The sequence below is a fragment of the Pengzhenrongella frigida genome (assembly GCF_004168625.1).
Classification (GTDB): Bacteria; Actinomycetota; Actinomycetes; order Actinomycetales; family Cellulomonadaceae; genus Pengzhenrongella; species Pengzhenrongella frigida.
In genome coordinates, this window is sequence record NZ_SDWW01000008.1 from 1 (window position 1) to 57,196 (window position 57,196).

A 57,196-nucleotide genomic window follows, 5' to 3' on the forward strand; every position below is an offset into this window, starting at 1 on the left:
GAGCAGGTTGGCCCTCCCACGCCTCGAGCATCGTGGAGCACGACTCACAGCGATGTGGGCCCGTGGTTGCGCTAATGCGCGGCAGGACTTCGGTGAACTTGTGCGCTTTTCCGGCGACGGGTCTGCAAAGCCACCGTTGCCGGCGTTGAGGTTCGTTTCCGTACCAACCTGCGCGCACCACCAACGCGCCCGTGTGGCGCTTATCCCCGCATTTTGGTATCTCCACACGCTCATCATATCCACGCTAAGCGACACACTACATGTGTATCACTCTAGAACGAGCCACCCACACGCACCCGGCCGCGGCGGGAAGCGTCGTCAGGCCCGGCCGCGGGCCAGCGCGCGCGCCACGCCGCCGTCGGGCACCGATCGCACGAACCGCACCCGTCGCGACCTCCCACCCGTGTCAGCCGTAGCGCCAGATAGGCGGCGCTACGGCTGACTCGCGTGGACGAGCTAGATCTGGCTGTCCGGGAGGCTCCCGAGCAGGAACCAGCCCGCCTCGGCGTCATACCACTCGCCGCAGGGGGCCTGGCCGCACGACGTCGGCTGAGTGAAGGTCGGCGCGAACCGCGCGTGCACGTCGGCCAGGTAGCTCTCCGCATGTGCGGTCTGGCCCATCAACGCAGCAGCGCGGGTGATCGAGACCCAGGGGTAGGAGTCCGGGATCACCCCGGTGTGCCACGACGGGAACGACGCCGAGAACTGTCCCCATCCGGCCACGGCCTTCGGATCGCTGGGCGCGACCACCCCGAAGATGATCGGCCACAGCTGGGCGACCCCGGGCGCGTAGAACACGTCCGTGCTGCTCGGGCTGGCGTAGCTCGCGTCCCAGTTGTCGTTCGTCGGGTTCCAGAGCTTCGCGACGATCGCGGCCCGGGTCGACTCGGCCCACGACGCGTAGTAGGTCGCCTGCGCGGTCCGGCCGAGCAACGTCTCCAGTGCGGCGAAGTCGGCGAGCCCCGAGTACACCTCGGAGTTGTCCATCGTGTAGGCGACCGCGTACGTCGGCTTCGCGATCGTCAGGCCTGCCTCGGGGCCGGACTCGATCCGGACCCCGATCGGGGCGCCGTACGTGGTGAGGTTCGCGATCGCCTCGTACGTCCCGATGTTGGCCTCGACGAAGCCCTGCAGTGTCGGGTCCCCGCTCGCGTAGGCCCGATAGGCGAGGTTGAGTGTCGTCGAGGCGTAGCTGTCCACGGAGTCGAAGTCGCCGGTCGGCGTCTCGATGCCCGTGGCGGGGTCGAGGACATAGTCGAAGACGCTCTGCGCCGGCACGTTCGGCGCCGCCGCGTTGCGGTGGTCGAGGTACCAGCTCATCCACGACAGGACCCCCGCCCGAGCCGGGGCGGTGTCGGCGGCGAGCAGCCCGAGCGCGGCGATGTTGGCGAAGTAGGGCGTGATCTTGGTGCCCGTGCTGAGGATCGCGCCGCTGGCGAGCTGCTTCGACAGGATGAAGTCGACCTGTTCGGTGATCCAGCTGGCCGGTGCTGCGGCCGGTTCGGGGGTCACGGGCGGTGCTCCGTTCGCAGAGGTAGGCAGAAGAACGGCTCCGGTGAGGGCCGCGAGCGCGATGGCCGTACGGACCCAGTGCGTCCGCCGACCGGAGCTGATCGCGATGCTATGCGCTCCGCGCGAGGAGCTGTTCCCTGTCCGACGACGCCGGCTGCCGGCGCTCGGCGAGAGTGTGGCAGTCACGAGCAGTGCCCGTGCGAGCGCGAGCGAGCCGGTGCGCCCGCGGTCCGGCAGAGCTCGAGGCCGGCCGTCTTCGCGAGAAGGAACCACCCGGCCTCGGCGTCGTACCACTCGCCGCAGACGGCCGCGCCGCACGTGGTCGGCAGGCCGAAGCCAGGGGCGTACCGGGCATGGATCCCCGCGAGGAACGCGTCCGCCGGGGCGGGTTCACCCATGAGCTGGGCGGCCCGGGCGACCGAGACCCACGGGTAGGAGTCGGGCAGCTCCCCGTCGTACCAGGCGGGGAACGAGGCGACGAACTGCCCCCAGCCGGCCAGTGCGCGGGGGTCGGTTGGGGCGACGACCCCGAAGATGATCGGCCAGAGCTGCGCGGTGCCCTGCGCGTAGAAGACATCGGTGTTGCTGGCGTTCGCGTACGCCCAGTCCCAGTTGTCGTTGACCGGGTTCCAGAGCTTGTCGACCATCGCGCTCCTGGTCGCCGCGGCCCACGACTGGTACAACGCAGCCTTCGCGTGCCGCCCGAGGAGCGTCTCGAGCTTCGCGAGATCGACCAGGCCGGAGTAGACCTCGGCGTTGTCCATCGTGAAGGCGATCGGGTAGCTCGGCTTGGCGACGGTCAGCCCGGCGTCGGGACCGGTCACGACGAGCACACCGGTGGGCGCCGGAGTGATCACGAGGTCCGCGATGGCCTCGTAGACGCCGATGTTCTTCCGGACGAAGCCGCGCAGGGCGGGGTCCTTGCTCGAGTACGCCGCGAACGCGACGTTGAGAGCCGTCGAGGCGTAGCTGTCCACGGAGTCGAAGTCGCCGGTCGGCGTCTCGGTCCGCGCGACCGGGTCGTAGACGTAGTCGAACACGCTGTTGGCGGGCACGTTGACGGCCGCCGCGTTGAGGTGGCCGAGGTTCCAGGTCATCCACTTCAGCGTCCCGGCGCGGGCCGCGCGCGTGTCGGCCGCGAGCAGGCCCAGCGCCGCGAGGTTCGCGAAGTACGGCGAGATCCGGGTGCCGGTGCTGAGGATCGCACCGCTGGCGAGCTGCTCCGACAGGATGAAGTCGACCTGTTCGTCGACGACGCCCCGTCCGGCGCCTGGCGCATGCGTGGCCGGGCCGGCCGTCGCTGCGGACGTCGGCAGCAGGAGCGTCCCGGCCAGGGTGGCGACCGCGACCGCGGCACCGGCCCAGCGGGGGAAGCGAGATGTGGTGGGCATGAGTGCGGTCTCCTCGTGGGTCATTTCGGGGTCGGGCGGATCGACGCGGATGGCCGCGCCGTGCGGGTCGAGCGAGATGTCGCTGGTGGGAGCGGCCTAGAGGTAGGTGACGCGGTCGCGGTAGGCCGCGATCCAGCGGGCGTTCCACGCCGTCGAGTCGTCGAGGTTGGCGCTCGCGAACACGGGCGGGGTTGCGCCGCGTTCGGTGAGCCGGGCACTGACCTCGACCATGAGCCCGTGGAGCATCGCCGCGCCCACGGCGGAGGACGTCGGTCCGACCGGTGGCAGGTCGTCACGAAGGACGACGGTGGCGTCTCCGACGACCCCGGGCAGGTCGAGGACGACGTCGGCCACCTCGAACAGGCGCGGCCCGCTTCGGCCGTCGACGGCGGACGAGTAGGTGACGTTGGTCAGGGCGATGACCGTCGCGCCGCGTTGCTGGGCGAGCGTGCACATCTCGACGGTGACCGGGTTGCGGCCCGAGACGGACACGATCAGCAGCAGGTCGCCGGCCCCGAGCGGGACGTCGGCGAGGATCTCCGCCGCCGCCCCGGGAGTCTGCTCGAGGGTGCTCGTCGCGGTGACCGGCTCCACGTTGAGCATCAGGCTCGCCGGCAGGATCGGCCAGATCGGGACCAGCCCGCCGGCCCGGTAGAACTGGTCCTGCACGAGCAGGCCGGCGTGGCTCGCGCCGAACGCGTACAGGACGCGCCCGGCCAGGACCTGCTCGACGATGAGCTCCGCGGCCGCCGCCACCGCCGCCGCCACGCGGTCGGTACCGGCGCACGCGAGCTGCGCCTGCACGACGGCGAGATAGCGGGCGTAGGCGCCCCCGCTCACCGCCCGGTCTCCCGGTAGTGCGCCCGGGTCGCCGCGTAGGTCGCAGCGCCGCCGGGCAGGTTGTAGCTGGTGTAGATCGACGGCACGACCCCGGCCGCTGCGCACTTCTCGATGATCCCCACCGTGACGGCCCACATGAGCGCCGCGCCGGCGAGCCCCGACCAGGCCGCCACCGGCGTGTCGACGCCGTCGATGGCCAGCGCCGCGTCGCCGAAGGGCACGCAGTTGTCGAGCACGACGTCGGCGACCTCGAACAGGCGCGAGCCCGAGGAGTGGCTGCTGGTGAGCTCGGCGGAGAACGCTGCGCCGGTCACGGCCACGACGTGGACCCCGCGGGCGCGGGCCTGGATCGCCAGCTCGACGACGAGCAGGTTGGTCCCGGACACCGAGCTCAGCACGAGGAGGTCGCCGGGCAGGATCGTGCCCTGCTCGAACAGCCACTCGACGAGCAGCTGCGCCGACCGCTCCCCGCTCGCGTCGAGCCGGCCGCGCTCCGCGCCGATCCACTCGTTCCCGGAGTCGACGCTCGCCCCGAACCCGAGCGCCGTGTAGGCCGCGAGCCCCCCGGTCCGGGCGATGAACTCGTGGCTGATCAGGTGCCCGGTGTCGAAGATGTGGATCGGTCGGCTGTCGCCGATCGCGGCGGCGCCGAGCGCAGCGACCGCGTCGATGGCCCCGCCCTGGGTCCGCTCGAGATCGGCGAGGCGGGCCCCGGCGTCGGCGAAGTAGTCCGTGATGGCACTCATGCGGACACCGCGCCCCGTTGCGCCTGCGCCTGGCGGGCGGCGGTGACGAACCGGCGGGTGATGAGCTCCGGGACGGTGATCGCCGAGCCGATGATCAGGGCGTAAGCCCCACCGGCGAAGCAGGCGGCGATGTGGTCGGTGGTCCAGATCCGTCCTTCGACGACGACCGGCACCGGCAGGTCGCGGATCTCCGCGAGCAGGCCGAACGCCGGCCCGAAGCGGTCGAGCTCCTCGGTGTACGGCGTGTAGCCGGCGAGGGTGGTGCCGACCATGTCGGCGCCTGCGTCGACCGCGGCCCGGGCCTCGGCCTGGGTGGAGATGTCCGCCATCACCGGCACGCCGACCGCGTGCAGCCCCGCGATGATCTGCGCGAGCGTCTCGCCGAACGGGCGCTCGCGCTGGGTTCCGTCCAGCGCGACGAGGTTGGCCCCGGCCGCCACCACGTCGAGGGCGTCGGCGAGGGTGGACGTGATCCGCACGTCGTAGCCGTCGCGGTCGACCTTGTTGATGCCGAAGATCGGCAGCGGGCTGACCTGGCGGATGGCCGCGACGTTGGCCGGGCCGTCGACCCGGAACCCCTGGGCACCCCCGAGCTCGGCGCTCAGCGCGAGCGACGCGAGGATCGCCGGGGTGTTCAGGGGGCTCTCGGGGCCCGCCTGGCACGAGGCGATCACCGCGCCCCGCAGGCTCGCGACCAGCGTGCCGCGCTGGTGCTCGGACTCGACCTGTGTGATGTGCATGAGAAGTCTCCTCAGAGCGAATCTGTTGGGTGTGCGGGCGACGCGATCGCGGTCTTCGAGGTCAGGGCCGGCATCGCGCGGACCTGCTCGGTGACGCGGTCTCGAAGTGCGTGGTCGATCTGGATGCCGGCGAGGCCGAGCGCGAGGTAGTACGCGCCGATCACCGGGGGAACCTGTGGCACGACGACCCGGAAGGCGGGGGTCCGTACCGCGAGCTGCGCGATCAGCCGGGTCAGGACCCAGCCGCCGGGGCGCAGGACTCCCCCGGACGGGACGATCAGCCGCTCGTCCTCGTCGAGGAACGGCGCCGCCGCGACGGTGGCCACGACGAGGTCCGCCAGCCGGTCGGCGGCGCGGTCGAGGATGGCGGCGGCAACGGGGTCACCGGCCTCGGCGATCGCGACGACACAGGTGGCCAGCGCCGCGATCGCGGTGCGGTCGAGCCGCTGACCGGTGACCAGGTTGTACACGCCCCGCAGGTCGTTCTGCCCGAGCCGCTCGGCGACCTCGCGGGTGAGCGCCGTGCTCGGGGCGGTCCCGTCGACGTCGCGGGCGGCGGCCTTGAGCGCCTCCATCGCGATCCAGAACCCGCCACCCTCGTCGCCCAGCAACCAGCCCCAGCCACCGACCAGGACGTCGTCGGCCCCGCGGCCGTGCGCGAGGGCGACCGTGCCGGTCCCGGCGATCAGGCCGATCCCGCCGCCGCCGGCCGTCCCGCTGGCCAGCGCGGCGAACGTGTCGCTCGCCAGCGCCGTGCACCGCCGCGCCGGGACGAGCTCGCGGATCACGCGGTCCGCGAGTGCGGCCGACCCCGTCATGGCGAGGCAGCTGACCGCGACCACGTCGCCGTCGGCCGCGCCGAGCATCGCGGCGGCGACCGCGGCGCCCAGCCCGTCCCGGACGAAGCGCTCGGCGTCGGGCTCCTCGTGGTGCCGGATCGGCCCACCGCGCCCGACGCCCCGGATGACGCCGCCGATGCTCGCCAGGACGGCGACCGTGCCGGTCTGGCCACCGTCGACGGCCAGGATCAGGTCGGTCATCCCTTCACCGCCCCGGCCATGACGCCGCGGATGATGTTCTTCTGGAAGAGCAGGTAGACGATCACGATCGGCAGCGTGGTGATGGTGGTCGCGGCCATCATCAGCCCGTACTGGCTGAAGTAGCTGCCCTGGAAGGCGAGCAGCCCGACCTGCAGCGGGAGCAGGGCCTGGTTGCTGAAGACCACCGACGCGAGCACGTACTCGTTCCAGACCCCGAGCACGGTGAGGATCACGACCGTGGCCACGGCCGGGCGGGCGAGCGGGAACGCGATCTTGGTGAAGACCTGGACCCGGGACGCGCCGTCGATGAACGCCGCCTCCTCCAGCTCCTTGGGGAGCTGCTCGAAGAACGCCCGCAGGATGAACATCGCCACCGGCAGGCTGCCGTTGATCATCGGCAGGATGTAGCCGAGCTGGGTGTCGAGCAGGTGCAGCTTGGCCAGCACGAGGTAGAGCGGGATGAACGCACCCGGGATCGGGATGAACAGGAAGACGAGGAGCGCGCCGTACAGGGCCCGCTTGCCGGGGAACCGCATCCGGGCGAAGGCGTACGCGGACAGCGAGGCGAGGAACACGGTTCCGGCGACGACCGCAACGGTGTAGATCACGCTGTTGACGAAGTAGTCGCTGAAGGACGACTGCTGCCAGGCCTGGACGAAGTTGCTCCACTGCGGGCTCTTCGGGATCAGGTGCACTCCCCCGTAGATCTCCGCGTTGGTCTGCAGCGAGGCCGACACCATCCACACCAGCGGGAGGACCGAGGCGAGACCCCAGACCGCGAGGGCGACGTGCAGCAGGACCCGGGGGGCCTTGAGCCGCGGCCGGCCGCGACGGGCCGGCGGATCCTCGAGCAGGTCGGGGCGGTTGAGCAGGACGGTCATGACGGTTCGCCTCCCGATCGACGAGACAGGTACAGCGAGATCATCGAGACTCCGAAGAGCAGGACGCCGAAGATGATCGACAGCGCGGATGCGTAGCCGAAGTCCGGGCTCGGACCGAACGCGGAGCGGTAGATGTGCAGGATCGGCACCTCGGTCGCGTAGCCCGGACCGCCCTTCGTCATCGCGACGACCAGGTTGAAGGTCTGCATCGCCCCGAGGAAGGTCAGCACGCTGACGATGCCGATCACGGGCCGCAGGAGCGGGAGCGTGATCTTGACGAAGATCTGTCGACCGGTCGCACCGTCCATCCGGGCCGCCTCGTAGATCTCGCCGGAGATCCCCTGCAGCCCGGCGAGGAAGAGCAGGAACGGGTAGCCGACGCCCTGCCAGACCGAGACGAGCGAGATCGCCCAGAGCGCCGTGGAGGGGTCACCCAGCCACGGGTGGGCCAACGCGCCCAGCCCGATGCTGTCGAGGGTCGCGTTGATGACGCCGTTGTTGGGTTCCAGGAGCCACTTCCAGATCGTGGCCACGACGATTCCCGACAGGATCGGCGGGAGGTAGAACAGCGTGCGGTAGAGGGTCTGGCCCTTCATCTTGCGATCGACGCCGACGGCGAGCAGGAGGCCGAGCCCCTGCATGAAGACCAGGGCGATGACGGCGAGGAACACGCCGTTGCCCATCGATCCCCACCACACCGAGTCCTGGAGCGCCGCGACGTAGTTGTCCAGCCCCACCTGCTCGAACGTGCTCGACAGCCCGTCCCAGCTCGTGAAGCTGAGCTCGACCGTGCGCACGAAGGGATACACGCTGAACACCAGGAAGAGCACCAGCGTCGGCAGGATGAACAGGTACGCCGTGACCATCTCGATCCGGCGCGCCCGGCTGTAGCGCTTGGCGAGGCGGTTCGGAGCCGGAGTGCCGGCCACGGTGCGCCGTGGGCCGGGGGCCTCGCGATGCGCCGGAGCAAGGACGCGGGGACTGCTCATCGGTGTTCCTCTCGAAAGGGTGCGGGTGCGCTCGCGGCGTGGGGAGCGAGCGCACCCGCAGATCAAGGGACCTGCCTGTCGGCCTGCTGCGACCGACTACTGCGCGAGGTCGGTCTCCTGCGCGAGCTGCATCCGGGCGGCCACGGCCGCCGGGGTGTCGGAGCCCGCGATGATCAGCTGGAGCCCGGCGGTCATGGTGGTGACCACGGCGCCCTGCATCGCGACCGGCGACGCGGGGGTGAGCTTGTCGGCCCCTGCGGCGAACGCGGCGATGTTCTCGTCGAGCTCGAGCTCCTCGGCGACCTGGCGGTTCGCGGGGATGTTGAAGCTGGCCTCGGCGTACTTCTTCTGCTGGTCGGTCGCGGTCAGCCACTTGAGGAACGCCACGGACGCGTCGGCGTTCGGCGAGGTACCGACGACGAAGATCGTCGAACCGACGCCACCGGGGATGTAGAGCGTCTCGTCACCGACCGACGGCGGCATGAACACCCCGTAGTTCTTGAAGTCGGGGCTCGTCTCGTTGAACACCCCGAGCGCCCAGGAGCCGTCGAAGATCATGCCGACCTGGCCCGAGGCGAACAAGGTCTCGGCCGCCGGCATGTCGTAGCCGAGGATGCCATCGGCGAAGACTCCGCCCTCGGCGAGCTTCTCGAACACGGTGAGGAACTCGATCCACTCCGGGGTGTCGTACCGTCCGCTGCCGTCGTAGGCGGCGGTCCGGACGTCGGCCGGGACCACGTTGTCGACGTACATCGACGCGAGCGAGCCGAGCGGCCAGGACGAGAAGCCCGAGACGAACGGTTGGATGTCTGCGTCACGCAGCTTCTGGGAGACCTCGATGAACTCGTCGAGGTCGGTCGGCAGGTCCGTGATGCCCGCCTGCTCGAACAGGTCCTTGTTGTAGAGGATCTGCATGTTGTTGGTGTCCAGCGGCACCAGGTAGGCGCCGGGGTCGACGTCCCACTGGTTGTCGTCGGTGTAGGTCACGCCCTGGATGGCGGACGGCGCGAACTCCTCGAACCACTCGGCGGCGCCGTCGACGGTCGAGAGGTTGAGGATCTTGCCCTCGAGCGCGTACGGCGCGAGCTTCTCGCCGGCGCTGGTCCAGCCGGCGGAGATGTCGGGGAGCTGGTCGGCCTGGGCCGCAGCCTGGAACTTCTGCGGCAGGGCGTCGCCCGGCACGAGCTCGAGCTTGATCTCGACACCCGTCTCGTCCTCGTACTGCGTGGCGAGCTCCTGCAAGAGGTCGGCACGGTCCGTGAAGTAGTGCCAGAACGTGAGCGTCGTCTTCGGCGCCTCGGCGGCGTCGGCATCCGCGGCGTCGGACCCGCCGGCACACGCGGTCAGAGCGAGGGTGAGGCTGAGGCCGATCGCGGCGATCGCAGCAACCTTCTTGCGGCGCGGGTTGGTCGACATTCGTGCCATGGCGGTTCTCCTTGGACGGGGTTCAACGAGGGCCGAGTCGAGGGACTGGGCGAGGAAAGGTGCTTCCCTGCGGTACTTTAAGGTCTAGACCTTTCGGTGGGCTGAAACGTACGCCGCGAACCGGCGACGTGTCAAACCTCACAGCGAGATAGCCGGGTTGCGGTGAGATATCACCAGAAGGCAGACTGTTCAGCACCCGGTCCAGCGATACCGACCGATCAGTGGTCCGTACCAATGCGGGAGCGAGCATCCCGTCAGTTCGGAGTCGACGACAACAAGGAGACATGCGCGTTGAGGACGAGCAGGCGCACCGTCGCACCCGGTAGCCCCCCGATGCCAGCGAACGGCCTTGCGGGGTCGCCGTCGGCGGTACGCTCCGGCCGACGGCCAGGCAGCGCCGACACGCAAGCGCAGGGGACGTAGGGAAATGAGCCACGACACGGACATCGCCAGGAGCGCCGAGCTCGCCGACGCGCTCGGGGCGATCGCGCTCGATTCCGAGACCGCCAAGCACGAGCAGGTGCGCAACCGGTTGATCGAGGTCATCGAGCTGCTCCAGTCCGGGGATCGGCTGCCGCCCGAACGCGAGCTGGCCGCGCGGTTCGGGGTGAGCCGGATGACGCTGCGCCAGGCGATCTCGGGCCTGGCCAGCGCCGGCTACGTGGTGCGGGTCCAGGGCGACGGCACGTTCGTCGCCGATCCGACGATCTCGAAGAGCTCCGAGCTCACGGGGTTCTCCGAGGACATGGCCGCCCGCGGTTTCCGCCCGTCGTCCCGGCTGCTCGCGATCTCGCACGTCTCGGCGGGTGCAGCCCTCGGTCAGGAGCTGGTGATCAGCCCCGAGGAGATGGTGTTCCACCTCGAGCGGGTCCGCATGGCCGATGGCATCCCGATGTGCCTGGAGACCATCGACCTGCCGGCGCGGCTCACCCCCGGGCTCGACCAGCAACCGCTCGATCAGTCGCTGTACGAGATCCTCAGAGCCGTCTACGGCATCGAGCTCTTCGAGGCGGACCAGGTGATCCTGCCGACCGTCGTCAACCAGGAGCAGGCCGACCTCCTGCGGGTCCCGGTCCACAGCCCGGCGCTCATCGTCAAGCGGATCGGCTACGACAAGAAGCGGCGCCCCATCGAGCGGGCGATGTCGATCTATCGCGGCGACCGGTACGACATCCGGATGACCGTCCGGCGCAACCCCACCTGAGGCGCCCGCCCGGCAGGCGGCGGGGGACCTAGAGCCGCAGGTAGCCCGTACCGATCTGCCACCCGTCCGGGCCGGCGGCGCGGTCCAGGACGAGCCGCTGCAGCGCGGTGTCGCGCGGGAGCGTCGGCACCCGGCCGAGGTCACGGGTCCGGAAGACGAAGAACAGGCCCGCCGTGGCGTCGTCGTACGCCGGCGCGAGCGCGGTGAACCGCCGCCCGAACGCACCCATGTTGCTTGCCACCATCCCGGCAACCAGGCCGGGGTCCAGGAGCCACGACTCGCAGACGGCCGTCCGCACCGCCTCCTGCGGGAAGAGCTCGGCGAAGAACGTCACCGCGTGGGCCAGGCTGGCGTCCACGGCCGCCGGGGTGAGCGGACCGGACTCGGGGATATGGATGCCCAGGTACCACTCCCCCGCGGTCAGCACGCCGTCGATCGGCGCCGGCGCCGGGTGCAGCATGAAGTTGAGCCGCCCGAGCGCGAACATCATGCCGGTGTAGTGGGGGATCAACCAGTCCCACGTCTCGAGGCTGAACCGGCCGTGCACACTCCGGCTCTTCGCGAGGTTCCGGCCCACGTCCGCGAAGGTCGCCGCGATGACCTCGCCCGGGACGCCCCGATCGCGGTACCACCTGCGGACCGCGGGCGTCCGCCGGAGGAAAGCAGCCAGCCAGACCATCGGGTCGGTGCACGCCAGGTCGAGCGGCGCCGTGCTGAACGTCCCGAGCCGGGCCGCGAGCTCGGCCTCCGCGGCGACGACGGCCGGGTCGTGCGCAGCACCGGCGAGCAACCGCAGGCAGCCGGGGCGGTCGACGTCGGCGATGGCGAGCGCGTCAAGAATCGGGTCCACGGTCACGTCGCCAGGCTAGGGCCGCCGCCGGCGTGCCAGCATCGGGACATGCGCGCGATCAGCATCGACACCCCGCACGGCGCCGCGGTGGTGCACCTGCACCCGGTCGACCAGCCGCGCGCTGCCCTCGTGCTCGGCCACGGGGCGGGTGGAGGCATCGCGGCGCGCGACCTGGTCGCGGTGAGCGCCGCGGCCCACGAGGCGGGCCTCGCGGTCGCCCTCGTCGAGCAGCCCTACCGCGTGGCGGGCCGCCGCGCTCCCCCGCGCGCACCGACGCTCGACGCCGCGTGGATCGCGGTCGTGGAGCGGGTGCGCGACGACGAGTTCGCCGGCCTCCCGCTCGTGGTCGGCGGGCGCTCGTCGGGCGCCCGGGTCGCCTGCCGCACCACGGCGACCACCGGCGCGGTGGCCGTGCTCTGCCTGGCCTTCCCGCTGCGGCCCCCGCGCCGAGCCGGCGCTCCGGAGGCGCCGAGCCGGTTGTCCGAGCTCGACGCGGTCGAGGTGCCGGTCCTCGTCGTGCAGGGCGCGCGGGACCGCTTCGGGCTCCCGCCCGACGGCCCCACCCGCTCGGTCGTCGTCGTCCCGGGCGACCACGCGCTCACCACCGACCTCCCGGCGGTCGCGGCCGCGGCGCGGGCCTGGCTGGTGGGCCTCCGGGCTCTCTAGGCTCGGTGCGCCACGGCCGGGATAGGCTCGCGCGATGTCCATTCCCTCCGCAAACTGCCGGATCGAACGCCTCGTGGAGTGGGGCGACACGGATGCCGCCGGGATCGCGCACAACTCGGCCACGATGCGCTGGGTCGAGGCGTGCGAGGCCCAGCTGATGCGGGACCTCGACCTCCCGCTGTACTTCCCGACCGCGCCGCGGGTCCAGCAGACGGTCAACTTCACCGCGGTGCTGAGCTTCGGCCAGAGGATCTCGGTCGAGCTCACGGTGCAGCGCGTCGGGACGTCGTCGCTCACGTTCGCGTTCACGGTCGTCGGAGCGGAGTTCGAGGGCCGACCCGCGACCCAGGCGGCGCACGGGTCCGTCACGACGGTGCACGTTCCGCTCGGCAGCATGACGTCCGCGCCCTGGCCCGCCGACGTGCGCGCGCGGCTGGTCGGCTCGAACTGGACCGGCCTCACGCCCGCCGCCGACGTCGCCTGACTCCGTCCCCCACCCGATCGTCAGCCGGCCGGTCCGCGCCGGTCGTCAGCCCCGGCGCGCGGCCTCGTCGAGCGCCTCGTTGAGCCGGCCCAGCGACCAGGCGAGCGTGGCGACGTCGTCGGGCGCCCAGGCCGCGAGCGCCTCGTGGAGCCAGCTGCGCCGCGCGTCGCGGGCCTCGGCGACCAGCCGGGCGCCCTCCTCGGTCAGCTCGAGCTGCTGACCGCGGGCGTCCTGGGGGTCGGGCCGACGCAGGAGCAGGCCGAGCTCCTCGAGCCGGTGCACCTGTCGCGAGATCGTCGCCCGCCCGACGCCGACGTACGCGGCGAGGTCGCAGCTGCGCACGCCCGGGACGCGGGAGACGTGGACGAGCAGCGGGTAGGCCCCGCCGTCCAGGTCGGGGTGCACCCGCTCGGCGAGCAGGCTGGCCGCCGCCCGCGCGCGCCGCATCAGCAGGCCGAGCTCGCGCTCGACCCGTGGGTACGGGTCGGTGGCGGGACGCAGGTCGGTAGCGGGAGACAGGTCGGTAGCGGGAGGCGGGTCGGTGGCGCGGTCGCCGGCCGTCGCGGGGCTCATCGCTCCGCCCCGACCAGCCCGGGCGCCCCGGCGGACTCAGGCTCCGCCATCGCTTCCGCGACGCGTCGCTGCTCGACCCCGGACCGCGTCCCGAGCGGCACCTCCCGCAGGAAGAGCACCGCGACGAGCGCCACGAGCCCGAGCGGAGCGGCGATCAGGAACAGGTCGGCGATCGCGCTCCCGTAGGACGCCTCGACCACGGTGCGGATCGGCACCGGCAGCGACTGGACGTCGGGGATCGTGCCGGTTCCCGCGCCCAGCGCCGCCGGGTCGATCCCGAGCTTCGCCAGTCCGCTCAGCATCAACGTCGTGATCCGCGAGCCGAGCACGGCCCCGAGCGCCGAGACCCCCACCGCGCCCCCGAGCGTGCGGAAGAAGCCCACGGTCGCGGTGCCGCTGCCCATGTCCGCCTGTTCGAGCGTGTTCTGGGTCGCGAGCACGAGGTTCTGCATCAGCATCCCGACCCCGGCGCCCAGCACGAACATGTAGGTGCCCACGAGCGCGAGGTTGGTGTCGTACCCGATCGTCCCCATCAGGGCCAGACCCGCGGTGAGCACGACCGCGCCGGCGATCATGAACCGCCGGTACCGGCCGGTGCTGCTGATGATCCGACCGCTGATCGTGGACGAGATGAGCAGCCCGAGGACCATCGGCACGGTCAGCAGCCCGGACTCGGTGGGGGTCTTGTCCCGGGCGACCTGCATGTACTGGCTGAGGAAGACGGAGGTGCCGAACAGGGCCACGCCGACCGCGACGCTGGCGATCACGGACAGGACCAGGGTCCGGTTCCGGAACAGCCGCAACGGGATGATCGGCTCGGCGGCGCGGGACTCGACCCACACCGCCAGGGCCAGGGCGCCGGCCGATCCGCCGACCATCGCCGCCGTCTGCCACGACGCCCAGGCGAAGTCCCGCCCGGCGAAGGTCACCCACAGGAGCAGCCCCGCGATCCCGGCCGAGAGGAGCAGTGCGCCCGCGTAGTCGATGCGCACGGCGCGGCGCACGAGCGCCGGCAGGTGCAGGGTCTTCTGGAGCACGATGATCGCGGCGATCGCGATCGGCAGGCCGACGAAGAAGTTCCAGCGCCAGCCGGGTCCGTCGGTGATGACACCACCGAGGAGCGGTCCGCCGACCATGCCCAGCCCCATCACCGACCCCATCAGGCCCATGTACCGACCGCGGTCGCGCGGCGAGATGATGTCGGCGATCAGCACGGCGCCGAGTGCGGTCACGCCGCCGGCGCCGATGCCCTGGAACGCCCGCATCGTGATCAGCATGCTCACCGACCCGGAGAGCCCGGCCGCGGCCGAGGACACCACGGAGATCGCCAGCGCCAGCTGGATGAGCAGCTTGCGGTTGACCAGGTCCGCGAGCTTCCCCCAGATCGGGGTCGAGATCGTCGTCGTGAGCAGCGTGGCCGTCACGACCCAGGTGAAGGACGACTGGGTCCCGTCCAGGTCGCGGATGATCCGCGGCAACGACGACGAGATGACGCTCGTGGCAAGGATCGCCACCAGCGTCCCGAGCAGGAGACCGGAGAGCGCCTCGAGCACCTCCCGGTGGGTCATCACGGTGGACGACGGCGCGGTGGACGACGGCGCAGTGGACGACGGCGCAGTTCTCTGGGGACTCATTCGCACTTCTCACTCTCGATCGTTGCCTCAAGCAACCATACGACCGCTTTGTTGCCATAGGCAACCATCCGGTCACCGGAGTGACGCACGCCACCGAGCGTCAGCTCACGCGATGGCCACCGAGGACAGGATCGCGTGCGCGACCTCCCGGCCGGTCACAGCGCTGTGGTCGGCGATGAAGGTGTCGGCCCGGAGGTTGTACACCCGGCCCGGGGCGAAGGCGTACCGGCCCCCGATGGGCAGCAGCGCCAGCTGCTCGACCTCCGGGGTCAGCTGTGCCCCGTTCGCGCCGATGCCACCGAACCGGCTGCGCGGACCGCCCACCTCGGCGCCGACCTGGTTCGCGATCCTGGAGGCGATGGCGTACGCGATGCCCACCGCCCGGTCGTTGCGGGTGTGGGTGATGACCAGGGGCCCGGTGAGGCGCCCCTCGGTCAGGACCTTCCGGAAGGCGCCGTCGACGTGCGGCTCCCAGTCCTGGGCGAAGCCGTACTGGGAGAACGCGGCCTGCAGCAGCACGAGGGAGTCGACGTGCGCGACGCCGTCGTCCGAGGCCGCGGCCGCGGTCACGAGCCGGCCGCCGAAGCTGTGCCCGACGAGGTGGACCCGCAGCGGCGGGGTCACGACCTCCCGCAGCAACGGCGCCAGCCCACGCCCGCCGACCAGCCCGGCACGAGCCTTCATCTGGTAGTAGGTCGCGAAGTTCAGCAGCCGCTCGGCCGCCTTGACCATGCCCCCGAGCCCGAACCCCGCCCCGGCCCCACCGTCGAGCCCTGTGCCGGCATCCCCGCCGACGGCGGGGAGGTCGAGCACCGCCGCTCCGCCGCCACCCCCTTCTCCCACCGGGGGGAGAAGGGTCGGGTCGTCGAGCGTCGGGTCGTCCAGCTGGGCGAACAGCTGGTCGGCGTCGAGGTCGAGGAAGACCCGGGAGGCGTCCTCGTCCTCGCCGGCGTCGCCCGGGACGGCCGACCGGATCAGCTCCGCGAAGCGTCGTCGCGCCGCGGCGGAGTCCTCCAGGGATCCCGTGAGCGACCGCGCCTCGGCCAGCATCGCCTCGCCGTCCGCGGCGTCGAAGGCGTCGCGCAGGTCGTCGATCCGGCGTTCCAGGTGCTCGCGCGGGTCCGTCCCGAAGGACGCGGCACCCCCCGGGATCAGGTCCGTCTCGGCAAACTTCTTCGACGGCCAGAGGACCCCGACGAGCCCGAGCCGCCGGTTCCCGACCAGCGGGCCGTCCCCGCCGTCCTGCAGGGCGCGCAACGACCCGGCCAACGTGCGATACAGGACCCGAGCCTCGTCCATGTCGTTGTTCCAGCCGTGCGCGAGGACCACCAGGTCGGTCACGGCGTTCTCGGCCACCATCCGCTGCACGCCGATCCGGTCGCCCGGGTCGACGAGCCGCGCCGCCTTGTCGAACCGGACCTCGCTGTACGGGTAGCCCGCGAGCTCACTGGCCATGTCATCTCCTTTCGACCGCTGTCAGACCGACTGGATGGTGCGCATGAGGTCGACCAGGCCGGCGCCCTGGAACTCGCGGGTCCGGCCCAGGTCGGTGGCTGCGCTGGTGAACCGGTGCTTGATCTCCTCGGGGCGGCCGATGAACTCCTGGCGGACGGAGAGGAAGGCGGCGATCACCCCCGAGACGTGGGGCGCCGCCATGCTGGTCCCGCTGTTCTCGATGAAGTCGACCTCCACCCCCGCGCTCGCCGCGCGGTCGCGGAACGACCCCGTCGCGGCCGAGAGGATCTTCTCCCCCGGTGCGACGAGGTCCGGCTTGGCCCGCCCGTCACCGGTCGGCCCCTTGGACGAGAAGTAGGAGACCCCGTAGACGTGCGGCATGTCCCGATGGGTCGAGCCCACGGTGATCGCGAGCTCGGCATTGCCCGGGTCGTTGATCGTCAGGGGTCGCCCCGCGGCGATCTGCTGCTGCTTGCCACGGTCGAGCGCGTAGGCGTAGCCGGTGTTTCCCGCCGCGACCACCACCACGACCCCGGACCGGACCAGCCGGTTGACCTCGACGCACAGCGGGCTCTGCCCGCAGGCGAACCACTCGGGGTCGAACTCGTACCCGACGCTGAGGTTGACCCCGTGGATCTTCAGCGATCGGCCGTAGTTGTTCACCTGCTCGATCCGGTCCAGGGCGGCCAGGATGGCACTGGAGCTGCCGTTCCCGCGGTTGTCCAGGACCTTGTAGCTGACGAGCTTGCACTCGGGCGCCATCCCGAAGAGCTCGAACAGCGGCAGCGGCGTGTACCCGGCCTCGCCGTGGTCGTTGAGTGCGCGCCCGACGGCGTTCAGCGGGGTGTCGGCCTTCGCCGACCGGACGTGACCCGCGATGATCCCGGCCACGTGCGTGCCGTGACCGTAGGGGTCGGTCGTCGCCACGCCCTGCCCCGTGAAGTCCACATGCTCGAGCGGCGCCGGCAGGACGAGGTTGTGGTGCTCCTGGAAGTGGATGTGGTCGGCATCCACCCCGGAGTCCAGCACCGCCCAGACGATGTCCCGTCCCGCCGCGGCGAAGGACGCGCGCGCCGCGTCCGCCTTGACGGTGGCGTTCGAACGATTGATCAGGGCGTGCACCTCGAAGTCCGGCCAGACGTGGAAGATCGCGCGCTCCCGCTTCGTCGCGGCCGCGGCGTCGAGCGCCACCAGGCGCTGGATGACCGCCAGCTCCAGAGCCGTGACGATGTACTGGCCGCCGGGCCGGGCCGGGCTGCGTCCCTGCTCGATCCCGGCGGTACCCACCTCGGCCACCGCCTGCTCGATCAGCTCCCTGACCCGGGCGGCTGCCCCGTCGCGGCCCGCGACGAAGTCGAAGTTCAGGTCGATGACGACGGCGACCACCTGCGGCTCGGTCGGAGCGCCGCCGACGCCCCGCTCGGCGCTCACCTGATCCAAGAGCGGACCGGCGATCACCGAGCGGTCGAGTCGCCGCTGCAGGCGCTCGTGCTCTTCGAAGGCGTCGGACGGCGCAACCATGACCTCTCCCCGCCCGCTACGGGGCCCGGACCAGGCCGACGCCGCGGTCGGCGACGTCGACCCCCGGTGCCAGCGCGGTGATGTCGGCGTTCGCGAGCAGCCGAGCCGTCACCGTCTGGGCGTTGACCGGCAACGAGGACGCGGCGACGTCCTCCCACCAGAGCGCGGCGACCCCGGCGACGTGCGGCGTCGCCATGGACGTGCCGTTGAAGCTCACCAGGCCGCCGCCCGCCTTGGCCGAGATGACCCCGACGCCCGGGGCGCTGATCTGCGGGAACGTGTTGGAGAACGGGGCGATGGACAGCCCGTTCGCCCCCTGGCCCAGCGCACCGATCGACACGACGCCCTCCGCTGCCGCCGGGAGCGACACCCCGATCTCGAAGTCCGGGTTGATCTGCCGCTTGCTCTCGTTGCCCGCCGCGGCGATCACGAGCGTCCCCTTGGTGAACGGTGCGTTGCTGCGGATCAGCTGCATCAAGGCGTCGAACATCCGCAGGTTGGCGCGGTACGCCTCGAGGGCCTCCGACGTGGCGAGCTCGACCGGCCACCCCTGCCCCACCAGTGCCTTGACCAGCCCGGGGAAGTCGAAGCCGAGCGACATGGAGATCACCTGGGCGCCCTCCTGGACCGCCCACTGGATCCCGTGGAAGAGCATCTCGGAGTCCCCGCTGCCGTCGTTCCCGAGGACCTTGCCGATCAGGGCGGTGGTCACCCCGGGCGCGACGCCGATCCGGGTCCCCTCGACGTCCCGTCCGAAGATCGTGCCGGCGCAGTGGGTGCCGTGCCCCTGCACGTCACCGGTGCCTGAGCCGGAGAAGTCCGCCTCCTTCAGGGTGACGCCCGCGAACGCGGGGTGGGACGCGTCGATGCCGGTGTCGAGCACCGCGACCGTGACCCCCGCCCCGGTACGGGTCGACAGGTCGGCGCCGACCGCGCTGACACCCCAGGTGCTGCCCGCAGCTGCGGTCGCGCTGACGACGGCCCCGGCCTCGCTGTCCGAGACGGGGCGGATGAGGTCGGTCGGGATCGCCGCGGCGATCGCCTTGACCTCGGGGTCGCGGGCCAGGTCGCGCACCTCACGCTTGGTGAGGTCGGCCGTCTCGACACGGGGTTCACTCGGTATGTCACCGTGATCCAGTGCGGCGGCACCGCCGCCGAAGGGCTCCTGCAGCACGGTGAAGCTCTTGTCCCGCAGGACGATGTACTTGCGATCCATCTCTCCTCACTCCTTCACTGGTGGGACCTTCACTGGTGGGATTGCACTGCTCCGGCCCCTGCTTCGTCGGGGTAGGGAGTCGCTGTCGAGTCCGGCGCCCGGCTCTCCGGCCTCGCGGCGCGGCGGCGCCGGAGACGGGCCGGGCTCGGGCTTGGTCGGGACCGCCTCGAGGATGCGCTGGGCCCGCTCGTCGATGAGCCGGGTCGCGATCTGCTGCGCGTACCCGAACACCAGCGCATACGCGAGGATCTGCCGCTGGGTGTCGAGCTCCGACAGGCCCGGCACGAAGCCACCACCGAGGAGCAGGATGCCGGCGACCGCGGTCAACGAGCCGGACGGCACCTTCAGCATCGCGAGGGCCACCGGCACGTCGTACGGCAACGACGTGCCGCGCAGGTGGCGGATGGAGAAGGCGGCCGCGAGCGCGCCGCCGAGCAGCCCCAGCCCGGCGATGATGAAGACGTCCGCGCTCGTGGGTCCGTCTTGGCCGCTCGGGCAGACCTGCACGGCATCACCGGTCGTCGGGTCGGGCAGCGTCGAGCCCGGGGTGAAGCAGAACGGCAGCCCGTCCGGCCGGATGGAGACAGCCACGCACAGCCCCACCATGAGGACGGCGATCAGCGCGGCACTCGTGTACAGCACGTTGCGGAAGTCCCGAACCCGCACGTAGGCCTGGTCGGCCGCTCCGTAGATGAGAGCGAGCAGGTTGCGCAGGTAGGCCCGCCGGGCGTCCGGTTCGAGGTCGGGCAACGACTCCAGCGCCACCCACCGTGGATCATCCCGCGCGAGCACCTCAGCCGCGCGCGCCATCAGCTGAGGGACCATCGCGTCGACCTCGGCGTCGGGCAGCACGTCCAGGAGGAGGATCTCGGCCGCGTGCAGGCTCTGGTAGGCCTGCCCGACCGAGGTGCCCCGCCACGAGTCCTTCAACCCGCGCCGACGACGGTCCCGGGTCGTGACCGATCGGCTCCGGTCGATGAGCTTCATGATGGCGTCGGTGGTCACGGTCGTCTTGGCATCGGGCGGCCGGACGGCGAGGGCCTGGTTCAGCTGGCTCTCGATGCTGTCGGCCTTGACCGAAGCGTCGACCGCCCACTGCTCTGCCCAGAGTTGCTTGGAGAGTCCGTTCTTTCCCGCCATGGTGCACGCACCCGCTCTCCTGAACTGACCGCGGACGCGACGTGCTCGTCGACGGCGACCTCAAGTAATTCGAAGCATGGTCGCGGTCTACCTGCGCTGTCAACGGATCATTTCCAGGGCGTTGCGAACCCTTGACACCGCCGGAGCCGCCCTCGCTAGATTCGAAGTCCAGCAATGTCGAAGTCCAGCAATGTCGAGGCGCAATCGAGGCACACGGGCCACCTTCGGGGGCACCAGTGTTCGGCCCGAGTGCGTGGGCGCCACCGTCGGCCCTGCGGCCGAATGTCCATCGAAGGTAGAACCCGACAGCGACAGAGGTGCGACACGTCATGACGAATGAAACCGCTCCTTTCGGCTCAGACTCGGCCGGAGCAGGCCAACCCGAACTGATCACCATCCTCAAGCCCGACGCCGACATCCGGGCCACCCACGAGGGCCTCATCTCGCCCCGGGTCGACACCGCGTCGCTGCAGGCCGTCCTCGATGCGCACGATGCCGTCGCCCAGCCGCTCTTCGGCCTCAGCGAGGAGCGCCTGCGCGCCCAGCTCGACGAGCTCGGGGCGCTCGTCGTCCCGGCGGCGTCCGCGGAGTCGCCGGAAACCGCCGAGCCAGGCGAGCGGCCGCAGGAGCTCGCGGTCCCCGATCTCGCGCAGTACTACCGGGTCACCGCACCGGCTGACCGGCTCGAGGAGCTCGCCGCGGACCTGCGGGCCCAGGACCTCGTCGAGGCCGCCTACGTCAAGCCCGCCGCCAGCCCGCCGCAGGACCTCAGGTCGCGGGAGCGGATGGCTTCGATCAACGACATGCAGCCGGACGCCGCCGACGCGCCGCCGGCCACCCCGATCTTCACCGACCGGCAGATCTACCTCAACGCCGCCCCCGCCGGGGTCGACGCCAAGCTCGCCTGGGTCGTGCCGGGCGGCAGCGGGCAGGGTGTCCGCATCATCGACTGCGAGTGGGGGTGGCGGTTCACCCACGAGGACCTGCTCAACAACCAGGGCGGGGTCGTGGCGGGGACGGCGAGCACGGACACCAACCACGGCACGGCGGTGCTGGGCGTCATCAGCGCCGACCGCAACGCCGCCGGAGCCACCGGCATCGCGCCCGACGCCGTCGTCAGCGCGTCCTCGTTCCGGGACCAGTCCAGCTCGGTCGCCATCAAGGCCGCGGCGGACAAGCTCAAGGCCGGCGACATCATCCTGCTCGAGATCCACCGCCCGGGGCCGAACGCACCCACTCCCCTGCAGGGCCAGCTCGGGTTCATCGCGATCGAGTGGTGGCCGGACGACTTCGCCGCCATCAGGTACGCGGTGGCCAAGGGCATCGTCGTGGTCGAGGCGGCCGGCAACGGGTCGCAGAATCTCGACGCCGCGATCTACAGCACCGCCCCTGCCGGCTTCCCCGCAGGCTGGACGAACCCGTTCAACCCTGCCAACCCGTCCTCGGGCGCCGTGCTGGTCGGCGCCGGCGCGCCGCCTCCCGGCACCCACGGCCGGGATCACGGGCCGGACCGCTCGCGTCTGGGCTTCTCGAACTACGGCGCGCGGGTCGACGCGCAGGGGTGGGGCCGTGAGGTCACGACCACCGGGTACGGCGACCTGCAGGGTGGTGGCAATGCCGACCTCTGGTACACGGACACGTTCTCCGGCACGTCGAGCGCGTCCCCGATCGTCGTCGGGGCCCTGGCCAGCGTCCAGGGCGTGCTGCGGGCCCGCGGTCGGCGTCGGCTGAGCTCGCCCGACGCCCGCCGGCTGGTGCGCTCCAGCGGCTCGCCCCAGCAGGACGCCCCCGGCATGCCGGCAAGCCAGCGGATCGGGATGCGTCCCAACCTGCGCGCCCTGATCCCGCAGGCGGCACGGTTTGCCGCTCGGAGCGGGGACTTCGACGGCGACGGGCGCGCCGAGATCCTCGTCAGCAGCCCGTGGGGGGTGGGGCTGCTGCAGCAGTCCGGCGCCACGATGACGGCGCCGACGATGGCACCCAACGGCACCCGGTTCGGCGGCTGGCTGCTCAACACCGCCGACAACCTGCTCGGCCCCGTGGCCGACTTCGACGGCGACGGGCGCGCCGAGGTCCTCGTGTGCAGCCCGTGGGGCCTGGGCATCTGGGAGAAGGCGGGAGCGTCGATGGGGGCGCCGATGATGGCGCCCAACGGCACCCGGTTCGGCGGCTGGCTGCTCAACACCGCCGACAACAGCTTCGGCCCGGCGGCTGACTTCGACGGCGACGGACGCGCCGAGGTGCTCGTCACCAGTCCGTGGGGCGTGGGGATCCTGGAGCAGGCCGGATCGACGATGGCGGCGCCGATGATGGCCCCGAACGGCACCCGGTTCGGCGGCTGGCTGCTCAACACCGCCGACAACGCGTTCGGCCCGGTCGGCGACTTCGACGGCGACGGCAAGGTCGAGATCCTGGTGAGCAGCCCGTGGGGCGTGGGCGTGCTGCGCCAGAACGGGAGCACCTTCGACGTCGTGATGATGGCCCCGAACGGCACCCGGTTCGGCGGCTGGCTGCTCAACACCGCCGACAACTCGTTCGGCCCGGTCGGCGACTTCGACGGCGACGGGCGCGCCGAGATCCTGGTGACCAGCCCCTGGGGGGTGGGCGTCCTCAAGCTGGCAGGCAACACCTTCGCCGCTCCGATGATGGCGCCGAACGGCACCCGGTTCGGCGGCTGGCTGCTCAACACCGCCGACAACGAGTTCGCCCTCGCGCGGGACCTCGACGGCGACCGGCGGGCCGAGCTGCTGGTCACCAGCCCGTGGGGCGTGGGCATCCTCAAGCAGAACGGGGCCACCCTGACCGCGCCGATGATGGCGCCCAACGGCACCCGGTTCGGCGGCTGGCTGCTCAACACCGCCGACAACCGGCTCGGCAGCGCCCGGGACTACGACGCCGACGGGCGCGCCGAGATCCTGGTCACCAGCCCGTGGGGCGTGGGCATCCTCAAGCAGAACGGAGCCACCCTGACCGCGCCGATGATGGCGCCCAACGGCACCCGGTTCGGCGGCTGGCTGCTCAACACCGCCGACAACGACTTCGGTCACGGGGTCTGATCCGGCGGGCCGACGAGGCAGGCAGTGAGCGGAGGTCCGATGGAGGTCCCCGGTCCGGCCGTGGTGCCCGAGGGGGTCGGGTGGGAGCCCGAGTCCCTGGGTGCGACCGCGGCCGGGCCGCGGGACCTCGATCCGGGCTGGCGCTACGTCCTGGTCGAGGAGATCGTCGGCGAGACCGCGGTCCTGGTCAGCTGGCCGTGGCCGTCGGCCGATCTGCACGGTCGCCTGTTCTGGCCGGCCGACCTCGACGAGGCCGGGCTGGAGGCGGCCGTACCGGTCGCGCTGCTCCGCTCGCAGCTGTACTCGGCGAACGGACTGCTCCGCGCGCCGCGCTGCGGCGACACCTTCGCCGCCCGGGTCGACGGCGCGCTCGACTGGGGCACCGAGCAGCCGGTCGCGGATCTGCGCCGGTTGTTCCCGGGCGCCGTCTTCGACATCTCCGCCGATGCGCATGCGGCCGTCCGGCTCACGCACAAGGCATCGACGGCGCCCGTCCAGCACGGACCGCCCGGCGGCGAGGCCGGCTCCCCCGGCGCCGGCGCGGGCGCGACCGCGAGCGCGAGCGTGCGGCGGTCCGCCGAGCCGGCGCCCCTGCTGGAGCTCGGACCGCCGTCTCCGTTCGAGAGCGAGGGGTGACTGATGGTCGCCGTCGCGCCCGTCGAGGAGTCCACCCTCGAGCCACCGGGACCGGGTCGTGGCACGTTCGTCGACGCCGTCGACGCCGACCCACAGGCGCTGCTCTACTTCCTGCTCAACGTCGGGGACGGCGACACCCAGCTGCTGGTGCTGCCTCCGAACAGCAACGACTCCCACCGGCGGGTGGTCGTCGTCGACGTGGCGACCCGCGCGAAGCTGCCCGCCCTGCTGGAGGCGCTCGCCGCGACGGGGATCCTCACCGAACCGCCCGGCTCACCGGGGCAGATCCAGCTGCTCGTCGCGAGCCATCCGCACCGGGACCACATCGGCGGGTTCGACGACCTGCTCGATCGCTACAACGGGCCCAGCGGCTGCATCGACCAGTTCTGGGAGCCCGGGTTCTCGTTTCCGAACCCGTCGTTCTACAACCTGATGCGGCGCCTGGACACGAGTCCGTGGATCCGTCGGCTGCAGCCCACCGGCGGTACGGCGATGTACCTCGACTCGGTCAAGGTCACCGTCCTCGGCCCCGGCGTCGGGCTGCGCACCCGGTTCGACACGCACGGGGTCGGGGTCAACGACGCCTCGCTGACGATCATGATCGACTACCCGGGCACCAGCATCGTCGCCGAACCCGACCCGGACCATCCCGGGCGGATCAACCGCCGGGCCACGACCCAACGCAGCCGGCGGCTCCTGCTGGGCGGCGACGCACAGTTCACGTCCTGGGCGCAGACCACCATCGACTTTCCCGACCTCGTCCAGGAGTTCAACCCTGACCTGGCGCGCGAGCTTCGAGCGGCCCGTGGCCGCGACTACCTCGCCGCCGACGTCCTCAAGGTCTCCCACCACGCCTCCAAGCACGGCGTCACGCTCGAGCTGCTCGAACGGGTCGGTGCGAGGTACGCCCTGGTGTCCGCCGTCGCGGGCGGCGGCAAGTACAACTTTCCGCACGCCCTCACGATGGACGCGGCCAGGGAGGCCCGGACGGCGACCGCGACCAGCGGCGCCGCGTTCGCCAGCGACCACGAGCTCGGCATCCATGTCACCGGCGCGGTGCTGGCCGGCGCGCCCGGCCGACCGGCCGGCAGCATCGGGCTCCTGATCCCGGCGCGTGCCCAGGCTCCCCTGCGCATGTTTCGATTCCTGGACGCACCCAAGGAGGCCATCACCCTCGCCGCGGCCCGCGAGGTCCGCCGCTGAGCCCGTCTGCGTCCGATATCATCGCCCCATGACGATGCGAACCGCGACCAGGGCGACCGCCCGACCGACCTCAGACGTCGACGAGGTGACCGGGCTGTCCGCCGCGGCGTGCATGTTCCGCAGCCTCGGTGATCCGGCCCGGTTGGCGATCCTGCGCCATCTGGCCCTCGGCGAGCACAACGTCAAGGACCTGACCGCCCATCTCGGACTGGCGCAGTCCACGGTCTCCGCCCACCTGGCGTGCCTGCGGGACTGCGCGCTCGTGACCTTCCGCGCGCAGGGCCGGGCGACCATGTGGTCGCTCGCGGCGGGCCCCGAGCTCCTCGCCGTCCTCGCCGCCGCCGAACAACTCCTGGCTGCGACCGGCAGCGCGGTCACGCTGTGCCCGACCTACGGCGATGCGACCAACCGATGAGCACCCAGACTCCGCACGCCTCGCCGCGACTGTCGGCGGCCGAGCGGGCTCGGTTGGGCCGCCGCGCGCAGCTGCTCGCCGGGGTGAGCGTCACGTACAACGTGCTCGAGGCCATCGTCGCGATCACCGCCGGACTGGTCGCCGGTTCGGTGGCCCTGGTCGGGTTCGGTCTCGACTCGGTGGTCGAGGTCTCCAGCGGCCTGATCGTCCTGTGGCAGTTCCGTCATCCCCTGCCGGAGAGCCGGGAGCGCCGCGCACTTCGCCTGATGGCCTGGTCGTTCTTCGCCCTGGCCGCCTATGTGACCGCCGAGTCCGTGCGGGCGCTGCTCGGCGCGACCGTGCCGGAGCCGTCAACGGTCGGCATCGCCCTGGCGGCCGCATCGCTGCTCGTGATGCCGTTCCTGTCGTGGGCGCAGCGCCGCACCGGCAGATCCCTCGGCTCGGGCGCGGTGGTGGCTGACTCCACCCAGACTCTGCTGTGCACCTACCTGTCGGGGGTGCTCCTCGTCGGCCTGGTGCTGAACGCGACCCTGGGCTGGAGCTGGGCCGACCCCGTCGCGGGGCTGATCATCGCCGGTGTCGCCGTGCGGGAGGGGCTCGAAGCCTGGCGCGGAGAGTCCTGCGGCTGCGGTCCCGGCGGGTCGAGCGCGGCGGGTCCTGACGGCTGCGAGTGCGAGGCGGGCTGCACCGACGCGTGCTGCACCTCGTCAGACGCCACCGCCGAGCAGGAGGCCTGATGGGCGCGGGCCACGGTCACGGCCCGAGTCACGGCCAGGCCCACCCGCACGGTCCCGCCGACGGGCATGTCGGGGCGCGCTACCGCCGGCGGCTGACGGCGGTCTTCGCCCTCACGGCGGGCTTCTTCTTGGTCGAGCTCGTGGCCGGCCTGGTGTCGGGCTCCCTCGCGCTGATCTCCGACGCCGGGCACATGGCGGCCGACGTCGTCGCGATCGGCGCGAGCCTGGTCGCCACCCGGGTCGCGAGCCGCATCGACCGGTCCGGGCGGCGCACCTACGGCTCCTACCGGGCCGAGGTCTTCGCCTCGGGACTGACCGTCCTGATCATGCTCGGCGTCGGTGTCTACGTCCTCGTCGAAGCCCTCGGCCGGATCGGCGACGCGCCGCCGGTCGCCTCGACGGCGATGCTGGTCGTCGGTGCGACCGGGCTCGCCGTCAACCTCGTCGCCGTGCTGCTGCTGCGCACCGGCTCGCGGGAGAGCCTGAATGTCCGCGGCGCCTACTTCGAGGTGGTCGCCGACGCCGCCGGCTCGGTCGGGGTCCTCATCGCGGGGGCGCTCATCGCGCTCACCGGCAACCCGGGCTGGGACATCGCCGTCGCGCTCCTCATCGCCGTGTTCGTCCTGGTGCGCGCGGTCACCCTCGGCCGCCAGGTGGTGACGGTCCTCGCCCAGCACGCCCCGACCGGCGTCGACCCCGACGAGATCGCGCTCTCCCTGGCCGCCATCCCGGGCGTCGCCCAGGTGCACGACCTGCACCTGTGGGCCCTGACCTCGGGGATGAACGTCGCCACCGCACACCTGGTGGCACGGGCCCAGGCCGACCACCACGACGTCCTGGACGACGCCCGCGACCTCCTGCGCGACCGGTACGGCATCGCCCACGCCACCCTGCAGGTCGAACCCGCCGACCACCACGGCTGCCAGGACCTCACCTGGTAGACGCGTCCGCACGGCGATTTGCCGCGAATGTCAAGGCAGGCTTGACGATCTCGGTTCGTCAAGACATAGTTGACGGTATGCCGAGCCTTCGAGTCGACCCGCCCGCACCCGATCGCCGGCCAGCAGCCGCGACCCTGCTCGAGATCGGGCACCTGTCGAAGAGGTACGGCGCCGTGCGCGCACTGCACGACCTCACGTTCGAGGTGCGGTCCGGCGAGATCTTCGGCTTCGTCGGGTCCAACGGGGCGGGCAAGACCACGGCCATGCGGATCATGCTCGGGGTGCTCGCCGCGGATTCCGGGACCGTGCGGTGGAACGGCGCCGAGCTCGACCTCGACAGCCGCCGTCGGTTCGGGTACATGCCCGAGGAGCGGGGGCTGTACCCGAAGATGAAGGTCGGCGAGCAGCTGCGCTTCCTCGCCGGGCTGCACGGCATGAGCCCGGCCGACGCCGCCGACGCCGTCGAGCGCTGGACCGACCGGCTCGGGGTGGGCGACCGCCGCAACGACAACGTCGAGAGCCTCTCCCTGGGCAACCAGCAGCGCGTCCAGCTGGCCGCCGCCCTGGTGCACGACCCCGCCGTGCTCGTGCTCGACGAGCCGTTCTCCGGGCTGGACCCGGTGGCGGTCGACATCATGAGCGACGTCCTGCGCGAACGGGCGGACGCCGGCGTGCCCGTCATCTTCTCCTCCCACCAGCTCGACCTGGTCGAGCGCCTGTGCGATCGCGTCGGCATCATCCGGGCCGGGCGCATGCAGGCGCTGGGCACGATCGATGAGCTGCGCACGACCGACCGCCTGCAGTGGCTCCTCGAGGTCGAGGCGGATCCCGGCGCGGTCCTGACCGCCGTGCACGCCGTTCCTGGTGTGCAGGCGCACGCGCTGGACGAGCGCCCCGGCGCGGTCCTGGTCGAGCTGGCCGCTGCCGGACCCGGAGCAGGCGCCGCCGGCGCCGAGCAGGACGTGCTGCGAGCCGCCCTCGCGGTCGGTGCGGTGCGCAGCTTCGGCCCCGTGCGACCGACCCTGGCCGACCTGTTCCGCGAGATCGTCTCGGGCGACGAAGCCCCGGACGCCGTGCACAGCCCAGACGGCTCGTCCGGTTCACGACGTACGACGGCGGAGGCCGCAGCATGAGCGGGACCCGTGTGGTCTGGATGGTCTCCCAACGGGAGTTCAAGACCCGCATGCTCACGAAGGCCAACATCATCTCGTTGGTCGTGATGGTCGTCGTCATCGCGATCGGCGCGGCAGTGGGCAGCTACTTCCTCGACCGTGACACCGAGGAGCCGGTCAGGCACGTCGCCCTCGCGCGGGAGGTCGCCGAGCTACGACCCGCGCTCGAGGCCGCCGCGACCGCCGGCGCGCTCGACCTGGAGATCACCACGATGACTGCCGACGACGCGACGGCGACGCTCGACGGCGACGACACCACCCTGGACGCGTTCCTCGACGGCGAGAGCGCCGCCCCGCGGATGCTCGTCGCGACCGAGCCGGACACCGCGGTGCTGGCCGTCGTCAGCCAGGCGGTCCGCGACCATGCCACCGCCGAGCAGATCGGCGACCTCGGCGGTGACCCGACCTCCTTCGCGGCGGCCATCGCCCAGGCCGTGCCCCACCTCGAAGCGGTCCACGAGCCCGAGGACAGCACGTTCGACGATGCCGCCTTCGGCGTATCGATGGCCATGATCTCGATCCTGTTCGGGGCCCTGGTCGGCTCCGGATCGATGATCGCGATGGGAGTCGTGGAGGAGAAGACCTCACGCGTGGTCGAGATCCTGCTGTCCACCATCCGGCCGAGCCAGCTGCTCGCCGGCAAGGTGCTCGGCATCGGCGCCTACGGGCTCTTCCAGGTGCTCGTGCTCGGCGGGTCCCTTGCCGTCGCCGCCCTCACCCTCGGGGTGGACGCCCTCGAGATCGACGTCAGCATCGGCTCGGCGCTGGTCTGGCTGGTCGTGTGGTTCCTGGTCGGCTACGCCATCTTCGCCGTGCTCTTCGGCGGTTTCGCCGCCCTCGTGTCCCGTCAGGAGGACATCGGCTCGGTCACCACCCCGCTGCTGTTCGTGCTGTTCGTCCCGTTCTACACGACGATGTTCCTCGTCCCGCACGACCCGGATGGCACCGCCGTTCGGGTCCTGTCCCAGATCCCGGTCTTCGCGCCGTTCATGATGCCCGTGCGCGGTGCCTTCGGCGCCCTCGAACCCTGGGAGATGCCGCTCTCGCTGGCCATCGCCGCGCTGACCCTGCCCGGTCTGGTGTGGCTGGCCGCGCGGGTCTATCAGCGCGGGGTGCTGCACACCGGTAGCCGGATGAAGCTCCGCGAGGCCCTCCGCTCCTGAGGCTCAGCGCGAGCGTGAGCGCTGCGCGGCCAGCTCATCGAGGATCGTGCCCAGCCGGACGGGGAAGTCCGCCGGGACGTCCGCGGGCAGCCGGTCCACGGCGAACCAGGCGACCGCTTCGCTCTCGTCGCTCGCGACGGGCACGGCAGCCGCCTCGGCGAACGCCACGAAGCCGATGTCCCAGTGCACCCGGCACGCGCCGAAGCGGTTGCTCAACGCGTGGCGGTGCAGGTCGACGGGCGCGGCTCCGAACGGGCGGAGGTCGGCGATCCCGCCCTCCTCCCTCGCCTCCCGGAAGGCCGCGGCCGCGACCGACCGGTCCCCGGGCTCCACGTGACCGCCCAGCTGGACCCAGAACTGGCCCTTGCGGTGGAAGCACAGCAGCACCTGGGACAGGTCCTCGGTCAGCACGAAGCAGCTCCCGGTCAGGTGCTCGGGGCCACCGTCCCGGTCCAGCGCCGCTCCCTGCCCCGCGCGCACGAAGACCTCGAACTCGCCCTTGAGCCGCGTCTGGGCGGGTGCCACCGGCGACCACCCCGCAAGCCGCTCGAGGATCTCGCGTACCGCCGACTCCTGCATGCGGCCGAACCATACGGGCAGCTGCGCCGGGGGCGAGCGGCCGCCCGTGCACCTGGGCCGGGCCCTGCCGGTGCACGGATCGGGCGCCGGCAGATCAGGGCGGTAAAGTTGAGCCCTCGTGGTCGAGGGCAGCCCCCTACGGCACCCCCCAGACCTCCGATCGGACCCCACCCTTGGCGCAGCACCAGACTCGGGCGCTCTCGCGCCTGGCGGGTTTCGAGCGCGCGTCGGCGCGGCCGGAGATGACCCTGCTCCGGGCGCACAACCTCGAGTGGATCATGAGCATCCTGGCCGAGCACCTCGCCCACGGCCCCGTCGAGGTCTCGCGGTTCCACGAGATCGTCGACCTCGAGATCCAGGACATGCGCTCCGCGACCGCGGGCCCGGCCGAGACCGCTCGCACGGGCCGCGAGTACTGCAACGAGTGGGTGACGCGGCAGTGGATCAACCGTGCGCTCGTCGAGCGGGTGGAGCAGTACACCCTGACCGCGTCCACGTTGGACGTCCTCGCCTTCACCGACCGGCTCGTGGACCACCGCTCGACGGTCTCGGAGTCGCGCCTGAAGCAGATCCTCGACTCGGTCTCCCGCCTGGCCGGCGACGCGAACCCGGACCCCCGCGCGCGCATCGAGCGGATCGACGCGCAGATCGCGGCCCTGCAGTCCCAGCGCGACCTGCAGCTCAGCGGCACGGCCGCCCTGCCGTCCGGCTCGGCCCTGCACGAGCAGCTCAACAACATCATGGATCTGTCCCGGCACCTGCCCGCGGACTTCAAGCGGGTCTCCGACAGCGTGTACGAGATGCACCGGCGGTTCGTCGGTGACGCCCAGGAGGGACCCGTGAGCCGGGGCGAGGCGCTGCGCTCGTTCTTCGCCGAGCACGACCTGCTCGAGACCAGCGACGAGGGCAAGGCCTTCCGCGGGCTGATGCGGCTGTGGGGAAACCACCGTGAGCAGACCGCCCTGCGCCGGGACATCGACGACCTGCTGCGCCAGGACTTCGCGGCCGGGCTGACGGTCGAGCAGCGCCGCGCCCTGCGCGCCCTTCCCCGGGTGCTGGTCGACTGCGCCGAGGAGGTCCAGGAGACCTACCGCCGGCTCACCCAGTCGCTCGAGCGCTACGTCCAGAGCCAGAACAGCTCCGATCGGGACCTGCGCTCGCGCCTGGGCCGCGCGCAGGCGGCGGCGCACGCGCTGTTCGACCGGCGCACGCACCGCAGCAGCGTCGACCTCCAGATCGGCGCCACCATGGCGCGGGTGCGGTCGATCTCCCAGCTCCAGCTGATCGACCCCCGGCTGCACGAGAGCCCGGCGGCGCTGGAGCCGGACCGGCTGGCGCTCGTCGGCGCCCTCACGCCGGTGCAGATGCGCGAGCTCGGCGGACCCGCGCTGGAGGAGATCCGGCTCGGTGTCGAGCTCGCCGCCGGCCAGAGCGAGTCCGGGCGCCCCACCTTGCGCGAGGTGTGGCTCGCCCTGAGCCCCGAGCTGCGCCGCCCGAAGAACGTCGTCGGCCTCCTGCACGTCGCCGTCGAGCAGGGCGCCGTCTTCATCGAGCCCGTGACCGAGCGGCTCGAGACGCTCCGCCCGGACGGCTCGACGATGGTCCACACCGTCCCCGCGGCGGTCTTTCCCGACCGTCGCGAGGCCACCCCTGGGGTGCCCCCCGCCGAGAAACCCGAGGTCCGCCCGTGAGCCCGACCGAGATCGAGATCGAGATGACCGAACCGAGCTCGCCGTCGGCGACCGGATCGACGAAGGCCGCCGACGGCGCCCGCGACGTCCTCTTCGAGGGGGACGAGGGGCTGCTGCCCGCGGAGGTCCGCAACACGCTGGCGCGGCTGCTCTCGACCCGCTTCGTGGACGGCGTCCGCAACCCGGCGTGGTGGGCCCGGGTGCAGCGGCACGAGGACATCTTGCGGTCGCGGCTCAACGACGTCTACCTCGAGCTGGTGCTGGATCGGCGGCACGAGGTCGCCTTCACCCAGCAGGTCGAGCTGGGCGAGGACGTGCCCGTCCTGCTCCGCAAGGACAAGCCGCTGTCGCTGCCGGCGGCGATCCTCCTGCTCCACCTGCGCCAGGAGTACGACCGGGGTGCGGTCGAGGGGCGTGACGTCGTGGTGGACCACGCCGACCTCCTGGATCACCTCGAGGTCTGGAAGAACGTCGACGACCAGAACCCGGCGACGTTCCGCAAACGGTGCGAGGCGGCCATCACCACGGTCCGCGAGAAGGGGATCCTCGTGCTGCTCACCGCCGAGCGCTACCGCATCTCCGGGGTCATCCACGCCCTGCTCACGGCGGAGAAGGTCGACGCGATGACCGCCGCGTTCGAGGAGATGGCCGAGAACGGCGCCGAACCGGCCGCGCGGGCCGCAGACCCCAGGGAGGACGACTGATGGACCGGACGATGGAGGGCTTCGACCCCGCGCTCGCCCAGTTCCGGCTGGTGCGGATCCAGCTGGTCAACTGGGGGCCGTTCCACGGCTACCACTCGATCGAGATCCACCGCGACGGCACCCTGGTGACCGGACCGTCGGGCTCGGGCAAGTCCACCCTGCTGGACGCGATCTCGTGCGTGCTGATGGATCGCTCGGTGACCTTCAACGCCGCCGCGCACGACGACGGCGTGGGCAGCAAGGAGCGCACGTTCTACTCCTACGTCCGCGGCAAGAGCGGCGCCCGCCGGGACGCCAGCCGCGGCAGCAAGGCGATCTACCTGCGTGAGGGCGCGACCTGGAGCGGCGTCGCCCTCACCTGGGAGAACAAGGCCTCGGCGTCGGTCACGGGCTGCCGGGCGATGCAGATGTCCCGGGCGGCGACCGGCGACGGCGAGATCACCCACTCGCTGCTCGTCACCGAGCAGCCCTTCGACCTGCGCGCCCTCGAGACCGCGGCCACCCAGCACCTGCGCCAGGACGCCGTCCGCCGGGCGGTGCCGCACGCGTCGACGTTCGGCAACGAGTACGGGCGGTACATCGCCCGGCTCTCGACCCTGATCGGCATCCGCGGGCAGGACGGCGACAGCGCCAAGGCCATCCGCCTGCTGCACAAGGCCCAGTCGAGCAAGGGCGTGCACAACATCGACGAGACGTTCAAGCGGTTCGTGCTGGACGACTCGGTGGTGCTGGAGCGCAAGGACACGGCCGTCGAGCAGTTCCAGAGCCTGCGCAACGGCTACGACGACATGACCCGGGCCCGCGACCAGATCGGCGCGCTCGGCGACCTCCCCCAGCTGTGGGACACCTACCTGGCGGCCGGCGGGTCCGGTGTCGAGCTGCGCGGGCTGATCGAGACCGACGAGCAGGTCACCCCGGTCGAGGCCTACGTCCTGCGCCTGCACAAGGATCTGCTGGCGGTCCGCGCCGCGCAGGAGCACGCCGAGCGTGGTCGGCAGAAGGCGCTGCACGCCACCGCGACGGCGGACTACGGACGGCTGGTGACCCAGCTCAAACAGCTCGAGCTGCGCCGCGACGAGCAGGGGGGCGCGACCCTCGATCGGCTCGACGCCGAACGCACCGCGCTGTCGGCCGAGCATGACCGAACCGCCGAGCGGGCGACGAGCACGGCAGCCGCGTGCTCGCTGCTCGGCGTGACCCCACCCGGCAGCCCCCAGGCCCTCGCCGCCCTCCTCGGGCAGCGGCCGGCCGGCCCGAACGCGGACGATCCGTCGCTGCGCACCGCCCTGCACGCCAGCATCGCCACGCACAGCGAGACCGGCCGCCTGCTGGCCACCCGGCGCAGCGAGCTGCTCTCGTTCGCCTCCCGGCGCTCGAACATCCCCGTGCGCGCGCTCGAGCTGCGACGCCGGATCCTCGAGGGGACCGGCCTGTCCGAGGCGGACCTGCCGTTCGTCGGCGAGCTCATCGACGTGGCCCGCGGCGAGGACGAGTGGCGCCGGGCCGCCGAACGGCTGCTCGGCGGGTTCGGCCTCGGGCTCCTGGTGGCCCGCGGGTCGTACCCCCGGGTCGCGGAGTTCGTCGACACCCATGACCTCAAGGGCCGGGTGCGGTACACCCCGGTGGACACCGGGACCGCGCCCACGACGGCGCCTGCCGCCGCCGGGACGATGGCCGCCAAGATCGACGTCGCCGAGTCCCCCTTCGCTCCCTGGGTCGGGAACCAGCTGGTCCACCGCTTCTCGCACCAGTGCGTGCGGGAGGCCGGCGAGCTCGCCCGCCTCGCCCAGGCGGTCACGCTCAACGGCCAGGTCAAGCACCGCAGCGGCACCCACGAGAAGGACGACCGGGACGACTCCCGCCGGGACCGGGTCATCGGGTTCGACAATGCCGCGACGGTGGGCGAGCTCGAGCGGGAGATCTCCGCGCTGGAGCTGCGCCTCGCCGATCACGACGTCGCGGTCACGACGGCCGACGCGGCCCGCGACCTGGCCGCCCGGCGCCACGACGCCTGGGCCCGGCTCGCGGCGATCACGTGGGCCGAGATCGACGTCGCCGCCGCCGCAGCGCGGCTGACCAAGGTCGAGGCCGAACGGGAGCGGGTCGCGACCGGCGACGGGCTCGCGGGCATCGCGGACCAGCTCGCCTCGCTGACCGAGGCGCGCGACGAGGCGAACCACGTGGCCCGCACCGCCCTGGCCGCGAGCGGGGAGGCCGAGAAGCGGTGGTCCGCGCGGACGACCGAGGAGGACGCCGTGACCACCCGCCTCGACGCGGCGCCGGAGCTGAGCGTCGACGAGACGCGACTGCTCGACGAGATCGCCCCGGGCTGCAACCCCCACCCGACGGTCGAGACGATCAGCGCGCTGCGCAAGGCCATGGTCCAGGCGGTCGAAGCGCGGCTGGCGACCGTCCGGCTCGCCGAGACCAACGCACGCGGCAAGATCCAGCTGATCCTGGCGGACTTTCTGCACCGCTGGCCCGACGAGGCCGGCGAGCTCTCGCCCGAGGTCGACTCGGCGCCGGAGTACCTCGACCGGCTGAAGTACCTGCGGGAGGACGACCTCCCCGGGGCGCTCGACGCCTGGCGTCGGTTGATGCACCGGATCAACCAGATGGGTCTGTCCTCGCTGATCCAGACCCTGCGCGACGAGCGGCACATGATCGACGACCGCATCACGCCCGTGAACGACGTGCTGCGCCACGTCCCGTTCGGGCACGACGGCTATCTGCAGATCTCGACCTCCGACGTCGAGCCACCGGCGTCCCGGGCCTTCAAGGCCGAGATCGACGCGATCCTGGAGAACACCCTCGGGCAGGACCTCGACGACCAAGGGCTCGAGGAGCGGTTCCGCCGGATCCAGCGGCTCATGACCCGGCTCGACGGCACCGAGCCGGCGGACCGGGAGTGGCAGCGCGACGTCCTCGACGTCAAGCGGCACGTGCGCATCGCCGCCGAGGAGCACCGGCGCGGCGAGACCTCGGCGCGCGTCTACGAGGGTGTCGGGGCGACCTCCGGTGGCGAGGGGCAGGAGCTCATCGCCGCGACGTTGGGCGCCGCGCTGCGCTACCAGCTCGGCGGCATCGAGGAGGTCCCGATCTTCGGGTCCGTCACGGTCGACGAGGGTTTCGTGAAGTCCGACCCCGACGTCACCCGCCGGGCGATCCGGGCGCTGCAGTCGTTCGGGTTCCAGCTGCTGATCGCAGCCCCGCTGGACAAGTACCAGTCGATGGAGCGCGAGTTCGGCTCGGCCTACCTGATCGAGTCGGACCCGAACCTCGGCCGCGCCCAGGCCAAGGGGTTCGCCATCGGGTTCGGCCCCGACCGCCCGGGGCACGAGCCGGCGGTGCGGACCACGGACCTGCCGTGACGCCCGATCCCGCCCCCGGCCGTCCCGGGTGGCGGGCGGCGGTTGTGGCAGAGTCCGCGTCGTGACTCGCTTCCAGGTCGTGCCCGCCGCCTATGTGGTCTTTCGCCGTGCGGGCACGTCCGGTGAGCAGGTGCTCCTGCAGCTGCGCCAGAACACCGGGTACCGGGACGGGTTCTGGGCGAGCGGGGCGGCGGGGCACGTCGAAGCGGGTGAATCGGTCCTGGCGGCAGCCCGCCGCGAGAGCCGCGAAGAGCTCGGCGTGACGGTCGAGATCGCGGACCTTCGTCCGCCGTGCGCCATGCACCGGACCGCCGGTCCCGGCTGGATCGACGCCCGGGTCGACTTCTTCTTCGAGTGCCGGCGATGGACCGGCGAGCCCCGCCGGCTCGAGCCCGACAAGGCGGCCGACCTGCGCTGGTTCGATCTGGCGGCACTGCCCGAACCCGTCGTGCCCCACGAGCTGGTGGTGCTGGAGTCGTTGACCAGCGGCGGGGTCGCGCCGGTGGTGACGTTCGGCTTCTGACCGCCCGACCGCGGCCCGGAACCGGGACCTCGTCCTCTGGGTGGCACCCGGCTGCGGGGCGAGCATGGAGTCTGCGCTGAGTGGAGTCTGCACTGAGGAGGACGCCCATGCCGCAGACCACGCGACCGACGACCACGCTGGCCCTCGCGGGAGACACGATGCTCGGCCGCGGGGTCGCCGAGCACCTCGCCAGCGATCCGGTCCGGACCCTGTTCGGCGAGGAGCTGCTCGAGCTCGTGTCCTCGGCCGACGGGATGCTGCTCAACCTCGAATGCTGCCTGTCCGAGCGCGGGGAGCCGTGGCCCGACCGCGTCTTCCACTTCCGCGGGCCGTCGTCGGCCGTCGATGCGCTGACGCTGCTGGGCGTGCGCTGCGTCACGCTGGCGAACAACCACGCGCTCGACTTCGGCCCGCAGGCGCTGCTCGACACGCTCTCGACCCTGCGCGCCGCAGGTATCGCCGTGGCCGGTGCAGGCGAGGACCAGGCGGCAGCGCGCACCCCGGCCCGGCTCCGCGTCGGCCCGCTGACGGTCACCGTGGTGTCCGTCACCGACCATCCCGCCGAGTACGCCGCCACCCCCGATCGCCCCGGGGTCGCGCACGTCGACCTGCACGACGCCGTCCCCGCCTGGCTGACCGCGCAGGTCACCGAGCTGGCGGCCGCCGGCGCCGGGCCGGTGCTCGTCAGCCCGCACTGGGGGCCGAACCTGACCCGCGAACCACCGGCCTACGTCCGGCGCGCGGCCGCGACCCTGGTGGCCGCCGGCGCGACGCTGATCGCCGGGCACTCCGCCCACGTGTTCCACGGCGTCGGCGGTCGGGTGCTGTTCGACCTCGGCGACTTCCTCGACGACTACGCCGTCCACCCCGGGCTCCGCAACGACCTCGGCCTGCTGTGGCTGCTGACCTTCGACGACGCCGGGCTCCCCCGCAGCGCCGAGGCCGTGCCGCTGCGGTTGACCTTCAGCCGCACGACGCTCGCGCACGGCGAGGACGCGGGGTGGATCAGCCAACGCCTGCGTGCCGCCTGCCGGGCGCTCGGCACGGACGTGACCGACCGGGACGGGCGGCTCCGGGTGGAGCTCGAGCGGTAGTCAACGCCCCTGCGTCACACCGAGCGCCGTCACACCGAGCGAAATCACACCGTTCGACGCAGGACGGCGACCCCTCGTGGGGCCAGCCGGACGGGCGCGACACCGGACCCGGTCGACGTCCCCCGTGCGCCGACCAGGACGTCGCCCTCGAGGTCAGGAACCTCGAGGTCCTCGGCGGTCCGGTTGACGAGGAACCAGAACTCGTCGGCACCACCGGTACGGATGGCGAGCTCCACCCGACCCCGCACGGCGGCGGGCAGCTCACTGGGGACCTCGGCACGCAGCAGGACGGACCGCAGCACCGGTCCCAGCCCGTCGGCACCGAGCCGGGTGGACACGTACGTCGCGACCCCCTGCCCGCAGGGACGGCTGGTGACGGCGGGCCGACCGGCGACCTCGCCGGTGAGGTAGCGGACGAGCACCTCGACGTCCTCGGCCACCACGTCGATCCGTTCGGTCCACATCGTTGCCCGGGTCAGGTTGTCGAGCTCGACCGACTCGTGGTCGAGCAACGGCGCGAACTCCTGGATCCGGATGCCGAGCAGCGAGCGGAGCGCGCCGGGGTAGCCGCCGAGCCACACGTGGTCGTGCTCGTCGACGATCCCGGAGAAGTAGGTGGCCACCAGGTGGCCGCCCTGGGTCACGTACGCGGTCAGCTCCTCGGCGAGCGCTGCGGTGACGACGTGCAGCACGGGTGCGATGACGACGTCGTAGCCTCCGAGGCGGGTGCCGGTGGGCACGACGTCGACGCGGACGCCCGCGCCCAGGAAGGCGGAGTACCAGTCCAGGGCCTCGGCCCGGTACCGCAACCGGTCGCTCGGGTGGGAGTCCTGCTCGCACGCCCACCAGGACGGCCAGTCGAACAGGATCGCGGCCCGGGCCGGCCGCTGCCGCGATCCGACGACGGGGGCGAGGGCCTGCAGGGTGGAGCCGAGCCCCACGACGTCGCGGAAGACGTCGCTGTCGCGGCCCGCGTGCGGCACCATCGCCGAGTGGAACTTCTCCGCCCCCGCGGCGGACTGCCGCCACTGGAAGTAGCACACCGCGTCGGCGCCGTGCGCGACGTGGGTCAGCGAGTCCCGGAGCATCTCCCCGGGCTTCTTCGCGACGTTGACGGGCTGCCAGTTGACCGCGCTGGTGGAGTGCTCCATCAGGAACCAGGGTCGGCCGCCGGCGAGCCGGCCGGTGAGGCTCGCGGAGAAGGACAGCTCGTCCAGGCTCTGCGGGCCCGGGAGCACGTAGTGGTCGTTCGAGACGAAGTCCACCTCGCCTGCCCAGTCGGCGTAGTCCATCCCCTTGGTCTCCCCCATCACCATGAAGTTCGTGGTGACGGGCACCTCCGGGGTGAGCCGCCGCAGGAGGTCGCGCTCCGCGGTGAGGTGCTCCTTGAGGGCATCGGAGGAGAAGCGTTTGAAGTCCAGCTGCTGGGTCGGGTTGGGGTGGGCGGCGGCCAGGCGCGGGGGCAGGATCTCGTGCCAGTCGCCGTAGCGCTGGGACCAGAACGCGGTGCCCCACGCGTGGTTGAGGGCGTCGACGGTCGCGTACCGGTCCCGCAGCCACGCCCGGAAGGCCTGGGCGGCGTCGTCGGAGTAGTCGTAGAGGTTGTGGCAGCCGAGCTCGTTGGACACGTGCCAGGCCACCAGCGCGGGATGGTCGGCGTACCGGGTCCCGATCGCCTCGACGAGCGCGAGCGCGTGCCGACGGAACACGGGCGACGTCGGACGCCAGTGCTGCCTGGCGCCGGGCCAGAGGGTCTCGCCGGTGCGCGTGACCGGCAGGATCTCCGGGTGCGCGGTCGTCAGCCACGGCGGCGGCGACGCGGTGGCGGTCGCCAGGTCGACGCCGATGCCGTTGGCGTGCAGCAGGTCCATCGCGTCGTCGAGCCAGGCGAAGTCCCACCGATCCTGGGCCGGCTGGATCCGCGCCCAGGAGAAGATCGCGAGCGAGACGACGTTGACCCCGGCCTCGCGCATCAGCGCCACGTCCTCGTCCCAGACCTCCCGAGGCCACTGGTCCGGGTTGTAGTCGGCACCGTAGGCGAGCGCGGCGACGCTCCCGGCGGGGCTGCGCAGCCAGCGGTGACCGGCGTCGGGTACGAACATCTGGTGCTCCTCGAAGATGGTGGTGCGGACGGTCACAGACTGAGGGCGGGCTCCGGGCGGTGCACCCCGCGGGGACGGTAGCCCAGGGCGTCGGCGCATCCGAGCAGGTCGGCCGCGTACCAGACGACGGCGAGCCACATCTCGGTGCCCTGCAGGGACGGCTCCCGGCCGGGGGCGAACGGCACCCCGCGCCCGGGCACCCACGCCGAGAGCGCGCGGGCGAGCACGGCGGACGGCACCGCGTCGATCTCGGCCCGGCGGTGCTCCGGGCCGGTCGACGCGGCCCACCACAGCAGGTGCACGACGTCCAGCGCGTCACAGGCTGTCGTGCCCGACGCCCGACCGATCTGGTCGGCGCGCTCGAGCACCGTGTCGATCAGCCGGTCCTGACCACCGACCGGCACCCCCCACTGGGCCAGGGTCCCGCGCACGGCGCGATAGGTGCCGTTCACGGGCTCGAGGAGCTCGCCAGCCGCCGATCCCCACAGGCCCGAGGCGGGTTCGCGGTGGGTCGTGAGCCACCCGACCAGGGTGTCGACCAGACCGGCTGGCGTGGGGTGTCCCCCGAGCCGCGCCCAGGTCAGCGCCGTGCCCACCGAGTCCACCAGGGCCCCGGCACCCCAGGCGTTGGTCCGCCACGGCAGGCCGTCGAGCAGACCGACGAGCTCGCCGGGCGACAGCACGGTCACCGCGCGCACCGGGTGCTCGAACGAGGAACCGAGCAGGTCCAACGCGTACCCGACGCTGAGCACGTGATAGGCGCGGGATTGATCGGGCAGCTGCGGCTTCGCCGACGACGCCGGCTCGGCGTCGGGCACCGGTTCGCCGGCCCCGCCGCGCTCGGCGACCAGCCCGCTGACCGGGTCCTGCAGCGCGCGCAGGCGCGCGACGTGCTCCGCACGGGTCAGCTGCGCCGGCGGCCCGCCGAGCAGCAGGTCGGCCAGCTCGACGGCGTCGCCGTGGGCGCGCACCGTCGCCGGTGCCGAGGGCGCGTCGCGGTACAGCCCGTCGACCCAGGCGGCCGCGAGGATCTGGGGCAGCTCGGCGGTGGCACGCTGCGCGAACCCGCGCAGACGGTCGGTGAGCGCGTCCGGGCCGCCCGCGGCACCGGCGGTACGAGCGGTGCCAGCGGTGCCCGCGGTGCCCGGTGCCGAGGTACGCCGGTCCCGCACCACTCGAGCGGGGTTGCCGACGACCACCGCCCACTCCGGCACGCTCTTCGTGACGACCGAACCCGCGCCGACCACGGCGTGGGACCCGATCCGGACGCCGTCGAGCACGACCACGTGGCTGCCGAGCCACACGTCGTCGCCGATCGTGATGCCCGTCGAGCTGAGCGGCTGGCGGAAGATCTCTCGCTCGAGGTCCGCGAATCCGTGCTCGAAGCCGAGCACCGAGGTGTGCGCGCCGATCCGCACCGCACGGCCGATGCGCACCCGCCCGCGCACGGCGGCGGCGACGTTCACCGAGCAGTCCGCGCCGAGGACGACGTCGCCGGTCAGGTGGGCGTGGGCCGCCACAGAGCTGCGGTCCCCCAGGACCAGGGCCTCCGGGTGCACGGCCGCCAGACGGGAGACCACGCAGTCCGTCCCGATCGTGAGGCCACGGCCGCGCAGCTCGGCGATCCGGTCGCCCTGGTCGGCGCGCTGCTCGGGCGACGCGGTCTGCCAGTACTCCCACGGGGCGAAGTCCGCCCGCAGGTCGTCGTCGGCGGGTGTCATCGTGCGAACCACCTCCTCGTGGTCGGGACCGTCAGCTCGTGCCTCGCTGCCACCGCGCCTACCAGTAGGGGATCCAGGTGGGCTTCACCGCGCGGGTCAGGGCCTCGAGGTAGAAGTAGTCGCCCCAGAGCGTCCCCTCGTCCACGCCCACCGACTTGGGCTTGTCGTAGATGCCGTGCAGCAGCAGGGCGTTGGACTCGGGGTGGCCCGCCGTCGAGTAGCCGGCTGCCAGCGAGGCCAGGATGTCCCGGGCCGCCCGCTGGTAGCGCTGCTTGCGCGGACCGTCGGGCAACCAGGTCGCGAGCTCGTCCAGGCCGCAGACGGCGATCGCTGCGGCCGAGCTGTCGCGCTCCTCGCCGCTGCCGTCGGCGAACGCGAGGTCCCAGTACGCGACGTGGTCGGCCGGCAGGTGGTCGAGGAAGTAGTCGGCGCACCGCTCGGCGGCGCGCAGGAACGTCTCGTCCGACGTGTGCCGGTAGTTCAGCGCGAACCCGTAGACGCCCCACGCCTGGCCGCGCGCCCAGCAGGAGTGGTCCGCATGCCCCTGCTCGGTGCCGCCACGCAGCGGCTCGCCGGTCACGACGTCCCAGTAGAAGGTGTGGAACGTGGTGTTGTCCGGCCGGATGATGTGGTCACGCAGCTGGATGGTGTGCCGGTGCGCGGCCTCGCGGAACCGCGGATCGCCGGTCTGCTCGGTCGCCCAGTACAGCAGCGGCATGTTCATCAGGCTGTCCACGATCGTGCGGCCGCGCTGCTCGGGGCTGCTCAGGTCGCCCCACGCCTGGATGATCCCGGCCGGCTCCAGGAAGCGGACCATCAGGTGCTCGACGGCGTCGAGGGCGGCCTGCCTGGCCTGCGCGTTCCGGGTCACGCGCCAGGGGGCGACGCACGCCAGCGTGTACAGGAACCCCAGGTCATGGGTGTCCAGGTCGATCCCCCGCCCCACCCGGTCGGCGAAGCTCTGCACATGGCGCTCGCCCGCGCGGCGGTACGCCTCGTCACCCGTGTGCTCGTACGCCAGCCAGACCATCCCCGGCCAGAAGCTGGTCGTCCAGCCGTGGTTGCTGCCCTCGGGGAAGCTGCCCTTGGCCGCGCGCGCCTGGTAGACGTCCGCGGCGGTGGTGTCGTCCGGGTAGCGGTCACCGAAGGCCGCGACGTTCGTGGCCACCGTGCTCAGCGCAGCCTCCAGGGCGGGGGCGAGCCCGTCCTGCTCGGTCGCGCGATCTAGCTCGGTCGGAATCATCGGTGTGCTTCTCTCTGTCAGGCAGGGGGCGTTCAGGAAGCCGGCGCACGGACCGGGGCGTCACCGGGGTCCAAGGCCGGACGCAGGGCGTACCTGCTGTTCGCCCACACGACGTACAGCAGCGGGGCGGCCGCGAGACCGAGGCCGACCGCCGGTCGGGCGGCGACGAGCATGACCAGCAGCACGAGGGCGAACAACGACACGACGGTCAGGTACCACCGGCGGACCGCGAGGAACAGCGACGCGCGTGTCAGGTCGCGCAGGCGAGCCCCGGGCCGTTCCGCGACGCCGACCAGGGCCAGGGTCGCCGTCGAGAGCACCAGCACGGCGAGACTGACGAGGACCGGGATCGCGACGGCACCCCACCGGTTGCTCCACACCAGGCGCCCATCGACGCCCAGCACGACGAGCGAGCCCGTCGCGAGCGCACCGATCGCGGTGGCCCGCCGGAACAGCGACCGCCAGGCCGCGACGAACGTGCGCACCACCGCCGTCGTGCCGTCGGCGGAGAACGCCGCGAACACGGCGAACGCCGCGGCGAACGCCGGCGTGCACAGCGGCGCGACGACCGCCAGCAGCGGCCAGGACCGGGCCGGATCGGTGACGACCAGGCCGACGACGAACGGCAGGCAGGCGACCACCAGCAGCAGGTTGGTCATCAGCACCATGTACGCGGTGCTGAAGACCTGGTTGAAGGTCTCGTGCTTGGGACGCATCGTCAGCCCTTCAGCCCGCTGGTGGCGATGCCCTCGACGAAGTAGCGCTGGCCGACCATGAAGATGATCGCGATCGGCAGCACCGACAGGACCGAGCCGGTCATGATCAGCGCGTACTCCGCGTTGTACTGGCTGACGAACGACTTCAGGCCGAGCTGGATCGTCCACAGGTTCGGGTCGCGCAGGTAGATCAGCGGCCCGAGGTAGTCGTTCCAGGTGTTCACGAAGGTCAGCAGCGTCAGGCTCGCCAGCGCCGGCACGGACAGCGGCAGGATGATCCGGCGGTAGATGCCGTACTCGCTCAGCCCGTCGATCCGGGCGGCCTCGCTGAGCTCCTCCGGCACGGTCTCGTAGAACTGCTTCATCAGGAACACCCCGAAGGCGCCGAACGCCTGCAGCGCGACGATCGACCACAACGTGTTGGACAGGTGCAGCTTCGACATCAGGATGAACTGCGGAATCATGTACGCCTGCCACGGCACGGCGATGGTTCCGACGTAGACGAGGAACAGCACGTCCCGGCCGGGAAAGCGCACCTTGGAGAAGCCGTAGGCGGCGAAGCTGCCGGTGAGCAGCTGCAGCGCCGTGACCGCGAGGGACAGCACCATGGTGTTCTTCAGCCACGTGGACATGTCCGACTTCTGCCAGATGTCGACGTAGTTGCTCCACACGAAGGTCTCGGGGATCCACTGGATCGGCACGCTGAACACGGCGTTGTTCGTCTTCAGCGACGACATCACCATCCAGAAGAACGGCAGCAGGACGCCGGCTGCGGCGAGCCCGAGGGCGACATAGCCGAGCACCCGGCCGACGGTCTTCTTGGTGGAACGGGGGCGGCGGCGCGGGAGCGGGCTCCCGATCTCGGGGATCGGCCGGACCGCGGTCGTGATCGCCATCAGGCTTCACTCCTCTTGTTCACCAGGAACTGCACGACGGTGATGGAGATGCAGATGAGGAACAGCACGATGGAGACGCTCGACGCGTAGCCGAGCTGGTTCTCCACGAAGCCCTTCGTGTAGATGTACTGCGACAGCACGAGGGTCGACTGGCCGGGGCCACCGTTGGTCATCACGAGGATGAGATCGAAGACCTTGAAGCTGCCGATCGTGAGCATCACGGTGATGAAGAACGTGGTCGGTCGCAGGCACGGCACGGTGATGTTCCGGAACCGCTGCCACGCGCTCGCGCCGTCCACCCGGGCGGCTTCGTACAGCTCCGGCGGGATCGTCTGCAGCCCCGCGAGGAAGAGCAGCATGTAGTAGCCCATCTCCCGCCAGGTGCCGACCAGGATCACGGCCGGCATCGACCAGTCGGCCGACGTCGTCCAGCCGGGGGGATTGCTCACCCCGACCATGGTGAGGAACTGGTTGATCGGGCCCGACTCCGGGCTGAAGAGCATGTTCCAGACCACGGCGATGGCCACGATCGACGTCACGTACGGAAAGAACGCCGCGGTGCGGAAGAAGGCGACGCCGCGCATCTTGCGGTTGAGCAGCAGGGCGAGCGCCAGCGAGAGCCCGAGGGTGAGCGGAATGTGAAAGACCGTGTAGTAGACGGTGTTCGACAGGGCGACCAGGAAGCTCTTGTCGCCGACCATGCGCTGGAAGTTCGCGAGCCCCACCCAGTCGGCGGTGCCGAAGGCGTTCCAGTTGGTGAAGGCGATGTAGAAGAGGGCGATCACCGGTACCAGCGTGAGCACCGCGAACCCGAGGAAGTTCGGCAGGATGAAAGACCAGCCGAGCATGGTGTTGCGCCATTTCAGGCGGCTTCCCGGGCGTCGGGCCTCGAGGGTCGTTGCCATGCGTCTCTCCGTCAGGTCGCGTCGTTCGGTGGGAGGAGCTCAGGGGTGCCCCCGGGGTTCTGGCGGGCGACGCGTAGCCGCGCGCCAGACCCCGGGGGTGATCAGTGGCCGGCAGAGGGCTACTGGTTGAGGACCTCGTTCTCGGCGCGGCTCTCGGCCTCGGCCAGCGCGTCCTCGACGGTCGAGCTGCCCGACATGATGATCGAGTGGGCGTCGTTGAGGATGTTCTGGATCCCGGTGGTGTACTTCGAGACCGGGTTCTCCGGCTTCGTGTCGTGCGTGGAGAAGGCGAACCGCGACAGGTCGTCGGTCGGGACACCCTTGAGGCCGAAGTACGCCTCGGTCACGACGTCGGACGCGTAGGCCGGCGTGATGCCGATCTTCGCCAGGGCCAGGGCTGCGTCCTCGCTACCGACGTACGCGAGGAACGCCTTGGCTGCGGCGGCCTTGTCGTCGTCGATCGCCGGGTTGATCCCCAGGCCGGTCGGGTCACCGAAGGTCACCGGGTTCTTGACGGTGCTCGAGTCGAGCTGCGGGGCCGGCGCGATCCCCCAGTTGAAGGTCTCCGAGTCCCCGCTGGCCTGCTGGGCGATGAGCGTGGCCACGTACCAGCTGCCCATCGGCATCATTGCGGCCTTCTGGGTCCCGAACTGCGCCTGGTAGGTGAGGCTGTTCGTCGTCGCCGTGCCGTACGAGGCCTGGGCGCCGCTGTCTTGCAGCGCGATCCGGCTCTCGTAGTACGGCGCCAGGTAGGAGAAGTCGCCGCTGAGCAGATCGGCGTCGGGCGTCTGGGCGAGCGCGAAGCCCTGCACCGGCGACTGCCACGTGTGCTGGTAGGTGCCCAGCGCGGGGCTGCCGGCGGCGGCCAGCGCCGCGGTCATCTCGTCGGCGTTGGTGGCGTAGTCGTCCCAGGTCCACGAGCCGTCCGGGTACTCCATCCCGGCGGCGTCGAACAGGTCCCGGTTGTAGTACAGGTACCAGGAGTCCTGCCGGTAGGGGATGGCGTAGGTGGCGCCCTCGACCTCGTAGGCGTCGAGGCCGCTGAGGGACTTGTCGAGGGTGTCGGCGACGTCCGACAGGTCCATCAGCTGGGCGCCGTTCTGGTACGTGAAGAAGTTCTTCAGGTTCTTCTGCACGTAGATGTCCGGTGCGGTGCCGGCCGCGAGGTCCGCGGTCATCTGCGTGTCGTAGTTGGTGGCGTCGTACTCCTTGGCCTCCACGGTGATGTCCGGATTGGCGGCGTGGAAGGCGTCGGCCAGCGTCTGGAACTCCGGCGTGGTCGCGAGGCTCCACCCCGCGAGGGTCACGGTGACCGGGCCCGACGGGGTCGTCTCCGGCGCCGACTCCGCATCAGCATCGCTGCTGCAGCCGGCGAGGGCGAGGGAGAGGGCCGCGGCGATGCCGAGGCCTGTCACGATCGAGCGCTTCATGCTGTCTCCTTAGAGATCGAATCCCACCGTTGGGTTCCGAACGACGATCGGGCGGCCGGATTGGCGTACCCGGAAAGCTGCGAGTCGAGCAAGGTGCGGGTCGTGACGCCGTCGGGCCAGCCGACGCTGACGGTGCCCGACCCCTCGATCTCGGCGGTGCACGGGACCTCGCGTCCGGCCCTGTCGGTGCCCGCGAGCTCGACGAGCGCGGCGACCCAGACCCCCACCTGGACCGGGAACTCGAGCCACGGCACGACGGCGGCGAGCCCCAGGGGGGTGGCGTCCATCCGACGCGTGGTGCCCGCGATCGGCGCACCGAGGACGGCGGCGATCCGGGACGTGACCCGGCCCGCCCTCGCCCCCGCGCCCGGTGCGGCCCCGGCGCTCGCGGCGACCGGCTCCGCAGCGAGCGGCTCCGCAGCGAGCGGCTCCGCAGCGGGACCGGACACCGCCCAGCCGCCCACGCGGAGCCGCAGCGCGGCGGCGTCCTGCCCGGCCGCGAGGTCCTGCACCCGCACGAGCCGCAGCTCCCAGGGCCCGCGGACCAGCGAGAGGGTCGTGACCCGGCCGGCGGGGGTCGTCGTACCGACGTAGCCGGAACCGTGGTGCTCCTGCGCCGCCGCGGGGGTGAGCCAGTGCGCCGTCGCGACCGAGGCGCCGACGCCGAGGTGGCCGCCGTCCGCGGTGTCCTGCAGCTCGACCGAGAGCGTGCGCAAACCGGTGCGGTGGGTCGCCCGGCCGCCGTCGTCCAGCAGGACCACGGACTGGTCGAGCGGGTCGACCCAGCCCGCCTCGTCCAGCAGCGGGCTGGTCGCGGTCGAGTAGCCGAGCCGCGCGTACAGCGGCGAGTCCCCCGACGTCGAGCCCTCCTCGGCGTGGTCGGTGCCGTGGTTGACCACCCGGACGATGCCGTCGGCCCGCGTACCCGAGACGAGCCAGCCCGGCGCCCGGACGGCGAGCAGGGTGTCCGCGCGCTCGACCGGCAACGGCTCCTCGGCGGCGGTCCAGACGGGGTGGTCGGCCGGCAGGGCGAGACCGAGCATCCCCTTGCTCGCCCAGTACGGCGAGCCCGGTCCCGAGTACGACTGCGCCAGCCGTGGCCACGACCCGTGCCAGCCGAGCGTGAGCAGGCCACGCTCGTCCAGCGCACCGTGGTCGGCGAAGTGGCCCATGATCCCGGACGCGGCGCGGCGCAGCAGGCCGGGCGACAGGGACGGCACCTCGGCGATGGCGCCGACCCAGAAGGGCGCGGCGGCGGCGAACCGGTAGGCGAGGCTGCGGCCCTGGATCAGCGGCGAGCCGTCCGCCCCGACCAGCTGGATCGCGTCGGTGAGGAACCGGTCGAGCTGCGCGGTGTCCGACGCGCGACGCGGCGCCGCAAGGTCTTCGGCCCCGGCCATCCGCGCCCACAGAGCGGGGTACAGGTGCAGGGCCCAGCCGACGTAGTGGTCGTAGGACCGCTCGCTGCCGTCGGCCATCCATCCGCCCGGCCGGCGGAAGCTGTCGTGGGTGGCCAGGTCCTCGGCCATCTCGCCGGCCGACCAGGGGCCGCCGACCGACCTGAGGAAGGTCTGCACGACGAGCCGGAACCAGACCCAGTTGATCCGCGGGTAGGTGTCGTCGCCGACGGCGGGGGCGAGGTAGTCGATCACCTGCTGCTGGACCAGCGGAGTGAGCCGGTCCCAGATCCACGGCCGGGTCAGGTCGAGCACCAGTGCGATCGAGGCCGCCTCGACCTTGGCCTGCGGGTGCTCGTCCAGGCGGACCCAGCGGTCGGGCGAGGACGGGTCGGTGCCGGCCGCCAGGCCCTCGGCGTACCACTGCGCCAGGTGCCCGGGATCGGCGCCGCGCTCCCCCGCGAGCCGGAACCCGGCGAGCAGGAAGGTCCGGGCGAAGCCCTCCAGGCCGTCGACGGCGCGACCGTAGCCGCCCTCCGGGCCGGGCAGCGTGATCCGGGCGTGTCCGGCGGAGGCATAGGGGCGGACGGCGGTCAGCATCCCGTCCGCGAGGTCGGCCCACTGCTCGCGCGACCAGCCGCTCGACCCGGATACCGGGCCGTGGGTCGGGTGCGCCGCGCTGAGGTCGATTCTCACGTGTCCTTCTCCATCGAAGTGACCGGGCCTTGGCCGCGGCGTTGCACGATCTCGATGTGAACTTGATCACCGAGGCGCCCATTGAGTACAACGCGCAGAACCGAACATGTCAAATCTATCTCGATCTGATACGATCAGATTCGATCACGACTCCTCGTCGGGGAGTCCTGACAAACGGGCTGAGATCGCTCGGAACTGGACTCGATGGGGAGACATGCCAGACGCAGACCGCTTCACCGGCCCGCTCGCGCAGGCCTGGCCGCAGGCCGCGAGCGCACTCGAGGTGCAGGCCCTCCTGCTCGCGCCCGACCACGCCCTTCCGGTGCCACCGGCCGATGATCGCTCGGTCTGGGGCAGCGCAGGCTCCGCCGATCCCCCGACGATCTCCGACCTGCGGCGGCGGGCCGAGCGGGGAACCCCCTGGCCCGAGCTCTCCGCGCGCGCCTACTCCCGCTACTTCCGCGACGGCGAGCGCGACGAGTACGAGCAGAAGCTCTTCGCCCGCCAGCACCGCCTGAGCCGGGCGGCCGTGATCGCCGCCGCCACGCTCGACCCGGCCTGGATCGATGAGGTCGCGAACGGCGTCACGGTGCTGTGCGAGCAGAGCACGTGGTGCTGGCCGGCCCACGACGACACCCGCACCGCCCACGGCGCCGTCGTGCCGACCCTGACGGACCCGTACCTCGATCTGGGTGCCGGCGAGGTCGTCGGCCAGCTCGCCTGGATCGACCACCTGCTCGGGCGGACCCTGGACGAGCAGTACCCCGGGCTGCGCGCCCGGATCCGGCACGAGGCCCAGGTCCGCGTGCTGGAGCCGTTCACCCGCCGGCGCGACTGGCACTGGCTCGGGCTCGACGGCGACGTGCACAACTGGAGCCCCTGGATCCACGGCAACGTGCTGGTCGCGGCGCTTCGCCTGGTCGACGACGCCGCGGCCCGCGCCCGGATCGTGGCGATGGTCATCGAGGGCATCGACCGCTATGTGGCCTGCCTGCCGCCGGACGGCGCGATCGACGAGGGCTACTCGTACTGGTGGCACGGTGCCTGCCGTGCGCTCGAGGCCCTCGACCTGCTGCGGCACGCGACCGCCGGCGCACTGGACGCCACGGCGGTGCCCGCCCTGCGGGCGACGGTCGCCTTTCCGCACCGCATGCACCTGGGGGGCGCCTGGTACGTCAACCACGCCGACGGCCCCGCCCGGCCGCCGGCCGACCAGCCGTGGGACGCCCTGCACCGCGCGGCGCTGCGCTGCGGGGACGACGCGGCCCGGCGGCACGCGACCGCGCATCGCCGGCCGGGCACGCCGGTCGCGACCGAGGGCCAGGGCCTCGGCCGGCTGCTGCGGGCCCTGACCGACCAGGACTGGCTGACCGCGGCACCGGAGGTCTCGCCGCTGCCGCGCGACGTCTGGCTCCCGTCGACCCAGGTGCTGGTCGCCCGGGAAGCCACCGGCACCGCGCGCGGCCTGACGCTCGCGGTCAAGGGCGGCCACAACGGCGAGCACCACAACCACAACGACGTCGGCAGCGTCCTGGTCGCCCTGCACGGCGTGCCCGTCGTGGTCGACGCCGGCCGTCCGACGTACACCGCGCAGACCTTCAGCCCGGACCGGTACGACCTCTGGACCATGCAGAGCTCCTGGCACAACGTCCCCGAGATCCGCGGGACCGCGCAGTCCCCCGGCCATCAGTTCGCGGCCACCGACGTCACGGCCCGGGCCGACGGCGAGCGCGCGCAGCTCAGCCTGGACCTCGCGCGCGCCTACCCGCGCGCCGACGTGCGGACCTGGACGCGGACGGCCCGGCTGGACCGACCCCTGCCTCGATCGGTGGGCAGCACCACCGCCCGGGTCACGATCATCGACGCGTGGGAGCTCGACCCGGCCGACCAGGCCCCGCCCTCGGTCCTGCACCTGCTCCTCGCCGGCGACATCCGCCTGGAGCCGGGCCGCGCCGTCGTGACCCCCGTCGGGGGGGTCGGGACGGTCCTGGTGCGCTGGGCCCCCGCAACGGCCGCGACCGCGACCGAGGTGCGCGACCTGGACGACCCGATGCTCAGCGACGTGTGGGGCGACCAGCTCACCCGCCTGTCGATCAACGCAGGTGAGGCCGCATCTGGCAGGCTCACGGTGACAGTGGAGGAACAGTCATGAGCACGCTCGACACGCGCGGCCCCCTGCCCGTCACCCGGCGGGCCCAGCTGCTCGAAGCCCTCCAGCGCGGTGGCACCGTGCGGGTCTCCGAGCTCACGGACATCCTGGGGGTCACCCCGGTGACCGTGCGGCGGGACATCGCCCAGCTCGCCAGCGAGGGCCTGGTCCGCCGGGTGCACGGCGGCGCGACCCTGATCACCCCGGGCGAGGAGGCGGCCGACGTCGGCCCCGGGGCCGCCTTGAGCACCGTCCCGCTCGGGCTGCGGTCGGTGGGGGTGTTCGTCCCGTCGCTCGACTACTACTGGCCCGAGGTCCTGCGCGGGGCCGAGGAGGAGGCCCGCATCCATGGCCTGCGGATCGTCCTGGGTGGTTCGTCGTACGAGACCGACGACGACCGACCCCAGCTTGCGCGGCTGATCGAGCAGTCCGGGGTCGACGGCCTCGTGATCGCCCCCCGGATGGAGGCCACGACGGCTCCCGAGATGATCGCGTGGCTCGCGTCGACCGGCGTCCCGGTCGTGCTGGTCGAGCGATCGGCCACCGTCGGCCCGCACCATGCGGCGATGGAGTCGGTGGTCTCCGACCACGCCCTCGGCGCAGCGATGGCCGTGCGGCACCTGGCTTCGCTCGGGCACCGCAAGATCGGCCTCGTGCTCAGCCGGCAGAGCCCGACCGGACCGCACCTGCACCGCGGCTGGCTCGAGGCCGCGGTGGAGTGCGGGTTCGAGGCCGCCGACACCGTCGACGCCCGCGTCCCCAGTCCCCGCTCCCCCGAGTGGGACGCCACCCTCGACGGCATCCTCGACGAGTGCGTGCGCACCGGCACGACAGCGCTGCTCGTCCACGCCGACGCCGAGGCGATGGCGATCGTCCAGCGGTGCGAGACGCGCGGCCTGTCCGTGCCCGGTGACCTGTCGGTGGTGGCGTACGACGACGAGGTGGCCGGGCTGTTCAGCCCCGCTCTGACCGCCGTCCGCCCCCCGCGCCAGTCGATCGGACGCGCGGCCGTCCAGCTGCTCGCCGCCCGGCTGGCCGAGCCGCAGCGGCCCACCCACCGGGTGGTGATCAGCCCGTCGCTGAGCGTGCGGGACTCGTCCGCCCCGCCGCGGCCCCCCGCCTGACCGCTGCGCGCGGCGCACCTCTCCCTCGCGGCTCGCGGCCGCCCGAAATCCCCGCTTTGGTGGCCGCACCGTGCACAGAAGTGCGCGCGATTTGCTCATTCTTGCGCGCCGGGCCAAAGTCGCTGTGCCGCGCGTCCGACCTTTCGACGCTGATGTCGTGAGCCATGCGCGGCATTTGAAACACATTCATTGAAATTGGGGTAGATCGTGCCTATTGGCGATGCATTTGTGTCGGAACTGCTCGGCACCGCCGTCCTGATCCTGCTCGGTGCGGGGGTGGTGGCCACCGTGGTGCTGCCCCAGAGCAAGGGCTTCAACGGTGGCTGGCTGCTCATCAACTTCGGGTGGGGCTTCGCGGTCTTTGCGGGCGTGTACGTCGCCTTCAAGTCGGGCGGCCACCTGAACCCCGCCGTGACCCTGGGGCTCCTCGTCGCCGGGATCGACTTTGCCAAGGGAGTCGACCCGACCGTCTCGAACATGCTCGTGTACTGGGCGGCGCAGCTGCTCGGCGCCATCGTCGGTGCCGGCCTGGCATTCGTCGCCTTCAAGAAGCACTTCGACGAGGACGCCGACCCGGCCACCAAGCTCGGCGTGTTCGCGACCGGCCCGGCGATCCGTTCCTACGGCTGGAACATGGCCACCGAGCTGATCGGCACGTTCGTCCTCGTGCTGTGGGTCGTCGTGAACGGCAAGACGCCCAGTGCGCTCGGCCCGCTAGCGGTCGCGCTGATCATCGTCAGCATCGGTGCGAGCCTCGGTGGACCCACCGGGTACGCGATCAACCCGGCGCGTGACCTCGGGCCGCGCATCGCGCACTTCCTGCTCCCGATCAAGGGCAAGGGCTCCAGCGACTGGGCCTACAGCTGGGTCCCGGTCGTCGGACCGCTCGTCGGTGGCGTCCTCGGCGGACTGCTCGGAGCCTGGTACATCGCCTGAGCCGGTGGTGCACCACCACTCCCCACCATCATCACGTCGGCCCCGGCAGCGCGCACCAGGCGCGCGGCCGGGGCCGACGTGTGACAACTCGAGACCGCTCAGTCACCCCCGAGGGAGCGAGTCAGGCCGGCTCACACCGTGAGGTCGACCCCACCCCGTTCCGCGATGACCTTGATCAGCGCCGACGCGTTCTCGGCACCGTAGCCGCGCGAGACCGCCTGGGTGAGAGTGGACTCCACCAGATCGGTACCGGCCACCGGAGCGTGCACGATCGCGGCGAACTCCTGGATGAGTCGAGCATCCTTGAGCATCAGATCGAGAGCGAACGACGGCGAGTAGTCGCCGACCAGGACCGACGGCCCGACGCCGTCGAAGATGGGCGAGCGGAAGTCCGTGACTGCGAGCACGTCAAGCACCCGCGAAAGGTCCAGGCCGGCTGCGCGCGCGAGCGTGAGCGCCTCACCGAGCGCCTGCAGCTGCGCGGCGACCACAAGGTTGCCGACCAGCTTCATCCGCGCACCCGAGCCGGTCGGTCCCATGTGGTGCACTGTCGCACTCACTGCGTCAAGCACCGGACGCACCCGCGCGAACACGTCGACGTCTCCACCGACGACGACCCAGAGACCGCCGTCGGCGGCCTCCCCCTTGGATCCGAACACCGGTGCGTCGAGGAAGGGCACTCCCCTCTCCCCGAAGGCCGCGGCCTCCTCGTCCGACAGCCCTGGGCTGATGGTGGACATGTCGACGACCACCGTGGTGTCGGCGACATGTGTGAGCAGGCCATCCGGCCCGAACACGACATCCCGCACCGCCTGGTCGTTGGACAGGCAGGAGATGACGACGTCCCGTCCGGCGACGGCCTCGGCGATGCTCTCGGCAACCCGTACCCCGCCGAGGCCGTCAGCGCGCGCCGCGGTGCGGTTCCATACGGTGACGTCGTGACCGGCTCGGACCAGGTTCGCGACCATGCCGCGCCCCATCGTGCCCAGGCCAAGATAGGCGATCGAGGTCATGCCAGTTCCTTCCCCTTGGCAGCAACGGACTCGGCCGCACGCCAGGACTCGAGATACCTCCAGAATGCGGTCGCACCCGGATCCTGCAGGCCGATGCTGCGCTCCTGCATCCAGGACGCCCTGCCGCGCCGGGACTGGAGGTCCCGGGTCTCGACCACGGCGCGCTCGGCGCCCGCGATGGCGGCATCCAGACCGGATGTGCCGTCCGACGCCACCTCGAGCGCGTCGGCCGCCGGCATGATCGCGTCGAGGATCGTCTTGTCGCCGATCTGGGTCTTGCCGCGCTGTCCGATGTTCTCCCCGGCGGCGCGGATGAAACGCCCCGCGTCGGCCGTCCCGATCTCGGTGAGACCGGCCCAGGTCTTGGAACCCGCAAGGAGGCCACCCGCGACCAGTGCGGCCATCGTCGAGGGATTGGCGTTGGCGAACGCTTTGGCGCACGTCTTGGCGATCTCGGCGGGGGTGGCGTCGTCGGCCAGGGTCGTGAGCGACTCGATGACGGCATTGGCGCCGAGGGAGATGGTGACGCCAAGGTCACCGTCGCCGAGCGCCTGGTCCAGATCGCGCAGCTCGTCCGCATAGCCGACCAGCTCGGCAAGGCTCCGGCGGATCGATTCGTTGAGCTCTACAGGTCGCATGGCAGTCAGACCTCCTCGAAGAACGGGGACTTCGCGGGCGCCTGAAGCAGGGCCAGCCGGGCGTCGTTCACCTTCAAGAACGAGATTGAAGCGCCAGCCATCTCCAGGCTCGTGGCGTACTCCCCCACGTACTTCTTGGCGATGCTGATGTTGAGTCCGGTGAGGATCTGGTGCACGCGCCGGTAGAGCACGTACAGCTCTTCGAGCGGGGTGGCCCCGAGGCCGTTCACCAGGACGGCGACGCGGTCGCCCGCGGTGAGGTCGAGGTCGGCGATCAGCGCGGTGACAAGCCGATCGGCGATCGCGTCCGCGGTCTCGAGCGGGCCCCGGTGGATCCCCGGCTCACCGTGGATGCCGATCCCGATCTCCATCTCGCCCTCGGGGAGGTCGAAGCTCTTCGCGCCGGTGGTGGGGAAGATCGTCGGCGACAGGCCGACGCCCATCGTGGCGGTGTGCTCGACGACGTCCTCGGCGATCGCGGCAACTTCCTCTAGCGTGTCGCCGCGTTCTGCAGCCGCCCCGGCCGCCTTGTAGGCGAAGAAGATCCCGGCGACCCCGCGACGATCGGTCTTGCGCTCATTCGGCTGGCTGGCGACGTCATCGCGGCCGACGACGGTCTGGGTGGGGATGTCCTCGAGCTCGGCCAGATCGCCCGCGAGGTCAAAGTTGAAGACATCGCCGCCGTAGTTGCCGTACAGGTAGAGGACCCCCGCGCCGCCGCTGATCGCCTTGGTCGCTTCGAAGATCTGCTGCGAGCTCGGCGAGCTGAAGACGTTGCCGATCGCGACCCCGGAGCACAGCCCCATGCCGACGTACCCCTTGAACAGGGGCAGGTGGCCGGAGCCCCCTCCGGTGAGGATGCCGACCCGGCCGGCGAGCGGCGCGTCCGCGCGCACGAGCACGCGGGGGTCGGTGCCGGGCGTCTTCACGAGGTCGGGATGTGCGAGGAGAATCCCCTCGATCATCTCGTCGACGAATCGATCCGGTTCATTGATGATCTTCTTCATTTCATTCCTTCGGACTAGTTCAATGCGGAAGTGGGCAGTCACGTGCGTGAGGCGAGGACCCGGGCTCTTGTTGGCGCGCGCCGACGCCGGCGCCGCCAGGTCACCTGGTCGGCGACCATGACCACGATCAGGATCACGCCCTGGGCGATTGCGTACTCGGACGACGAGAGGCGGATAGCCGTGAATCCGCTGGAGACGATCTGAAGGGTGAGCGTTGCGAGCACCACCCCTGAGACCGTTGCGAACCCACCATTGGGGTTGGTCCCGCCCAACACCGCGATGACGATCACCAAGAGCACGTAGGACGCGCCGTAGTCCGCCGATGCGGTGGGGTTGCGGGCGAGGAAGAACACGCCGCCCAAGCCACCGAGAAGCCCCGCAACCACGTAGGTGCTCATCAGGACGACGTGGCTGTTGATTCCCGAGTAGCGCGCAGCAATGGGATTTGCACCCTGCAGCTGGATCTTGAGCCCGACCGGCGTCTTGTTGATGACGACACCGATGGCGATCGCGACGAGGACGAACATCACGAAGAGCACGGGTATCCCCGCCACGGTGGCCTGACCGATCACCGTCAGGCTCTCGGGTGAGCCGTAGAGCGTGCGCCCCCCGGTCCAGGCGATCGCGATCCCGTTGTAGATCTGCATGGTGCCGAGCGTGGCCAGGATCGGCGTGATGCCGACGTAGGAGATGAGGAAGCCGTTGATCAGACCACCCACGAGTCCGACCGCGATACCGACCAGGATCAGCACCGGCATCAGCTCTTCGGCCATCGCCGGGTTGTCTGCAGCGACGGTGGCGTAGAGGGTCGACATGGCGATCGCCGAGAGGTTCGCGATCGAGACGAGCGACAGGTCGATCCCGCCGGTCAGCATCGCCAGCATCATCGCGAGGGCGATGATGCCGATCTCCGGAGAGGCCAGCGCAATGTTCTGCAGGTTCAGCAGGCTGAGAAAGACGCTCGGGTTCAGCGCGGTGAAGAACGTGAACGCGATGAGAACGAGCAGAACCATGCGCCCTGCGCCATGGCTGACATGGATTCGACTGATGACGGCCGACGTGCGGTCCTGTACCTGGTCGTTGAAGCGGGTCAGCGTGCTCCCCGACGTGGGCTTGCTGTTCATGCTGGCACCTCTTCCTTGACGAGAGCGCGTATCTCGCGGGAGGAGCGCTTGGCTGCGAGCGCCTGCACACCCACACCCACGATCAGGAGCAGGCCGACAGCGGTCCGCTGCCAGGCGCTCGGCACCCCGGCCAGAATCAGGCTGTTGTTGATGACCTGCACGAGCAGGACGCCCAGGGTCGTGCCGAGCACGGACCCGCGGCCGCCGAAGATCGACGCACCGCCGAGGACGACGGCGGCGATGATGTCGAGCTCGCCACCGACGAGGTCCCGCGGGTTGGCGCTTCGCCCCATGATCATGTAGATGATCCCCGCGGCGGCTGCCATCATGCCGACGATGACGTAGATCCACATCTGGGTTCGCATCACCCGGAAGCCCGCACGACGGGCCGCCTCGGGATCGCCACCGATGGCGTAGATCCCCCGCCCGAACATCGTGTTGCGCAGGACCCACGCGACGAGGAGGCAGAGCAGCACAGCAGGTATCACCATGATGTGCAGGGATGCA

The 57,196-nt window shown here is 71.6% G+C and carries 49 protein-coding genes (1 of these 49 cut by a window edge); 19 read left to right on the forward strand and 30 right to left on the reverse strand.

The genetic code is table 11. The features are described from left to right. Positions 1-456: 456 nt before the first annotated feature. From EUA98_RS04700 to EUA98_RS04740, 9 genes are all read right to left on the reverse strand, one after another. Entirely contained in the window at positions 457-1,512 is a 1,056-nt protein-coding gene (locus EUA98_RS04700; RefSeq protein WP_130101519.1) for an MGH1-like glycoside hydrolase domain-containing protein, read from the reverse strand. 182 nt (positions 1,513-1,694) lie between these two features. Further along, positions 1,695-2,903, reverse strand: coding sequence for an MGH1-like glycoside hydrolase domain-containing protein (locus EUA98_RS04705; protein ID WP_130101520.1), 1,209 nt, complete (start codon positions 2,901-2,903; stop codon positions 1,695-1,697). Between the two features lie 96 nt (positions 2,904-2,999). Beyond that, positions 3,000-3,743, reverse strand: coding sequence for a sugar isomerase domain-containing protein (locus EUA98_RS04710; protein WP_165372718.1), 744 nt, complete (start codon positions 3,741-3,743; stop codon positions 3,000-3,002). Beyond that, positions 3,740-4,489, reverse strand: coding sequence for a sugar isomerase domain-containing protein (locus tag EUA98_RS04715; protein WP_130101522.1), 750 nt, complete (start codon positions 4,487-4,489; stop codon positions 3,740-3,742). Before EUA98_RS04715 ends, EUA98_RS04710 begins: the two co-directional genes overlap by 4 nt. After that, positions 4,486-5,229: an N-acetylmannosamine-6-phosphate 2-epimerase gene (locus EUA98_RS04720; RefSeq protein ID WP_130101523.1), complete on the reverse strand. Its 744-nt coding sequence runs from the start codon at positions 5,227-5,229 to the stop codon at positions 4,486-4,488. Before EUA98_RS04720 ends, EUA98_RS04715 begins: the two co-directional genes overlap by 4 nt. Before the next feature lie 11 nt (positions 5,230-5,240). Further along, the gene (locus EUA98_RS04725) at positions 5,241-6,269 is read right to left on the reverse strand and encodes a BadF/BadG/BcrA/BcrD ATPase family protein (protein WP_130101524.1); all 1,029 of its coding nucleotides are present in this window, start codon (positions 6,267-6,269) and stop codon (positions 5,241-5,243) included. After that, entirely contained in the window at positions 6,266-7,150 is an 885-nt protein-coding gene (locus EUA98_RS04730; protein WP_130101525.1) for a carbohydrate ABC transporter permease, read from the reverse strand. The genes EUA98_RS04725 and EUA98_RS04730 overlap by 4 nt, the downstream gene beginning before the upstream one ends. Continuing rightward, positions 7,147-8,139: a carbohydrate ABC transporter permease gene (locus EUA98_RS04735; protein WP_207218974.1), complete on the reverse strand. Its 993-nt coding sequence runs from the start codon at positions 8,137-8,139 to the stop codon at positions 7,147-7,149. Before EUA98_RS04735 ends, EUA98_RS04730 begins: the two co-directional genes overlap by 4 nt. A gap of 96 nt (positions 8,140-8,235) precedes the next feature. Then, the gene (locus tag EUA98_RS04740) at positions 8,236-9,564 is read right to left on the reverse strand and encodes a sugar ABC transporter substrate-binding protein (protein WP_130101526.1); all 1,329 of its coding nucleotides are present in this window, start codon (positions 9,562-9,564) and stop codon (positions 8,236-8,238) included. 427 nt (positions 9,565-9,991) lie between these two features. Between EUA98_RS04740 and EUA98_RS04745 the strand changes: the two genes are divergently transcribed. Then, complete coding sequence (locus tag EUA98_RS04745) at positions 9,992-10,768, forward strand: GntR family transcriptional regulator (protein ID WP_130101527.1); 777 nt, start codon at positions 9,992-9,994, stop codon at positions 10,766-10,768. 28 nt (positions 10,769-10,796) lie between these two features. On the opposite strand, the gene EUA98_RS04750 is transcribed toward EUA98_RS04745, so the two are convergent. Next, positions 10,797-11,624, reverse strand: coding sequence for an acyltransferase domain-containing protein (locus tag EUA98_RS04750; protein WP_130101528.1), 828 nt, complete (start codon positions 11,622-11,624; stop codon positions 10,797-10,799). 42 nt (positions 11,625-11,666) lie between these two features. Here EUA98_RS04750 and EUA98_RS04755 point away from each other — a divergent pair, with 42 nt between their 5' ends. Both EUA98_RS04755 and EUA98_RS04760 read left to right on the forward strand, forming a co-directional pair. Then, a complete protein-coding gene (locus tag EUA98_RS04755; protein ID WP_130101529.1) occupies positions 11,667-12,284 on the forward strand; it encodes an alpha/beta hydrolase family protein in 618 nt (205 codons plus the stop codon). A 34-nt stretch (positions 12,285-12,318) separates the two neighbouring features. Beyond that, positions 12,319-12,768, forward strand: a complete 450-nt coding sequence (locus EUA98_RS04760; protein ID WP_130101530.1) for an acyl-CoA thioesterase — start codon at positions 12,319-12,321, stop codon at positions 12,766-12,768. Positions 12,769-12,813: 45 nt separating this feature from the next. On the opposite strand, the gene EUA98_RS04765 is transcribed toward EUA98_RS04760, so the two are convergent. From EUA98_RS04765 to EUA98_RS04790, 6 genes are all read right to left on the reverse strand, one after another. Further along, positions 12,814-13,341, reverse strand: a complete 528-nt coding sequence (locus EUA98_RS04765; RefSeq protein ID WP_130101531.1) for a MarR family winged helix-turn-helix transcriptional regulator — start codon at positions 13,339-13,341, stop codon at positions 12,814-12,816. Continuing rightward, positions 13,338-14,975, reverse strand: a complete 1,638-nt coding sequence (locus EUA98_RS04770; RefSeq protein ID WP_130101532.1) for an MFS transporter — start codon at positions 14,973-14,975, stop codon at positions 13,338-13,340. The genes EUA98_RS04765 and EUA98_RS04770 overlap by 4 nt, the downstream gene beginning before the upstream one ends. Positions 14,976-15,080: 105 nt before the next feature. After that, positions 15,081-16,430 (reverse strand): alpha/beta fold hydrolase, encoded by a 1,350-nt coding sequence (locus EUA98_RS04775; protein WP_130101533.1) that lies wholly within the window; start codon positions 16,428-16,430, stop codon positions 15,081-15,083. Between the two features lie 21 nt (positions 16,431-16,451). Beyond that, positions 16,452-17,951, reverse strand: coding sequence for a S8 family peptidase (locus EUA98_RS04780; protein WP_130101534.1), 1,500 nt, complete (start codon positions 17,949-17,951; stop codon positions 16,452-16,454). Between the two features lie 16 nt (positions 17,952-17,967). Further along, on the reverse strand, positions 17,968-19,167 hold the full coding sequence (locus EUA98_RS04785; RefSeq protein ID WP_130101535.1) for a S8 family peptidase: 1,200 nt from the start codon (positions 19,165-19,167) through the stop codon (positions 17,968-17,970). Between the two features lie 6 nt (positions 19,168-19,173). Then, the gene (locus EUA98_RS04790; RefSeq protein WP_130101536.1) at positions 19,174-20,307 is read right to left on the reverse strand and encodes a hypothetical protein; all 1,134 of its coding nucleotides are present in this window, start codon (positions 20,305-20,307) and stop codon (positions 19,174-19,176) included. Between the two features lie 329 nt (positions 20,308-20,636). Here EUA98_RS04790 and EUA98_RS04795 point away from each other — a divergent pair, with 329 nt between their 5' ends. The 8 genes from EUA98_RS04795 to EUA98_RS04830 all read left to right on the forward strand — a co-directional run bounded on the left by EUA98_RS04795 (position 20,637) and on the right by EUA98_RS04830 (position 29,630). After that, positions 20,637-23,363: an FG-GAP-like repeat-containing protein gene (locus EUA98_RS04795; RefSeq protein ID WP_130101537.1), complete on the forward strand. Its 2,727-nt coding sequence runs from the start codon at positions 20,637-20,639 to the stop codon at positions 23,361-23,363. Positions 23,364-23,402: 39 nt separating this feature from the next. Continuing rightward, complete coding sequence (locus EUA98_RS04800) at positions 23,403-23,999, forward strand: hypothetical protein (RefSeq protein ID WP_130101538.1); 597 nt, start codon at positions 23,403-23,405, stop codon at positions 23,997-23,999. Between the two features lie 3 nt (positions 24,000-24,002). Continuing rightward, positions 24,003-25,202: a ComEC/Rec2 family competence protein gene (locus EUA98_RS04805; protein ID WP_130101539.1), complete on the forward strand. Its 1,200-nt coding sequence runs from the start codon at positions 24,003-24,005 to the stop codon at positions 25,200-25,202. 34 nt (positions 25,203-25,236) lie between these two features. After that, positions 25,237-25,617, forward strand: a complete 381-nt coding sequence (locus tag EUA98_RS04810) for an ArsR/SmtB family transcription factor (RefSeq protein WP_242511286.1) — start codon at positions 25,237-25,239, stop codon at positions 25,615-25,617. Continuing rightward, positions 25,614-26,354, forward strand: coding sequence for a cation diffusion facilitator family transporter (locus tag EUA98_RS04815; protein WP_130101541.1), 741 nt, complete (start codon positions 25,614-25,616; stop codon positions 26,352-26,354). The genes EUA98_RS04810 and EUA98_RS04815 overlap by 4 nt, the downstream gene beginning before the upstream one ends. Next, complete coding sequence (locus tag EUA98_RS04820; RefSeq protein WP_130101542.1) at positions 26,354-27,295, forward strand: cation diffusion facilitator family transporter; 942 nt, start codon at positions 26,354-26,356, stop codon at positions 27,293-27,295. Before EUA98_RS04815 ends, EUA98_RS04820 begins: the two co-directional genes overlap by 1 nt. 77 nt (positions 27,296-27,372) lie before the next feature. Beyond that, complete coding sequence (locus EUA98_RS04825) at positions 27,373-28,428, forward strand: ABC transporter ATP-binding protein (RefSeq protein ID WP_130101543.1); 1,056 nt, start codon at positions 27,373-27,375, stop codon at positions 28,426-28,428. Continuing rightward, a complete protein-coding gene (locus EUA98_RS04830) occupies positions 28,425-29,630 on the forward strand; it encodes an ABC transporter permease (RefSeq protein WP_130101544.1) in 1,206 nt (401 codons plus the stop codon). The genes EUA98_RS04825 and EUA98_RS04830 overlap by 4 nt, the downstream gene beginning before the upstream one ends. A 3-nt stretch (positions 29,631-29,633) precedes the next feature. Here the strand turns inward: EUA98_RS04830 and EUA98_RS04835 are convergent, their stop codons facing one another. Then, on the reverse strand, positions 29,634-30,209 hold the full coding sequence (locus tag EUA98_RS04835) for an NUDIX domain-containing protein (RefSeq protein WP_130101545.1): 576 nt from the start codon (positions 30,207-30,209) through the stop codon (positions 29,634-29,636). A gap of 173 nt (positions 30,210-30,382) precedes the next feature. On the opposite strand from EUA98_RS04835, the gene EUA98_RS04840 reads away from it, so the two are divergent. From EUA98_RS04840 to EUA98_RS04860, 5 genes are all read left to right on the forward strand, one after another. Then, positions 30,383-31,900 (forward strand): DUF3375 family protein, encoded by a 1,518-nt coding sequence (locus EUA98_RS04840; protein ID WP_130101546.1) that lies wholly within the window; start codon positions 30,383-30,385, stop codon positions 31,898-31,900. Next, positions 31,897-32,604: a DUF4194 domain-containing protein gene (locus tag EUA98_RS04845; RefSeq protein ID WP_130101547.1), complete on the forward strand. Its 708-nt coding sequence runs from the start codon at positions 31,897-31,899 to the stop codon at positions 32,602-32,604. Before EUA98_RS04840 ends, EUA98_RS04845 begins: the two co-directional genes overlap by 4 nt. Next, on the forward strand, positions 32,604-35,975 hold the full coding sequence (locus tag EUA98_RS04850; protein ID WP_130101548.1) for an ATP-binding protein: 3,372 nt from the start codon (positions 32,604-32,606) through the stop codon (positions 35,973-35,975). The genes EUA98_RS04845 and EUA98_RS04850 overlap by 1 nt, the downstream gene beginning before the upstream one ends. Positions 35,976-36,036: 61 nt before the next feature. Then, the gene (locus tag EUA98_RS04855; protein WP_130101549.1) at positions 36,037-36,498 is read left to right on the forward strand and encodes an NUDIX hydrolase; all 462 of its coding nucleotides are present in this window, start codon (positions 36,037-36,039) and stop codon (positions 36,496-36,498) included. 107 nt (positions 36,499-36,605) lie between these two features. Further along, positions 36,606-37,592: a CapA family protein gene (locus tag EUA98_RS04860; protein WP_130101550.1), complete on the forward strand. Its 987-nt coding sequence runs from the start codon at positions 36,606-36,608 to the stop codon at positions 37,590-37,592. Between the two features lie 44 nt (positions 37,593-37,636). Here the strand turns inward: EUA98_RS04860 and EUA98_RS04865 are convergent, their stop codons facing one another. From EUA98_RS04865 to EUA98_RS04900, 8 genes are all read right to left on the reverse strand, one after another. Then, the gene (locus EUA98_RS04865) at positions 37,637-39,730 is read right to left on the reverse strand and encodes a beta-galactosidase (protein WP_242511277.1); all 2,094 of its coding nucleotides are present in this window, start codon (positions 39,728-39,730) and stop codon (positions 37,637-37,639) included. After that, a complete protein-coding gene (locus EUA98_RS04870) occupies positions 39,727-41,415 on the reverse strand; it encodes an acyltransferase (protein WP_130101551.1) in 1,689 nt (562 codons plus the stop codon). The genes EUA98_RS04865 and EUA98_RS04870 overlap by 4 nt, the downstream gene beginning before the upstream one ends. A 58-nt stretch (positions 41,416-41,473) precedes the next feature. Next, positions 41,474-42,658, reverse strand: coding sequence for a glycoside hydrolase family 88 protein (locus tag EUA98_RS04875; protein ID WP_130101552.1), 1,185 nt, complete (start codon positions 42,656-42,658; stop codon positions 41,474-41,476). Positions 42,659-42,690: 32 nt separating this feature from the next. Then, the gene (locus tag EUA98_RS04880) at positions 42,691-43,374 is read right to left on the reverse strand and encodes a YesL family protein (protein WP_130101553.1); all 684 of its coding nucleotides are present in this window, start codon (positions 43,372-43,374) and stop codon (positions 42,691-42,693) included. Positions 43,375-43,376: 2 nt separating this feature from the next. After that, positions 43,377-44,270: a carbohydrate ABC transporter permease gene (locus EUA98_RS04885; RefSeq protein ID WP_130101554.1), complete on the reverse strand. Its 894-nt coding sequence runs from the start codon at positions 44,268-44,270 to the stop codon at positions 43,377-43,379. Next, positions 44,270-45,175 carry a carbohydrate ABC transporter permease gene (locus EUA98_RS04890; RefSeq protein WP_130101555.1) on the reverse strand — a complete coding sequence of 302 codons (906 nt, stop codon included), beginning with the start codon at positions 45,173-45,175 and terminating at the stop codon, positions 44,270-44,272. Before EUA98_RS04890 ends, EUA98_RS04885 begins: the two co-directional genes overlap by 1 nt. A 119-nt stretch (positions 45,176-45,294) precedes the next feature. After that, entirely contained in the window at positions 45,295-46,605 is a 1,311-nt protein-coding gene (locus EUA98_RS04895) for an ABC transporter substrate-binding protein (RefSeq protein ID WP_130101556.1), read from the reverse strand. Then, positions 46,602-48,698, reverse strand: a complete 2,097-nt coding sequence (locus EUA98_RS04900; RefSeq protein ID WP_255424274.1) for a DUF2264 domain-containing protein — start codon at positions 48,696-48,698, stop codon at positions 46,602-46,604. Before EUA98_RS04900 ends, EUA98_RS04895 begins: the two co-directional genes overlap by 4 nt. Positions 48,699-48,912: 214 nt before the next feature. On the opposite strand from EUA98_RS04900, the gene EUA98_RS04905 reads away from it, so the two are divergent. The 3 genes from EUA98_RS04905 to EUA98_RS04915 all read left to right on the forward strand — a co-directional run bounded on the left by EUA98_RS04905 (position 48,913) and on the right by EUA98_RS04915 (position 52,907). Further along, on the forward strand, positions 48,913-50,850 hold the full coding sequence (locus EUA98_RS04905; RefSeq protein WP_130101557.1) for a heparinase II/III domain-containing protein: 1,938 nt from the start codon (positions 48,913-48,915) through the stop codon (positions 50,848-50,850). After that, on the forward strand, positions 50,847-51,971 hold the full coding sequence (locus EUA98_RS04910; RefSeq protein ID WP_130101558.1) for a substrate-binding domain-containing protein: 1,125 nt from the start codon (positions 50,847-50,849) through the stop codon (positions 51,969-51,971). The genes EUA98_RS04905 and EUA98_RS04910 overlap by 4 nt, the downstream gene beginning before the upstream one ends. Positions 51,972-52,199: 228 nt before the next feature. Further along, complete coding sequence (locus EUA98_RS04915; RefSeq protein ID WP_242511278.1) at positions 52,200-52,907, forward strand: MIP/aquaporin family protein; 708 nt, start codon at positions 52,200-52,202, stop codon at positions 52,905-52,907. A gap of 131 nt (positions 52,908-53,038) precedes the next feature. Here the strand turns inward: EUA98_RS04915 and EUA98_RS04920 are convergent, their stop codons facing one another. The 5 genes in view from EUA98_RS04920 to EUA98_RS04940 are tightly spaced (at most 38 nt apart) and all read right to left on the reverse strand, a layout consistent with a single transcriptional unit that may run on beyond the window. After that, entirely contained in the window at positions 53,039-53,920 is an 882-nt protein-coding gene (locus tag EUA98_RS04920; RefSeq protein WP_130101559.1) for an NAD(P)-dependent oxidoreductase, read from the reverse strand. Next, on the reverse strand, positions 53,917-54,558 hold the full coding sequence (locus EUA98_RS04925) for a dihydroxyacetone kinase subunit L (RefSeq protein ID WP_130101560.1): 642 nt from the start codon (positions 54,556-54,558) through the stop codon (positions 53,917-53,919). The genes EUA98_RS04920 and EUA98_RS04925 overlap by 4 nt, the downstream gene beginning before the upstream one ends. Positions 54,559-54,563: 5 nt before the next feature. After that, positions 54,564-55,565 carry a dihydroxyacetone kinase subunit DhaK gene (locus tag EUA98_RS04930; RefSeq protein ID WP_130101561.1) on the reverse strand — a complete coding sequence of 334 codons (1,002 nt, stop codon included), beginning with the start codon at positions 55,563-55,565 and terminating at the stop codon, positions 54,564-54,566. 38 nt (positions 55,566-55,603) lie between these two features. Continuing rightward, the gene (locus EUA98_RS04935; protein WP_242511279.1) at positions 55,604-56,689 is read right to left on the reverse strand and encodes an ABC transporter permease; all 1,086 of its coding nucleotides are present in this window, start codon (positions 56,687-56,689) and stop codon (positions 55,604-55,606) included. Next, on the reverse strand, positions 56,686-57,196 hold the final stretch of the coding sequence (locus tag EUA98_RS04940; RefSeq protein WP_242511280.1) for an ABC transporter permease. The gene runs 539 nt beyond the window's last position; only the last 511 of its 1,050 coding nucleotides appear in the window; the start codon falls outside the window, past its right edge; its stop codon occupies positions 56,686-56,688. Before EUA98_RS04940 ends, EUA98_RS04935 begins: the two co-directional genes overlap by 4 nt.

Excerpts from the sequence above, each read along its gene's own strand:
- EUA98_RS04755 (WP_130101529.1), top strand. The coding sequence starts at position 11,667 with ATGCGCGCGATCAGCATCGACACCCCGCACGGCGCCGCGGTGGTGCAC.
- EUA98_RS04795 (WP_130101537.1), top strand. The coding sequence starts at position 20,637 with ATGACGAATGAAACCGCTCCTTTCGGCTCAGACTCGGCCGGAGCAGGC.
- EUA98_RS04930 (WP_130101561.1), bottom strand. The coding sequence starts at position 55,565 with ATGAAGAAGATCATCAATGAACCGGATCGATTCGTCGACGAGATGATC.
- EUA98_RS04890 (WP_130101555.1), bottom strand. The coding sequence starts at position 45,175 with ATGGCAACGACCCTCGAGGCCCGACGCCCGGGAAGCCGCCTGAAATGG.
- EUA98_RS04805 (WP_130101539.1), top strand. The coding sequence starts at position 24,003 with ATGGTCGCCGTCGCGCCCGTCGAGGAGTCCACCCTCGAGCCACCGGGA.
- EUA98_RS04765 (WP_130101531.1), bottom strand. The coding sequence starts at position 13,341 with ATGAGCCCCGCGACGGCCGGCGACCGCGCCACCGACCCGCCTCCCGCT.
- EUA98_RS04925 (WP_130101560.1), bottom strand. The coding sequence starts at position 54,558 with ATGCGACCTGTAGAGCTCAACGAATCGATCCGCCGGAGCCTTGCCGAG.
- EUA98_RS04835 (WP_130101545.1), bottom strand. The coding sequence starts at position 30,209 with ATGCAGGAGTCGGCGGTACGCGAGATCCTCGAGCGGCTTGCGGGGTGG.
- EUA98_RS04740 (WP_130101526.1), bottom strand. The coding sequence starts at position 9,564 with ATGGCACGAATGTCGACCAACCCGCGCCGCAAGAAGGTTGCTGCGATC.
- EUA98_RS04725 (WP_130101524.1), bottom strand. The coding sequence starts at position 6,269 with ATGACCGACCTGATCCTGGCCGTCGACGGTGGCCAGACCGGCACGGTC.
- EUA98_RS04830 (WP_130101544.1), top strand. The coding sequence starts at position 28,425 with ATGAGCGGGACCCGTGTGGTCTGGATGGTCTCCCAACGGGAGTTCAAG.
- EUA98_RS04820 (WP_130101542.1), top strand. The coding sequence starts at position 26,354 with ATGGGCGCGGGCCACGGTCACGGCCCGAGTCACGGCCAGGCCCACCCG.
- EUA98_RS04735 (WP_207218974.1), bottom strand. The coding sequence starts at position 8,139 with ATGAGCAGTCCCCGCGTCCTTGCTCCGGCGCATCGCGAGGCCCCCGGC.
- EUA98_RS04770 (WP_130101532.1), bottom strand. The coding sequence starts at position 14,975 with ATGAGTCCCCAGAGAACTGCGCCGTCGTCCACTGCGCCGTCGTCCACC.
- EUA98_RS04910 (WP_130101558.1), top strand. The coding sequence starts at position 50,847 with ATGAGCACGCTCGACACGCGCGGCCCCCTGCCCGTCACCCGGCGGGCC.
- EUA98_RS04720 (WP_130101523.1), bottom strand. The coding sequence starts at position 5,229 with ATGCACATCACACAGGTCGAGTCCGAGCACCAGCGCGGCACGCTGGTC.
- EUA98_RS04850 (WP_130101548.1), top strand. The coding sequence starts at position 32,604 with ATGGACCGGACGATGGAGGGCTTCGACCCCGCGCTCGCCCAGTTCCGG.
- EUA98_RS04870 (WP_130101551.1), bottom strand. The coding sequence starts at position 41,415 with ATGACACCCGCCGACGACGACCTGCGGGCGGACTTCGCCCCGTGGGAG.
- EUA98_RS04775 (WP_130101533.1), bottom strand. The coding sequence starts at position 16,430 with ATGGCCAGTGAGCTCGCGGGCTACCCGTACAGCGAGGTCCGGTTCGAC.
- EUA98_RS04815 (WP_130101541.1), top strand. The coding sequence starts at position 25,614 with ATGAGCACCCAGACTCCGCACGCCTCGCCGCGACTGTCGGCGGCCGAG.
- EUA98_RS04880 (WP_130101553.1), bottom strand. The coding sequence starts at position 43,374 with ATGCGTCCCAAGCACGAGACCTTCAACCAGGTCTTCAGCACCGCGTAC.
- EUA98_RS04715 (WP_130101522.1), bottom strand. The coding sequence starts at position 4,489 with ATGAGTGCCATCACGGACTACTTCGCCGACGCCGGGGCCCGCCTCGCC.
- EUA98_RS04790 (WP_130101536.1), bottom strand. The coding sequence starts at position 20,307 with ATGGCGGGAAAGAACGGACTCTCCAAGCAACTCTGGGCAGAGCAGTGG.
- EUA98_RS04825 (WP_130101543.1), top strand. The coding sequence starts at position 27,373 with ATGCCGAGCCTTCGAGTCGACCCGCCCGCACCCGATCGCCGGCCAGCA.
- EUA98_RS04745 (WP_130101527.1), top strand. The coding sequence starts at position 9,992 with ATGAGCCACGACACGGACATCGCCAGGAGCGCCGAGCTCGCCGACGCG.
- EUA98_RS04780 (WP_130101534.1), bottom strand. The coding sequence starts at position 17,951 with ATGGTTGCGCCGTCCGACGCCTTCGAAGAGCACGAGCGCCTGCAGCGG.
- EUA98_RS04705 (WP_130101520.1), bottom strand. The coding sequence starts at position 2,903 with ATGCCCACCACATCTCGCTTCCCCCGCTGGGCCGGTGCCGCGGTCGCG.
- EUA98_RS04885 (WP_130101554.1), bottom strand. The coding sequence starts at position 44,270 with ATGGCGATCACGACCGCGGTCCGGCCGATCCCCGAGATCGGGAGCCCG.
- EUA98_RS04935 (WP_242511279.1), bottom strand. The coding sequence starts at position 56,689 with ATGAACAGCAAGCCCACGTCGGGGAGCACGCTGACCCGCTTCAACGAC.
- EUA98_RS04730 (WP_130101525.1), bottom strand. The coding sequence starts at position 7,150 with ATGACCGTCCTGCTCAACCGCCCCGACCTGCTCGAGGATCCGCCGGCC.
- EUA98_RS04810 (WP_242511286.1), top strand. The coding sequence starts at position 25,237 with ATGCGAACCGCGACCAGGGCGACCGCCCGACCGACCTCAGACGTCGAC.
- EUA98_RS04895 (WP_130101556.1), bottom strand. The coding sequence starts at position 46,605 with ATGAAGCGCTCGATCGTGACAGGCCTCGGCATCGCCGCGGCCCTCTCC.
- EUA98_RS04860 (WP_130101550.1), top strand. The coding sequence starts at position 36,606 with ATGCCGCAGACCACGCGACCGACGACCACGCTGGCCCTCGCGGGAGAC.
- EUA98_RS04760 (WP_130101530.1), top strand. The coding sequence starts at position 12,319 with ATGTCCATTCCCTCCGCAAACTGCCGGATCGAACGCCTCGTGGAGTGG.
- EUA98_RS04905 (WP_130101557.1), top strand. The coding sequence starts at position 48,913 with ATGCCAGACGCAGACCGCTTCACCGGCCCGCTCGCGCAGGCCTGGCCG.
- EUA98_RS04785 (WP_130101535.1), bottom strand. The coding sequence starts at position 19,167 with ATGGATCGCAAGTACATCGTCCTGCGGGACAAGAGCTTCACCGTGCTG.
- EUA98_RS04800 (WP_130101538.1), top strand. The coding sequence starts at position 23,403 with ATGGAGGTCCCCGGTCCGGCCGTGGTGCCCGAGGGGGTCGGGTGGGAG.
- EUA98_RS04920 (WP_130101559.1), bottom strand. The coding sequence starts at position 53,920 with ATGACCTCGATCGCCTATCTTGGCCTGGGCACGATGGGGCGCGGCATG.
- EUA98_RS04875 (WP_130101552.1), bottom strand. The coding sequence starts at position 42,658 with ATGATTCCGACCGAGCTAGATCGCGCGACCGAGCAGGACGGGCTCGCC.